This window comes from Pseudomonas aestuarii (genome assembly GCF_027988105.1).
Taxonomy (GTDB): domain Bacteria; phylum Pseudomonadota; class Gammaproteobacteria; order Pseudomonadales; family Pseudomonadaceae; genus Aquipseudomonas; species Aquipseudomonas aestuarii.
On sequence record NZ_JAQJZJ010000012.1, the window covers coordinates 1 to 54,385 of the forward strand.

Below are 54,385 nucleotides of genomic sequence, written 5' to 3' on the forward strand. Positions count from 1 at the left end.
GGTCCGACAGGCTGCTAGGGTGGACCGGGCGGTACCAATCCACCGTCGGGCCATTTAGGGGGCATCCACCCGTTGGCTCAGCGTACCTGCACCACCACCTTGCCCACGGCCTTGCGCTGGCCGAGGGTGTCGATCGCTTGGGCGGCCTGCTCCAGCGGGAAGGTTTGCGAGACCAGCGGCTTGAGCTTGCCTTCGGCATGCCAGGCAAACAGCTGTTGGAAGTTGGCGGCGTTGTCCTGCGGCTGGCGCTGGGCGAAAGAGCCCCAGAATACCCCGACCACGGCGGCACCCTTGAGCAGGGCCAGGTTGACCGGCAGTTCGGGGATGCGTCCGCTGGCAAAGCCGACCACAAGCAAGCGGCCATTCCAGGCGATGCTGCGGATGGCCTGATCGAACAGGTCGCCACCCACTGGATCGTAAATCACGTCGGCCCCCTGGCCGCCGGTCAGGCGCTTGATTTCATCCTTGAGGTTGCTGTCGTTGTAGTTGATCAGCTCGTCGGCGCCAGCGGCCTTGGCCACGGCCAGCTTCTCTGCGCTGCTCGCCGCGGCAATCACCTTGGCGCCCATGGCCTTGCCGATTTCCACCGCCGCCAGGCCGACGCCACCGGAGGCGCCGAGCACCAGCAGGGTTTCGCCCGGTTGCAGGTTGGCGCGCTGCTTGAGGGCGTGCATCGAGGTGCCATAGGTCATGCCGAAGGCGGCCGCGCTGCTGAAGTCCATGCTCGGCGGGATCGGTATGACGTTGTAGCCCGGTACCGCGACTTGCTCGGCAAAGCTGCCCCAGCCGGTCAGGGCCATCACCCGGTCACCGACCTTGAGGTGACTGACCTTCTCGCCCACCGCCGCCACCACACCCGCCGCCTCGCCACCGGGGGAGAAGGGGAAGGGTGGCTTGAACTGGTATTTGCCCTCGATGATCAGGGTGTCGGGGAAGTTGACCCCGGCTGCATGCACCTCGAGCAGGATTTCGTTGGCCTTCGCTTCGGGGCTGGCGACTTCTTCCAGTACCAGGGTTTCGGCGGGGCCGAAGGCTTTGCACAGCATGGCTTTCATCGGGCGTTTCCTCTGCGGATGATGGTTTTGCAGTGTAGAGGGGAGGGGCGTTCGGTCAACGAGCATGGTCGTGTCTGATGGCGCGGCATAAGTCTGGGGGCTATTTCACGCGGCCAGGGCTTGGGCTGCGGCCCAGCTATGGCTATGCTAGGCGCCCCTGTGGAGGATTACCCCCTGTGAAAGTCTGGATCGCACTGTTGTTGGCCCTGTCCCTGCCCGTGGTGGCATTCGCCGAAGACGCGGAGAAAGAAGCGCAAGAGGGCGCGCCGCCGACGGTTGCCTATGTCAGTCTGGTGCCGGCGTTGGTGGGTAATTTCGGTTCGGGACCCAAGCTCAAGTTCTATAAGGCGGACATCGCGTTGCGGGTCAGCGGCGCTGAGGCCGAGGCCAAAGTCAAACACCACGAGCCGCTGATTCGCAATCAGCTGGTGATGCTGTTTTCCCAGCAGACCGAGGCGAGCATCGGGGCGACCGGCGGCAAGGAGACGCTGCGCCATGAAGCGCTCAGGCAGGTGCAGGACGTCATCACTCAGGAAGAAGGCCAGCCGCTGGTGGACGATCTGCTGTTCAACAACCTGATCATTCAGTAACGCCTGCGCACAAGACGGCCACGAGGCTGCAGCTTTGCGGCCGAAGGGGCGTGAGCATGGGGTGCGCTGGCCTCCCGGGCCGGACACCTGGCCTCATGCTTCGCCCTGCCAGACGCAGATGCGGTTGCGGCCTTGGTGCTTGGCACGGTAAAGCGCCTGGTCGCAGTGTGCGACCAGCAGGTCCGGCGACTCACCGCTGCCTGGCTCGACAACCGCCAGGCCGATGCTCAGGGTCAGGCGCCCCAGCGGGTTGGTCGGGTGGGCGAGGTTCAGCGCTTCGAGTAGTTGCTGAACCCGTGCAGCGACATGCAGGCCACCCTCCAGTCCGGTATCGGCGAGGATGATGGCGAATTCCTCACCGCCATAGCGGCAGGCGCTGTCGCCCTCGCGCTGCAGGCTCGTGTGCAGGACCTCGGAAACCTGGCGCAGCGCATCGTCCCCAGCCAGATGGCCGAGTTGGTCGTTGTAGCTCTTGAAATAATCGATATCCAGCATCAACAGGGTCAGCGCAGTGCCTTGGCGGCGCAAGCGGCGCCACTCGCTGTTGAGTTGGCTGTCGAAAAAGCGCCGGTTGTACAGGCCGGTCAAACCGTCCTGCTGCGACAGGCGTTGCAGCTGCGCTTCGAACAACAGGCGTTGGCTATTGTCGCGGGTTACCCCGATCAGGTATTCGTGATCGTTGACCCGCACCAGTTGTGCGCTGATCTCCGCGGCCTGTTCGCTGCCGTCGTGGCGGAGCATCTTCTGCTGGAAGATGCTCGGCAGCTTGTTCTGCTGGGCCAGGCGCACGCCCTCCAGCCAGTCGTGGTAGCCCGGCAGCAGCTGATCCGGATCCTGCTTGAGCAGTTCGCGGAAGGCCTCTGCGCTGTAGCCCAGGCGGCTGTAGGTGGCCTGGTTCATGTACAGGATGTCGCGGCTCTGCGGATCGATGATGAACAGGCCGTCTTGGCTGGAGTCGGTCAGGTCGAGTACCAGTTGCAGGCGTTCACGGCTGTCGCGCAGCACGTGCTCGATCTGTTCGCGCTGCTCCAGTTCGGCGTTCAGGCGCCGGTTGCCAGCTTGCAGGGCGCTGGCGCGCCGCGCATTGCTCAGCGCCAGGCCGAGGGCCGCGACCAGCAACACGCTGATGGTCAGGCTGGCGCCGAGGACGACTTGTGGCAGGGGGGTGGCCAGTTGTTGCACCAGCTGTTCGGTGGGTTTCAGGCGCAGGGCAAAATTCTGGTTGTTCAGCAGGTCCAGCGGTACCTCCTGCTGCAGGGCGTCGAGGGTATTGGGCTGTTCGTGGCTGTAGATCGGTCTGCCCGCTTCCAGCAGGTAGGCGCTGAAGTCGCCGTTGTTGAGAGGAATGAGCAATTCGTCCATCAGGCGCTCGACGCGAAACACCCCTTGCAGGAAACCGTCGAATACCCGCGCCTGCTGTGCGTCGCGGATATACAGCGGGGTATAGAGAATGAAGCCGCGGCCGCCCTGGAGCAGGGCGAAGCTGTTGGAGAAGCGGGGTTCGCCCGAAGCCTTGGCTCGAATGGCCAGGTTGAAGTTGGGGTGGGCCGGGGTCAGGCGGAATTGCTGGGCCGCTTCGTTGCCCTGCAGGGGCTCGATCCAGCGCATCGCCAGGTCGGCGCCGAGCCATTCGATCGCCTGGTAGCCTTTGAAGCGCTCGAGCGAGAAACGGCAGTCGAGCAGCCATTCGTCCATCGGGATGCGCCCGCGGTGATTCCACTGCAGGGCGATGCGGCGCAGGCCGTCGACCTGATCGTGCAGGCTGGCTTCCAGTTGGCGGGCCAGGCTGCGCGCCTGGTAGTCGACGCGTTCGGCGACACGCTCCTGCTGAGCGGACAGCAGTCGCTGCCAGAGCAGCAGGCTGGCCAGGCACAGGCCCAGGAGCAAGGCTGCCAGCGCCAAGCGAGTGGCCCAAGAAGACTGAGAGCGCAGCATAGACAGGATCCGCGAAGAGTCGCTCATGTCATAGCACAGTGCCGGTTCACTGCGCCAGGGTTCGCTCAGCGACGCGCGAGGATTGCCGTCCATTGTTCGGCACTGACCGGCATCACCGACAGGCGACTGCCTTTGTGTACCAAGGGCAGTTCCAGCAAGGCGCTTTGCGCCTTCAGTTCAGCCAGGGGGATGACCCGGCTGAAGGCTTCGACAAAGGTCACGTCGACCGCGCTCCAGGGGTTTTTCTCTTCGCGGGCCTTGGCGTCGAAGTAATGGCTGTGCGGATCCAGCGCCGTCGGGTCGGCATAGGCGAGGCTGCTGATGCCGGCGATGCCGGCGATGCCCGGTTCTGGGCAGCTGGAGTGATAAAAGAACAGCTGATCGCCAATCTGCATGCTGCGCATGAAGTTGCGCGCCTGATAATTGCGTACGCCATCCCAGCGAGTTTGGCCGAGGCGCTGCAGGTCGTGAATCGACAGTTCGTCGGGTTCCGATTTCATCAGCCAATAAGGCATGAACTTTGCTCCGTAAAGTCGGTCTTTGCTGCGTGCTGATGGTCGTACGCGCAGCTGACGACCGTTTGGCGCCAGAAATTGCTTGGTCGTGGCAGTAGGCAGACAATGCGGGCCTTTGCGCCAGACAGTTATTACGGCCGATAAAAATAAAGCCGCCGGTCCACCGTGCGCAGCATGCCTCGAAGGGGGAGGCATCCAATGAAACGTAAACCAGATCTTTTGTGGGTATTAGTCGTGCTGTTCAGTCTGGGTGTGGTCACTACGGGTTACACCCAGAGCCAGTGGGAGCGTCAGGGTGATGTGCCCGTTAATGTCACCCGGCAGCCTTGATCCGCCATGCGCCGCAGGGATCGCGGTGCCACCAATGCAGCTCAGTACCACGCCTTATCCGTCACCGTCGCCTTGAGCGGCACATCCCAGCTGGCCAGTGCCAGCCGATCGACCTGCTGACATTCATGCGCCAGGCCCAATAAGGTCGGGTTGTGCCATTTTTTGCGCACTCCGCGATACGCCAGGCTGCGATCATAAAAACCGCCGCCCATGCCGAGGCGTCCGCCGTGGCGGTCGAAGCCGACCAGCGGTAGCAACACCAGGTCCAGTGCCCATACCTTGCGTTGCTGTGCACGATTGTGGCGCGGCTCGGGGATGCGGAAGCGATTGGGTTTCAGGGGCTCGTGCGGATGCACGCGCTGAAACACCATCTTGCTGCGCGGCCAGCGGTTGAGTATCGGCAGGTAGGTGGCCTTGCCGCGGCGCTGAGCCGCGCGTAACAGGGGCGTAGGGTCGATTTCGCCATCGTTGGGCAGGTACAGGGCGATATGCCTGGCGCGCCGAAACAACGGGTGTTGGGCTAGTTGCCGGTACAGCTGGCGGGTGGCCCGGTGTTGCGCTTGAGCGCTGAGGGCGCGGCGCTTTTGCCGCAGCAGGCGGCGCAATTGCGGGCGGGTCAGGTCGGTTGAGTCGAGCATGATCAGGCGTGGCACCTGTTGCCGGCAGAGGGCCGCAGATGTGAAAGGAAGACTCCCCGACGTGCCGCTGTCGGCTTAGCCCTTGAACCCGAAAGTTCAAGGTGGAGGTTGCATGAGGCGTTAAGGCTTTCCGTCAGGCGGACATGCACACCGGCCCCAATAGGCAACCCCCGGGTTTGTGCGTATCGGCTCAGGGACATCACCAACTGGCGCACACTCCAGGGAGCGGCGGCCAGTATACCTGAAACCACTGCGGCGTAATCAGCGAGCTTGGCCATTGTCATCTTCATCGTTGGCCAGGGCATGGTCGACGCGCTGGAGCAGGTCGCGCACATGCTCGCGGGTCGAGCTCGTTTGCTGGTCCAGGTTGTCCTGCTTGTGCAGCAGGTCGTGGGTGATGTTCAGTGCGGCCATCACCGCTATGCGGTCGGCGCCGATGACTTTGCCGCTGCTGCGGATCTCGCGCATCTTGCCGTCCAGGTAGTGCGCGGCGCTTTCCAGGTTGCTGTGTTCGCCCGGCGGGCAGGCGATGCAATATTCTTTGTCCAGGATATGCACGGTTACGGTATTCGACTGGGTCATGAGTCCTGCTCCAGGGCTTTGAGGCGCGAAATCATGGATTCGACCTTGTGCCGGGCCATTTCGTTCTTTTCGATTAGATGGGCGCGTTCCTCGCGCCAGGCCTGTTCATTGGCCAGGAGAACCCGGTTGCGGGCCTTGAGCTGCTCGACGCGCTGGATCAGCTGGTCCAGCTTGGTCGTGAGGGCGTGCAGGTCGACGTCTTCCATGGGGTCTCGCAAAGGGCAAGGATTGACCGGACTATATAGGCTTGTACCGGGATGAGGTCAAACCTTGCGCCGGCCTTGGATGGTCTTGGCGCGCCTGCCGGTGCTAGGATACGAGACCTTCATTCTAGTGATTGCGCCGCTTGGCGCCTAGTGATCTATGCCGACTTCAAGTTCTCCTTATACCGCTTTCGCCGCCCTGCTCGCCAGCAGCGGTCATCCCGTTTCCCCGGCCGAGCTGCATGGCCTGCTGCTGGGCCGCAGTTGTGCTGGCGCCGGCTTCGATATCGACGCCTGGCTGGTGGATGCCGCCGAGTTGCTCGGCGCCGCGCCGCAAGACAATGTGCGCCAGGCATTGATTGGTTTGCAGGAGATGGTCAAGGGCGAGTTGTCCGGTGACGAGGTCACTGTGGTGCTGCTGTTGCCGTCCGATGACGCGCCGCTGCGCGAGCGTGCCGTTGCCTTGGGCCAGTGGTGCCAGGGGTTTCTCGGCGGCTTCGGCCTGACCGCAGGTGACAGCGCCCTGAGTGCCGAAGCGATGGAGGTGCTGCAGGATCTCTCGGCCATAGCCCAGGTGCAGAATGCCCTGGAGGACTCGGAGGATGGCGAGAACGACTACATGGAAGTGATGGAATACCTGCGGGTGGCCCCGCTGTTGCTGTTCAGTGAATGCAGCAAACCTGTAGCCGCAGCCGCCAAACCGTCGCTGCACTGATTTTCACGCCTTAGAAATGGATCCAGCCTGCCCATGACCAGCATCCCCAAGTCGGAATACGCCCGTCGGCGCAAGGCGTTGATGGCGCAGATGGAACCCAACAGCATCGCCATTCTGCCGGCGGCACCGGTGTACATCCGCAACCGCGACGTCGAGCATGTCTACCGCCAGGACAGCGACTTTCAGTACCTCTCCGGCTTCCCCGAGCCGGAGGCGGTGATCGCGCTGATTCCCGGCCGCGAACACGGCGAATACGTGCTGTTTTGCCGCGAACGCGATCCCGAACGCGAGCTGTGGGATGGCCTGCGCGCCGGTCAGGACGGCGCCATCGGCCACTACGGTGCCGACGATGCCTTCCCGATTAGCGACATCGACGACATCCTCCCCGGCCTGATCGAAGGCCGCGAGCGGGTGTACTACGCCATGGGCACCAACCAGGCGTTCGACCGGCACCTGATGGACTGGATCAACGTGATCCGCTCCAAGGCGCGTCAAGGTGCGCAACCGCCCAACGAGTTCGTCGCCCTCGACCACCTGCTGCACGACATGCGCCTGTACAAATCGGCCAACGAGGTCAAGGTGATGAAGGAGGCCGCGCAGATTTCCGCGCGCGCCCATGTGCGCGCCATGCAGGCCAGCCGTGCCGGCCTGCATGAGTTTCACCTGGAAGCCGAACTGGATTACGAATTCCGCAAGGGCGGGGCGAAGATGCCGGCCTATGGCTCGATCGTCGCGGCCGGCAAGAACGCCTGCATCCTGCACTACCACGAGAACGATGCGCCGCTCAGGGATGGTGACCTGGTGCTGATCGACGCCGGCTGCGAGATCGACTGCTACGCCAGCGATATCACCCGCTGCTTTCCGGTCAGCGGCAGGTTTTCGCCTGAGCAGAAAGCCATCTACGAGCTGGTGCTGGCCGCCAACGAAGAGGCGTTCAAGCACATCGCCCCCGGCAAGCACTGGAACCAAGCCCATGAGGCCACGGTGCGGGTGATCACCGCCGGCCTGGTCGAGCTGGGGTTGTTGCAGGGCGAGGTCGACGAGCTGATCGCCGCCGAGGCCTACAAGCCCTTCTACATGCACCGCGCCGGCCACTGGCTGGGCATGGACGTGCACGATGTCGGCGACTACAAGGTCGGTGGCGAGTGGCGGGTGCTGGAAGTCGGCATGGCCATGACCGTCGAGCCGGGCATCTACATCGCGGTGAACAACACCGCTGTGGCGAAGAAATGGCGCGGTATCGGTGTGCGCATCGAAGATGACGTGGTCGTGACCAAGAACGGTTGCGAGGTGCTTAGCCTGGGCGTGCCGAAAACCGTCGCCGAGATCGAGGCGCTGATGGCCGCCCCCACAGTGGCGGCCTGAACCCATGCAGCGAGTCGATCTGGCAATCATCGGTGGCGGTCTGGTCGGCGCCAGCCTGGCCCTGGCTCTGCAGGGCGAGGCCAAGGTACGCGGCTGGCGCATCAGCCTGATCGAGCCTTTTGCGCCGGGCGAAGGCTATCAGCCGAGCTACGATGCGCGATCTACCGCGCTGTCCTACGGCACGCGGCTGATCTACCAGCGCCTTGGCCTGTGGCCGGCCATCAGTGAACGCGCCGAACCGATACGGCAGATCCACGTCTCCGATCGCGGCCGCTTTGCCGCGGCGCGCCTGAGCGCCCAGGACGAGGGCGTGCCGGCGCTGGGCTATGTGGTGGAAAACGCCTGGCTGGGCCAGTGCCTGTGGCAGGCCCTGGATCCACAGGTGGTCAGTTGGCGCACTCCGGTGCAGGTGACTCGCCTGGATGCGCAGGAGCACGGTTATCGACTGACCCTGGATGATGAGTCCAGCCTGGCATGCGACCTGGCGATTCTGGCCGATGGTGGCCGCTCCGGCCTGCGCGAGCAGTTGAGCATTGGCGTCAGCCACAAGCCTTACGGCCAGAGTGCGCTGATCGCCAATATCAGCCCGCAGGACGATCACCAGGGGCAGGCCTTCGAGCGCTTCACCGCCGAGGGGCCGATGGCCATGCTGCCGCTGGCGGACCAGCGCTGTGCGCTGGTCTGGACTCGCTCGACGGCAGATGCCGAGCGCTTGCTGCGGCTGGACGAGGCAGGCTTTCTCGCGGAATTGCAGCAGGCCTTCGGCTATCGCCTCGGCGCCTTGCGCCAGGTTGGCGCGCGGCACCTGTATCCGCTGGCGCTGACCGCGGCCGAAGAGCAGGTGCGCGCCCATCTGGTGGTGCTCGGCAATGCCGCGCACAGCCTGCATCCGATTGCGGGACAAGGGTACAACCTGTCCCTGCGCGACACCCTGGCGTTGGCCGAGACGCTTCAGGCCAGCAGTGCGCCGCTGGGCGATCTGGCCACCTTGCAGGCTTATCTGCAGCGGCAGCGGGTCGACCAGCAATTGACCGTGGGGTTTTCCGATCAGGTCACCCGCTTGTTCAGCAGTGGTGAACCGCTGCTGGCCGCCGGGCGCGGCCTGGGCCTGCTGGGCCTGGACCTGCTGCCGCCGGCCAAGCGCTGGTTCGCCCGCCAGGCCATGGGCCTGGGCACCCGTGTGGAGCGCTAGGCCATGACGGCTCGCCGTTTGGCGCGTAAGGCGCGCCTGCTGCGCTGGGCGATGAATATCTATCCGCCCTACCTGGGCGCCGGGGTGTGGGTGCGGCATATCAGCGCGGACTTCCGTCAGGTGCAGGTCAGGATGGGCCTGGGCTGGTACAACCGCAACTATGTGGGCACCCAGTTCGGCGGCAGTCTGTATTCGATGACCGATCCGTTTTTCATGCTGATGCTGATGGAGAACCTCGGGCGCGACTATATCGTCTGGGACAAGGCCGCCAGCATCGATTTCATCGCGCCGGGCAAGGGGGCGGTGTACGCCGACTTCGGCGTCGGCGACGAACTGTTGCAGGACATCCGTGAGCAGACCGCCGCTGGTGACAAATACCTGCCCGAGCTGCAGGTCGAGGTGCGTGACGGCGCCGGAACCCTGGTGGCGCGGGTGCACAAGACCTTGTACGTGCGGCTCAAGCCCCGTGCCCGACAGGCAGTTTAAGGAATCAACATGCGTGCGGATCTGATCATCGTCGGTGCCGGTATGGTCGGCAGCGCCCTGGCGTTGGCCCTGCAAGAGCAGGGCCTGGACATTCTCCTGATCGACGGCGGACCGCTCAGCGTCAAGCCGTTCGACCCTCTCGCAGCCTTCGAGCCGCGGGTCAGTGCGCTGTCGATCGCCAGTCAGCGGGTGCTCGAGCGGCTCGGCGTGTGGCAGGGCGTCGCCGCTCGCCGCAGCAGTCCCTATGCCGAGATGCGGGTGTGGGACGGTTCCGGTACCGGGCAGATTCACTTCAGTGCGGCCAGCGTGCATGCCGAGACGCTCGGCCATATCGTCGAGAACCGTGTGGTGCAGGACGCCTTGCTCGAGCGTCTGCACGACGGCAATGTCGGCCTGCTGAACAACGCCCGCCTGGAGCAGTTGCGCCGCTCCGGCGACGACTGGCTGCTGACCCTGACAGACGGCCGCCAGTTGCGTACGCCCTTGCTGGTCGCCGCCGATGGCGCCAATTCTGCGGTGCGCCGCCTGGCCGGTTGCGCCACCCGTGAGTGGGATTACCTGCACCATGCCATTGTCACCAGCGTGCGCTGCGCCGAGGCGCACCAGGCCACGGCCTGGCAGCGCTTTACCGATGACGGCCCGCTGGCGTTCCTGCCCCTGGCCGGCCCCGCTGGCGAGCACTGGTGTTCGATCGTCTGGTCGGCCACCCCGAGCGAGGCCGAACGGCTGATGGCGCTGGACGACGCCGGTTTCTGTGTCGAACTGGGCAAGGCCTTCGAGCATCGCCTGGGCGCGGTGCTGCACGCCGATCCGCGGCTGTGCATCCCGTTGCGCCAGCGCCACGCCAAACGTTACATCGAAGATGGCCTGGCGCTGATCGGCGATGCCGCGCACAGCATCCACCCGCTGGCCGGGCAAGGCGTCAACCTGGGCTTTCTCGACGCCGCCGTGCTGGCCGAGGTGCTGCTGCATGCCCTGGCGCGTGGCGAGCGTCTGGCCGATGAGCGCGTGCTGAGCCGCTACGAGCGTCGGCGCATGCCGCATAACCTGGCCATGATGGCGGCGATGGAGGGTTTCGAGCGGCTGTTCCAGGCCGATCCATTACCGCTGCGCTGGCTGCGCAACGCTGGCCTCAACTGGGTCGATGAATTGCCCGAGGCCAAGGCGCTGTTCGTCCGCCAGGCGCTGGGCCTCAGTGGCGATTTGCCGGAGCTGGCACGCGCCTGAAACCGTCGCCACCGCTCCCTGCCTCTGGGTCAGCCGTTGCTGCGCCGGAGCGGCGCGGTGCGCGGGGTTGCGGATTAAAAGGTTGGCAAGGATTGACCCAGGTCATGGCGGACTATGCACGGGCAGCGAACAATGGTTGAGAAACGAAATGACATTCACTATTATTTGATGTCTCGACTCACCTTCGCTCTAAGAGGCAAGATCCATGCAGGTAAGTAAGCGTTTGTTTGCCGCTCTCACCCTCACTGCGCTGGCCGGCGCCGTCCAGGCTGCCGATGAAGTGGTGGTCTACTCCGCCCGTATCGACGAACTGATCAAACCGGTCTTCGATGCTTACACCGCCAAGACCGGTGTCGAGGTGAAGTTCATCACCGACAAGGAAGCGCCGCTGTTGGCCCGCCTGCAAGCCGAGGGCGAGAACACCCCGGCCGACATGCTGATCACCGTGGATGCCGGCAACCTCTGGCAGGCCGAGCAGCAGGGTGTACTCAAACCGCTGAAGTCCGAGGTGATCGAGGCCAATATTCCGCCTCAGTATCGTTCCAGCACCGGCGCCTGGACCGGCCTGTCGCTGCGCGCGCGGACCCTCGTCTACTCCACCGAGCGGGTCGAGCCGCAGGAGCTGTCCACCTACGAGGCCCTGGCTGACAAGAATTGGGAAGGCCGCCTGTGCCTGCGCACCAGCAAGAAGGTCTACAACCAGTCGCTGACCGCCACCCTGATCGAAACCCACGGCGCCGAGAAGACCGAGTCGCTGATCAAGGGCTGGGTCGCCAACCTGGCGACCGACGTGTTCCCCGACGACACCGCGCTGATCCAGGCGATCGATGCCGGTCAGTGCGATGTTGGCATCGTCAATACCTACTACTTCGGCCGCCTGCACAAGCAGCAGCCGGATCTGAAAGCCAAGCTGTTCTGGCCGAACCAGGCTGACCGTGGCGTGCACGTCAACCTGTCCGGTGCCGGTGTCACCGCCCACGCGCCGCACGCCGAGGCGGCACAGAAGCTGCTGGAGTGGATGACCAGCGAGGAAGCCCAGGGGCTGTTCGCCAGCCTCAACCAGGAATTCCCGGCCAATCCGCAGATTGCGCCGTCCGCCGAAGTCGCAGCCTGGGGCAGCTTCAAGGCCGACAGCATCCCGTTGGAGGTGGCCGGCAAGCGTCAGGCCGAAGCGATCATGTTGATGGATCGCGCCGGCTGGAACTGATTCAGGTCAGTGTCTGAGCGCTAACGGCAGGTTCGACTCGGCTTCCTGCTCAAGGCTGCAGTTATACTCCACGCCCCGGCTTAGTCCGGGGCGTTGTGTATATGCCGTCGAGAAAACAGTTTCGAGGATTCTGCGTGGCCCTTCCTTCCCAGCGTCGCTGGTATCCCATCGCCTTTGCCGTTGCCCTGCTGGTGTTGCTGCCGTTGAGCGTGCTGCTGTTCAGCTGGCATGAGGTGGATCGGCAGATCTGGGCGCACCTGTGGCAGACCCAGTTGCCGCGCCTGCTCGGCAATACCCTGATGCTGGTGCTCGGGGTCGGAGTCGGGGTTACCGTGCTCGGCGTCAGCCTGGCCTGGCTGACCAGCCTCTGCGAATTTCCCGGGCGGCGTTGGCTGGATTGGGCGCTGATGCTGCCCTTCGCCATTCCGGCCTATGTTCTGGCGTTTGTCTTCGTCGGCCTGCTGGATTTTGCCGGGCCGGTGCAAACCTTGCTGCGCGACTGGTTGGGCGCCGGCTTGCGCCTGCCGAGGGTGCGTTCCACCGGTGGCGTGATCATCGTTCTGGTGCTGGTGTTCTACCCCTATGTCTACCTGCTGGCGCGCAATGCCTTTCTGGCCCAGGGCAAGGGCCTGATGGAAGCGGCGCGGGTGCTTGGGCAGAACCCCTGGCAGGCATTCTGGCGGGTGGCCCTGCCGATGGCGCGGCCGGCCATCGGTGCCGGCCTGGCGCTGGCCATCATGGAGACCCTGGCCGATTTCGGCGCGGTCTCGGTGTTCAATTTCGATACCTTCACCACGGCCATCTACAAGACCTGGTACGGCTTTTACAGCCTGACCAGTGCCACCCAGCTGGCCAGCCTGCTGTTGCTCGCGGTGATGCTGGTGCTCTATGGCGAGCGGCGTGCCCGCGGCGCCGTGCGCCCGGCCAACGAGCGGCCCCGGGTCAAGGCGCTCTATCACCTCAAGGGTGGCCAGGCCCTGGCCGCCAGCGCCTGGTGCGGCCTGGTGTTCGCCTGTGGTTTCGTGATTCCGGTGCTGCAGTTGCTGGTGTGGTTCTGGCAGCGCGGCCGTTTCGACTTGGACGAGCGCTACACCGCCCTGATTCTGCACACCCTCTACCTCGGCGGCATGGCCGCGTTGATCACGGTTAGTGTGGCCTTGTTGCTGGCCTTTGCCCGTCGTCTGACACCGACTCGGTTGATGCGCTCGACCGTCAGTCTGGCCAATCTCGGCTATGCGTTGCCGGGGTCGATGCTGGCGGTGGCAATCATGCTGGCCTTCAGTGTGCTTGACCGCGAACTGGTGATTCCGCTGTCCACTTGGCTCGGTGGCGCCGGCAAGCCGATCCTGCTCGGCAGCCTGTCGGCCCTGTTACTGGCGTATCTGATTCGCTTCATGGCGGTGGCCTACGGCCCGCTGGAGAACAGCCTGGCGCGGATCCGGCCGTCGTTGCCGGAAGCCTCCCGCAGCCTGGGGGTTGGCGGCATCGGCCTGTTCTTTCGGGTCTACCTGCCGCTGCTGGTGCCGGGGGCGATGTCGGCGGCGCTGCTGGTGTTCGTCGATGTGCTCAAGGAAATGCCGGCGACCCTGCTGATGCGCCCCTTCGGCTGGGGCACCTTGTCGGTGCGGGTGTTCGAGATGACCAGCGAGGGCGAATGGGCGCGCGCCGCGCTGCCGGCCCTGACCCTGGTGCTGGTCGGCCTGCTGCCGGTGATCCTGCTGATCCGCCGTTCGGCGCGGCGGACCGGCTAGGGCCGGCCGGGCCGCCGGTCGATGCGGCGTACCGCAGCGCGAGTACGCCCTACGGCCAAGATGACCCGCCGCGGTCTTGCGGCTACAATGCGCGCCATTCGCTGCGAAGCGTCATTACGACAGCCCGTGCCAGTGCCCTGATGCCAAGGGCGCAGCCGGCTTCAGCACTGGCCCGCAGCCCCGCCAAGCCCGGAAGGAGACACCCATGGGACAGCGCACCCCTCTCTATGACCTGCACCTCGCGTTAGGTGCCAAGATGGTCGATTTCGGTGGCTGGGATATGCCGCTGCACTATGGCTCGCAAGTCGAGGAACATCACCAGGTGCGTCGCGACTGCGGGGTCTTCGACGTTTCCCACATGTGCGTGATCGATGTCTCCGGCAGTCAGGCCAAGGCCTATTTGCAACACCTGCTGGCCAATGACGTGGAGCGTCTGCACTTCCCCGGCAAGGCCCTGTACAGTGCCATGCTCAACGAACAAGGTGGGGTGATCGACGACCTGATCGTCTACCTCACCGACGCGGCCGAGGGGCAGCGCGGCTATCGTCTGGTGGTCAATGCCGCTACCCGCGACAAGGATCTGGCCTGGATGCGTCAGCAGAGCGGCGCCTTCGCCGTCGAGCTGAATGAGCGCAGCGAACTGGCCATGCTCGCGATTCAGGGCCCGCATGCCCGCGCCAAGACCTGTGAACTGGTGACCCAGGCCCGCGCCGCCCTGATCCACGAGCTCCAGCCGTTCCAGGGCCTGGCGGAAGGCGACTGGTTTATCGCCCGCACCGGCTATACCGGTGAGGATGGCCTGGAAATCATGTTGCCGGCTGATCAGGCCGTGGCGTTCTTCAATGATCTGGTCGGCGCCGGCACCTCGCCGATCGGCCTGGGCGCGCGCGACACCTTGCGCCTGGAGGCCGGGATGAACCTGTACGGCCAGGATATGGATGAGAGCGTCACGCCGCTGGCGGCCAACATGGCCTGGAGCGTCGCCTGGGCACCGGCCGGGCGCCAGTTTGTCGGACGCAAGGTGCTGGAAGAACTAAACAGTACTGGTGTCCAGTCCCGGCTGGTCGGCCTGGTGCTGGAGGAGCGTGGCGTGCTGCGCGCCCATCAGGTGGTGCGGGTTGGCGGCGTGGGCGAGGGCGAGATTACCAGCGGCAGCTTCTCCCCGACCCTGGGCAAGTCCATCGCCCTGGCGCGCGTACCGACCGCCACGGGCGAGCGCGCCGAAGTCGAGATTCGCGGTAAATGGTATCCGGTCCGGGTGGTCAAGCCGATGTTTGTTCGCCATGGCAAGGCCCTGATCTGAACGCGACTGCAGGCTGCGTCACGCCTGTAACCCGGATGGATTCGGGCGCGCCGCCACCCGCTGGGTGCGGCTGTGTACGCTATGGTTGCAATGACTTGCTTTCGCTATGACCAACCCCTGCTAAATTCTCCTGACGGCGCGGTCGCCGTCATGTCTTACGAGGAACGACACATGAGCACTATCCCCGCCGATCTGCGTTACGCCACCAGCCACGAATGGGCTCGCCTGGAAGCCGATGGCACGGTCACCGTCGGTATTTCCGATCACGCTCAGGAAGCCTTGGGCGACGTGGTATTCATCGAGCTGCCGGAAGTCGGCAAGACCCTGGCGGCCGGGCAGGAGGCCGGGGTGGTGGAATCGGTCAAGGCCGCATCCGATATCTACACGCCGGTGGGTGGTGAAGTCATCGCGATCAACCAAGATCTGGCCGACAGTCCCGAGAGCGTTAACAGCGACCCCTATGCCAGCTGGTTCTTCAAGCTCAAGCCAAGCGACGTCAGCGAACTGGACAAGCTGCTCGATGCGACCGCCTACCAGGCAACTGCCGGCGACGACGCCTGATCGGCTCGCGCCAGACCGGCCCAGTCGGGCTGGCTGGCGCGCAGGGGGCGCGGTTTTGCCCGAAGCGATGGAGAGCATCGCGATGTCGAGCCCTGGTCATTGCACGCGCCCTTGATCCTCTTGCGGATGCTCGTCCTGGGTCCGTTGCCTGACTGTTGCGCGGCATCGCCAACGCCAGGCTAGGGGCGGTTTCCTGCTAAGGTAGACACCCGCTATCCCCCTGTCTGCCCGATTGATTGCCCATGCCAGAACTACCTGAAGTCGAAACCACCCGCCGCGGTATCGCGCCCTTTCTCGAGGGGCAGCGGGTTACCCAGGTGATTGTGCGCGAGCGTCGTTTACGCTGGCCGATCCCGGAAGACCTGGATGTGCGCTTGTCCGGCCAGCGCATCGAGTGTGTCGAACGGCGGGCCAAATACTTGTTGATCAAGGCCGAGACCGGCAGCCTGATCAGTCATCTGGGCATGTCCGGCAGCCTGCGCCTGGTCGAGTGCGGTCTACCGGCGGCCAAGCATGAGCATGTCGACATCGAGTTGGCGTCCGGCCTGGCCCTGCGCTACACCGACCCGCGGCGCTTCGGCGCGCTGCTCTGGAGCACTGATCCCTGGCATCACGTGCTGCTCAGCAAGCTCGGTCCGGAACCGCTGACCGAGTCGTTCGACGGTGAGCGCTTGTATCAGCAGTCGCGTGGCCGTTCGATGGCGGTCAAGCCCTTCATCATGGACAACGCGGTGGTGGTCGGGGTCGGCAATATCTATGCGAGCGAAGCGTTGTTCGCCGCGGGTATCGATCCAAGGCGCGAAGCCGGTTCGATTTCCCGGGCGCGCTACATGACCCTGGCGGAACAGATCAAGCGCATCCTCGCTCATGCCATCGAGCGCGGCGGCACCACCCTGCGGGACTTCGTCGGCGGTGATGGCCAGCCGGGCTATTTCCAGCAGGAGTTGTTCGTCTATGGCCGCGGCGGCGAGTTCTGCAAGAACTGCGGCACCAGCCTGCGTGAGCTCAAGCTGGGGCAGCGCGCCAGTGTCTACTGTCCGCGCTGCCAGCGCTGACAGGCGGCAAGAACCGCCATGGCCGAGATGTCCGCTAATTACCCGCCGCGCAACCGCCTGACCGAGTGGCTGGGACGTGGCGTCCTGAAACTGATGGGCTGGCGCATCGAAGGCGAGTTGCCGAAGCTCGACAAGTTCGTGGCGATCGGTGCGCACCATACGTCGAACTGGGACTTTGTGATCTTTATCGCGGTCAAGTTCGTCCTGGGCCTGAATGTGCGCTGGTTTGGCAAGCAAACGATTTTTCGGCCGCCGTTTGGCGCCCTGATGCGAGCCTGGGGCGGTCTGGCGATCTTTCGCGATCGTCAGCACAACACCGTTGAGCAGGCGGTGCAGGCCTTTCGCGAGCACGCGCAGTTCATCCTGGTGCTGTCGCCCGAAGGCACGCGCAAGCAGGTTTCCCGTTGGAAAATGGGCTTCTACCACATAGCGCAAGGCGCCGGTGTGCCCATCGTGCTCTGCGCTCTGGATTATCAGCAGCGCCGCGTGGTGATTGGCCCGAGCTTCTGGCCCACGGGCGACGAGGCGGCCGATCTCAAGGAAATTTTCGCCTTCTTCCGGCCGTATATCCCGAAAAAACCCGAGTACGCTTTTCTTGGCGATTGACGGACGTCACGCTGACAATTTCAAGAGCGCTGTTATAGTTACTGGCACTGCCTCCTAATAGCTGAAGGATCGCCCCGATGAAACTGTTTCGCTCAACCGCTGTTGTCCTGGCGCTGACCACTGGCTTGCTGGCGCTGCCGGCACAGGCGGAAGTGGTACAAAATTCCAGTGGCGATCCGCTCTACACCGCCGAGGCGCCAGGCGCCTTCTCGATGGTGGCGGATTTGCTGATTGCCCGTCCCTTGTTGATCGCCGCTACCGTGATCGGTGCCGGGGTATTTGTCGTGGCGTTGCCGTTCGCCGCCACCGGTGGCGGTATCGGTGATGCCGGCCGGGCCCTGGTGGTCGAGCCGGGCAAGGCGGCCTTCGTGCGCTGCCTGGGGTGCACCGGGGATGGCTACAACAAGCGTCAGTGATTGCCCATGAACGCGCACTGAATGCCTGACGCCGGCAGCAGCCTGCTTCTGCGATTACGGTCGTTCAGCTGGATTTTCCTGTTTGCCCTGCTGGCCCTGAGCTTCTGGTTCAGTGCCGGTTGGCTTGGCCTGTGCGCCGGCCTGGCACTGTTCCTGTTCGGCATGCAGTGTCTCGAGGAAGGGCTGCGTCAGTTGGCCGGCGGCAAACTGGAACACCTGCTGGCGCTGAGCACTGCCACGCCCTTCAAAAGCCTGATGTTCGGCGTGAGCGCCACCATGCTGGTGCAGTCCAGTTCACTGGTGTCGCTGCTGACCATCGCCTTCCTCAGTACCGGCCTGATCCAATTAGCGGCGGGAGTCGCCATCCTGTTTGGTGCCAACCTGGGCACCACCAGTGGTATCTGGCTGCTGGCCCTGGCCGGGCAGAACGTCAGTCTCGGCCCCCTGGCGTTGCCGCTGCTGGTGTTTGGCGTGCTCGGCAGTTTCACCGGGCCGCGCGGGCCTGCTGTCGGCCGGGTGGTGTTGGGCGTGGCATTCCTGTTTCTAGGCATTGACCAGATGAAGGCCGGCTTCTCCAGCGTGGCCGGCGACTTCGATCCCCTGCACTATCAGTTGCCCGGCATTGCCGGCCATCTGCTGTTTACAGGTGTCGGCTTGCTGGTCACGGTATTGCTGCAGTCCAGCCATGCCACCCTGATGCTCACCCTGACGGCTCTGGCGAGTGGCCAGCTGGCGCTGGAGCAGGGCTTGGCGATCGCCATCGGCTCGAATATGGGCAGTACGGTAACGGCCGTGATCGGCGCCCTCGGCGGTTCCCGCGCCGGCCAGCGACTGGCCCTGGCGCATGTGCTGTTCAACCTGACCACCGGTGTCCTGGCGCTGGCCCTGCTGATGCCATTGGCCCTGCTGGTGCAGTGGCTGACGGCGCCGATGGGCCTTGGTGGCAACCTGCTGATTCAGTTGGCGCTGTTCCATACCTTGTTCAATGCCATGGGCGTGAGCTTGTTCTGGCCGTGGCAGGGTTGGCTGGCGGCCCTGTTGGAGCGCTGGCTGCCCGACCGCGAAGAACCCCGGGTGCTGATCACCGAGGTGGCCGAACCGGCGGCTGAGCCGACGCACGCGCGTTACCTGGACGAAAGCGCCCTGGCCAGTGCCGACAGCGCGGCGCAAGCGGTGGTGCTGGAGTTGCAACACTTGGCCCGGCTCAGTCTGGAGGTGATTTGCCACGCGCTCTATGTGCCGGTGGATCAGCTCGAACGCAGTCACCAGGACGAACATCTGTTGAGCGCCCGCCCCGATCCGCGGGCGCTGGACGCCGAGCAACTCTACCAGCGGCACATTAAGGGGGTGTACAGCGACTTGCTGAGTTTCATGAGTCGCCTGGAAGTCAGCCTCGATGAGGCGCATCAGCACTTCTGGGTCAGCTGCCAACTGGCGGCGCTGCAACTGGTGGACGCGGTGAAAGATGCCAAGCATTTGCAGAAGAATCTCGGTCGCTACCTGCGTCAGGACGACAGCGGTATCCGTCAGAGCTACCTCGAACTGCGTCGGCACCTGCTCGGGGTGCTTCACGAAGTACGCGAACTGGGCCAGCTCGAGCTGCCCGATACGCTCTGGGATGAGCGCCTGCATCTGCTCGACGAGGGAGCGGCCGACTTCGACAGCGCCTTTCGCCAGCGCTTGTTCGCCGCGGTGCGCGAACACCGGCTGAATGGCCAGCAGGCCAGCTCGCTGATGAATGATCTGGGCTATGTCAGTCGCATCACCCAGAGCCTGCGCAATGTGCTGCTGCTCGGGCAGGGCGAGGGTAACGAAGTGTTCCGGCCACTGCGCCAACTGGTGGACGAGGATGGACCGCTGATCGGGGCGGATTGAGACCCCCGAGGTTTTTTGGCGAGCCGTGCCGGCGCCATGTTGGGGTGCGCCGCCTGCGCAGGCGGCTGGCGCCGTTAACCTGTGAGCGCCCCCGACCTAAGGGGTGCGGCGCAGTTGGCCCGGCTCCACCACTGCACTGCTGCCGATGCCGCGAGGGTCGCTGGCGGCTTCTACCCGCTTGCCCGACTTGTCCCAGAACAGCACCTGCTGGTTGCCGTAGCTGCGCTGCAGGGCCTTGAGTTGATGGCCGCGGGCGCGCAGGGCGGCGATCTGCGCCGGGCTGAAGGTGTTCGGTTCGTACTCGATCAGGTCCGGGCGGTATTGATGGTGATAGCGGGCGACGCTCGGCCAGCGGGCAATCGGCTGGCCGTCGAAGTACTCGAGCATCGCCAGCAGCACCATGCTCGGGATGCGGCTGCCGCCCGGGGTGCCAAAGCTGGCGAACTCGCCGGGGCTTTCGATAAAGCTCGGGCTCATGCTCGACAGCGGGCGCTTGCCGGCGGCGATGGCATTGGCCGGGCTGCCGGTCAGGCCGTAGGCGTTGGCGCCCTGGACATCGGCGGCGAAGTCGTCCATTTCGTCGTTGAGCAGCACGCCGGTGCCGGGCGCGATAAAGGCGGCGCCAAACGGCAGATTGATCGACAGGGTGGCGGCCACTGCGTTGCCGGCGGCATCGAGCACCGAGAAGTGGGTGGTATGGTCGCCTTCGTGCCAGCCACCCGCAGGTGGCAGGCTGTCGCTGGGCGTGGCGTTATCCGGATCGATGCTGTCGGCCAGTCGTTTGATGTAGCTCGGCGCGAGCAACTGCTGCTGCGGATTGGCGACGAAGTCCGGGTCGCCGAGCAGGCCGCGATCGCGGTAGGCACGGCGCAGCGTTTCGACGACAAAATGGGTGCGCTGCGCCGGTTCGGCCTGGCGCCATGGCAGTTGCTGCAAAATCAGCAGGCTCTGCGCTAGGGCCAGGCCCCCCGCCGACGGTGGCGGCGCACTGATCAGTTCGCGACCGTCAGCCAGGGCCACGCGCAAGGGCTGGCGTTCGACGATCCGGTACTCGGCCAGGTCGCGCAACGACCAGATGCCGCCGGCAGCGCGTACGCCATTGACCAGCTTCTCGGCGACATCGCCGGCGTAGAAGCCGGCATGGCCGTCGTGGGCCAGACGTTCCAGGGTCGTGGCCAGCTCCGGCTGACGCAGCAGGGCGAACTCTGCGGGGATTTCGTGTTCATCGTCGAGAAAGATCCGCGCGCTTTGCGGGTCGTCACGCAGGGCGGCCAGGCGCCAGCTCGCCCGTTCGCGGTAGACCCTGTCGATGCTGACGCCGTCGCGGGCCAGGCGAATCGCCGGGGCCAGGGAGTCGTGCAACGGCAGGCGGCCGAAGCGTTCAGCCAGCACGACCAAGGCGGCGGGCAATCCGGGAATGGCGGCGGCCAGCGGGCCGTTGAGCGACAGCGCTTTCTGCACCTCGCCGTCGCGCCGGTAGAGGTCGGGGTGGGCGGCCAGTGGCGCGCGTTCGCGGGCGTCGAGAAAACGATAGCTGGGTTGTTCGCCGGCTGTGCGCAGCAGAAAGAAACCGCCGCCGCCCAGGCCCGAGCTGTAAGGTTCGACCACCGCCAGGGCAGCGCTGATGGCGACCGCCGCATCGAAGGCATTGCCGCCCAGGGCCAGGGTTTCCAGGCCGGCAACGGTGGCGGCGGGGTGGGCGCTGGCGATGGCCGCGCGTCCGGGCTGTTCGGCCGCCTGCAGGCCCAGGGCGAGCAGCAGCAACAGCGAACTGGCGAACAGGCGCCAGGGCAGGGTGCCGCGATTCAGGCGGCGCATGGCGTCAAGCCTTGCCAGTAATGATCAGGTACTTCTCCATCAGCTCGTCCTTGCTCTCGACGTGGTTCTCGTCGAGCGGGATGCAGTCCACGGGGCAGACTTGCTGGCACTGCGGCTCGTCGTAGTGGCCGACGCATTCGGTGCACAGGTTGGGGTCGATCACGTAGATCTCTTCACCCTGGGAGATCGCGCCATTCGGGCACTCGGGTTCGCAGACGTCGCAGTTGATGCAGTCGTCGGTGATGATCAGGGACATGGAATAAACGCTCCTGTCGCCGCCGCTGGCGACGACACTCTCAAACAACAATAGGCAGATAACGATGGGCGAATTGTGCCGGATTGTTGGGGCGGGCGCCACGTGTGGGCGCGGGTCGGGAACAGGTCATCTGGGCTGTATGAGCAGGCCATGCCTGCGAACCGGCGCTGCCCGCATTACCGGTCGCACGCATGGCCTGCTCCTACAAGGGTGGTCGCTCAGTGTTTGAAGCGCTCGTGCAGGGCATCGGCCACGGCCGGGTGGACGAATTTGCAGATATCACCGCCGAGCGCGGCGATCTCGCGCACCAGGGTCGAGGAGATGTAGGAGTATTTTTCCGACGGAGTGAGGAACAGGCTTTCCACATCCGGCGCCAGTTGACGGTTCATGTTGGCCAGCTGGAACTCGTATTCGAAGTCCGAGACCGCACGCAGGCCGCGCAGAAACACATTGGCGCCCTGTTCCTGGGCGAAGTGCGCGAGCAGGGTGGAGAAGCCGACCACTTCGACATTCGGCAGGTGCTTGGTCACTTCGCGGGCCAGTGCCACCCGTTGCTCGAGGGGGAACAGCGGGTTTTTCTTCGGGCTGGCGGCCACCGCAATGATGACGCTGTCGAACAGGCGCGCGGCGCGTTCGACCAGATCGCCATGGCCCTTGGTGATGGGGTCGAAGGTGCCTGGGTATAACACTCGATTCATCGTGACGTCCTGGCGGATCCGTAAGGGAGTCGGATGGTAGCGCAGCGATGCACTGCGGCCAAGTCAGGCGTGTGCCACACGCGCCCGGCGAGACCCGCGAATGCCCGGCCATCAGGCGTGCCTGAGGCGCTCGGCCAGTTGGGTCGCCAGCTGCGCGGTCAGGCCGTAGATCGACAATTGCGGGTTGGCGCCGATGCTGGTGGGGAACAGCGAGCCGTCGTGGATCGACAGGTTGGTCAGCTGGTGATGCCGGCCGAGGCTGTCGGTGACCGCCTGGCGCGGGTCTTCGCCCATGGCGCAACCGCCCATGACATGGGCGCTGCCCAGGCGGGTGCGGTAAATTTCCAGGCTCAAGTTGTCGATCAGGCGCCTGGCTTCGTCCAAGGTCTTCACGTAGCCGGCGTCGGCATGCAGCGGTAATACCGCCTTGGCGCCGGCGGCAAACTGGATCTCGGCCATGCTGTGAAAGGCGCGGCGCACGCCATCCCAGCTGTAATCGGTCATTCGATAGTCCAGTACCGGGCTGCCGTCGTTACGCAACTCGACAGTGCCTTCGGCGCTGTCCGGGTGAAAGCCGTCGCGCAGCAGGGCCAGCATCACGTTGGTGTTGGGCAACTGCTCCATGCGCAGGGCATTGTCGATGCCGAAACGGCCGAGCAGGGTGGCGGTCAGCGCCGGTTGCAGCGGCGGCACTTCCAGCTTGTAGGAGAGCCGGCCGGCCGTGCCGTCATCCCACTGGAAGTGATCGGAGTAGATCGATTGCGGCGCGCCGTAGAAGGGATTGATCACCTGTTCGAATAGCGCCGCGGAGAAGTTCACCAGGTGCAGGAAGGTGCGCTTGCCGGTGCGCTGGTGTGGGTCCGGCGCCTTGGAACGCAAGAGAATGCCCGGCGTATTGATGCCGCCGCCGGCCAAGACATAGTGCTTGGCCTTGACCCTGATCTTGCGCCCGTTCGGCGCTACGCTGCGTGCATCCATGCCCAGGCACTCGATGCCGCTGACCCGCTCGCCGTCGAGCAGCAGACGCTCGGCGCGCGCCAGATAGAGCAGCTCGCCGCCTTTGTCCAAGGTCGCCGGGATGGTGGTGACCAGCATCGACTGCTTGGCGTTGGTCGGACAGCCAAGGCCGCAGTAGCCGAGGTTCCAGCAGCCGCGCACGTTGCGCGGAATCACGTGCCACTGGTAGCCGAGTTTTTCGCAACCGCTGCGGATCACTTGGTTGTTGGCGTTGGGTGGCATGGCCCAGGGTGCGACGCCCAGGCGCTGCTCCATCCGCTCGAACCAGGGCGCCATCTCGGCCGCGCTATGGCCGATCACACCGTGCTCCCTGGCCCAGTGCTGCAGGGTCGGGTCGGGGGTGCGGAAGCTCGAGGTCCAGTTGATCAGGGTGGTACCGCCTACTGCGCGGCCCTGCATGATGGTGATGGCGCCATCCTTGCTCATGCGGCCGATGCCTTCCTGGTAGAGGCTGGCATAGGCCTCGGCCTCGAGCATCTTGAAGTCGTCGCTGGTCTTCAGCGGACCCTCCTCGATCAGCAGCACCTTGAAGCCGGCGGCGCTGAGGATCTCCGCCGTGGTGCCGCCGCCCGCGCCACTGCCGACGATGGCGACGTCGGCCTCGAGGGTCAGGTCGGCGTCCAGGCGCGAGCCATCATGGGTTTTCCAGCCGCGGGCCAGGCCTTGCTTGAACATGTCGGGTACGGGCATTGCGGATTCTCGTGTTGTTTTGACCCACTTTGGCGGCTCCGCGCTGAGGCGCGCGCCGCTCACTCCATTCTCCGGGCGTGCAGGGCTAGACGCTGGGCGGCCCGGGGTAGCCGCAATGGGCCCATGACTCGGCGCGGCTGTACCAGCTCATCAGCACCAGTTGCAGCAGGGAGGCATGGCCCATCTGCAGCAGGCCGATGGAGCTGTTCTGCCAGCGTTCGAGAAAGGCCCGCACCTCGCCGGCCGAGGCCTTCTGCCAGCTGCCCCAGACCCCGGTCAGTGGGCCGCGGGTCAGTGGCATGGCCAGCACGTCGAACAGTTGCACGGTCAGCCCCCGCAGTTCGGGCGACAGGTGGTTGAGGCTGTAGTCGAGGCTTTCGAGGGTGCCGCTGACGGCCTGGGCCATCCTCGCCGGCACCACTGCGCCGTCCAGCATCGCCGGGATCAAGGCCTGGAGGAAGGGCAGGTCGGATTCGCGGATCACCCTAAAGCCGGCCTTGGGCGTGCTGGCCGAACAGCCGCTGAGGCTGGCAGTCAGCCCGGCAGTGGCGAGCAGGGCCGAGCCCAGCAGGCCGACTTTCAGCAGCTTGCGGCGGGATAGGTGCGGCGCATCAATCGCGGTGTTGTGCATTATTGTTATCACCTGGATCGGCTTCGTAGGAGCGGGGTACCGAGTGCCATGCCCACTGCAACTGGCCATGCAAAAACATCGCGGGCTTGGCCCGCGCCTACAGGGGGTTAGCGCACGAACAGTTTGTAGACCAGCTTGTGCAGCGTCTTGCCATAGGGTGGATAGATCAGCTTGGCGGCATTGAGGCGCTGCTTGGTCAGCACGCCCTTGGCCTTGCTGAAGGTCAGGAAGCCTTCGTGGCCGTGGTAGTGGCCCATGCCGGAGGGGCCGACGCCGCCGAAGGGCAGGTCGTCCTGGGCTACGTGCAGCAGGGTGTCGTTCAGGCACACGCCGCCGGAATGGGTCTCGTGCAGCACGCGCGTCTGCTCGGCCTTGTCGTAGCCGAAGTAGTAGAGCGCCAGTGGCCGGGGACGCTGGTTGACGTAGGCGAACGCCTGTTCGATGCCCTCGTAGGGGACGATCGGCAACAGCGGGCCGAAGATCTCGTCCTGCATGATTTTCATCTCGTCGCTGACGTTCAGCGCCAGGGTGTGCGGCATGCGCCGGCCCTGGGTGTCGGGGTACAGCGCCACCAGGGTCGCGCCCTTGCTCTGGGCATCGCTCAGGTAGCCGTTGAGGCGCTGCTGCTGGCGTTCGTTGATGATCGCGGTGTAGTCGGGGTTGTCCGCCAGCTGCGGGTAGAAGCCCAGTACCGCCTGGCGGTAGGCCTCGACGAAACCCTCCACGCGGTCTTTCGGCACCAGCACATAGTCCGGTGCCACGCAGGTCTGTCCGGCATTCATGGTCTTGCCGAAGGCGATACGTTCGGCGGCGTCGGCCAAGGGCACGTCGGCGGAGACGATGGCTGGCGATTTACCGCCCAGCTCCAGGGTCACCGGGGTCAGGTTCTCGGCAGCGGCGCGCATCACGTGCTTGCCGACGCTGGTGGCGCCGGTGAACAGCAGGTGGTCGAACGGCAACTTGGCGAATGCCATGCCGACTTCCGCCTCGCCCAGCGCCACGCTGACCAGGTCCTCGGGAAACACCTTGGCCAGCAGCTCCTTGATCAGTTGCGAGGTGGCCGGGGTCGACTCGCTCATCTTGATCATCACCCGGTTGCCGGCCGAGAGCGCACCAACCAGCGGGCCAATGGCCAGAAACAGCGGGTAATTCCAGGGCACGATGACGCCGACCACACCGAGCGGCTGGTAGATCACCTTGGCCGATGCGGGCATGAACTGCAGGCCGACGCTGCGCCGCGAGGGCTTCATCCACTTCTTGATGCGCTTGCTGGCGTAGTGGATGCCCTGCAGACTCGGCATCAGTTCGGCGATCAGGGTTTCGTCGGCCGAGCGGTTGCTGAAGTCCCGGGAAATCGCCTGGATCAGCGCCTCGCGTTCGCCGCTCAGCAGCTCGCTCAGGGCCTTGAGCCACTGCAGGCGTTGCTCGGCGGGCGGCATGGGGTTGGCCTGGAAGGCCGTGCGCTGCAGGGCGAAGCTGGTTTCCAGCTGGCTGATCTGGTCCTGGCTGTGTTGCAGGCTCTGCTCCAGGTAGGCGATGTCGGCGGCCATGGTTATTTCCTCGGCGTTGCAGCGTGCAGTCCCGTTCACCGTGCGGTGTGAGTGCTGCGAAAAGGTGTGCTGGATTTTTAGAGCAATTGCTCTAATCTGTCAAATCACCTGAGGGTTGAAGGCATGTCGGGCAGCCATTGGTCGATGGCCGGCTAACACCGCAGGCGCTTCAGCCTGTACCTTTGCCGGGCTTTTGAGTCGAGATCGAGCAGTCATGGCCATTCCACCGAAAACCCGCGAACGCATCCTTCAGGCCAGCCTTGAGCTGTTCAATGCCCAAGGCGAGCGCAGCGTCAGTACCAACCACATCGCCGCCCACCTGGGGATTTCGCCGGGTAACCTGTACTACCACTTCCGCAACAAGCAGGCGATCATCGCCGAGCTGTTCGGCCAGTATGAGCGCCACGTCGACGGCTTCCTGCGCCTGCCGCCCGACCGGCCCATGACCATCGACGACAAGACCTTCTACCTGGAGGCGCTGCTCGCGGCGATGTGGCACTACCGCTTCCTGCATCGCGATCTGGAGCATCTGCTCGACAGCGATGCCGAACTGGCCGAGCGCTACCGGTTGTTCGCCCAGCGCTGCCTGCAGGCTGCGCAAGGCATCTACCAGGGCTTCGTCGAGGCGGGCATCCTGCTGATGACTCCCGCGCAGATCGAGGCGCTGACGCTCAATGCCTGGATCATCATGACCTCCTGGGTGCGCTTCCTCTGCACCACCCGCAGCCAGCCTGGTGAGCTCAGCGAAGCACTGTTGCGCCGTGGCATCTATCAGGTGCTGGCGCTGGAGGGCGGCTATATCGCGCCGCAGGCGCAGGCGGCGGTGGATGCCCTGTACCTCAAATTGCATGTGCCGCTGGAGCAGGTGATCTGACTTGAAACTGGCGTAGGCGGGTCGGGCCGTGCGGGTTAGGGGCGTGGCGCCAAACTGTCGGTACATGCAAAACCTGTTGCGCGGTAACCCATCATCGAGGCGCTCCTGATTCCGCTCGGTGGGTTACGCGGCGCCCGGCAACCGTATCGCCCGCCTAGGTCGGTGCCCTGCGCCGCTAACCCACCCTACTGCAGCGTTTCCAGCCACTGCGGAATGCGTCGCTCCAGGTAGTAGCCTGGTCGCCGCGGCGAGCCGTCGATAAAGCCGACATGGCCGCCATGCGCATGCAGCTCGAACTGGGTGCTGGGCGACAACTCGTCGGCCTCCGGCAGGCTGTGACGGAACACGAAGGGGTCGTCGGCGGCCTGGATGATCAGCGTCGGGGTGGCGATGCCGCTGAGGAAGTAGCGGCTGGAGGAACGCTTGTAGTAGTCCTGGGCATCGCTGAACCCATGCAGCGGTGCGGTGATGCGCCCGTCGAAGTCCCAGAAGGTGCGCATGCCCTCCAGCGCGCCGAGGTTGTCCAGGGTGGACAGGCGATCGGCCATGCCCTGGTGGGCGAACAGGCGCTGCTTGGTCTTCACGTAGGCGACCATCTCGTTCATGAAGTGCGCCTGGTAGATCCGCGAGAAGCCCAGGCCGAGGCGATCCGCGCATTGATCCAGGCGAAACGGCACCGACACCGCGGCGGCGCCTTGTACCTGGCTGTCGCCGCCGGTTTCGCCGAGGTACTTGAGCAGCACGTTGCCGCCCAGCGAATAACCGACGACATACAGCGGCGTCATCGGCCGTAGTGCGCGCAGGTGGCTGATCGTCTCGGCCAGGTCGTCGCTGGCGCCGGAGTGGTAGCCGCGCGCCAGCAGGTTGGGTTCGCCCGAGCAGCCGCGCCAGTTCAGCGCCGCGCTGGCCCAGCCGCGCGCCGCCAGGGATTGCTGCAGGCCGAGCACGTAGTGCGAGCTGGATGAGCCGGTCAGGCCGTGCAGCACCAGCACCAGCGGCGCCTCGGCGGCATGCGGGCCGTGCCAGTCGAGGTCGAGAAAGTCGCCGTCCTCCAGCCACAGGCGTTCACGCCGGCGCTGCAGCTGTGGCGGCTTGCGGCACAGCGGGTTCCACAGGGTCTGCAGGTGCGGACCGGGTAGCCACCAGGCGGCTTTGAAGCTCGGACTCATAGGTTCATTCACGACCATCGACAGCATGTTGACCTGCAGGATCTGGTTAGGCGTCAGCCACCCTGGGCGCTACGCTGCCAGAGCGCGTAATACACCTGGCCGGCCTTCTGTTCACGGTGCTGGCGCCAGTTGCCGGGCAGGCCGAGGGTCGAGGGCGGGTTTTCGCTTTCGGTGTAGATCCAGGCATCCGCGGCGAGCCAGCCGTGCTGCTCCAGCAGGTTGCAGGCTGGCAGGAGCAAGTTCTGGCTGAACGGCGGGTCGAGAAACACCAGGTCGAACGGCGTGGCGGCCTGGGTCTGCAGGTAAACCAGGGCATCGCTTTGCAGCAACTGGCCGTTCTCGCAGTTCAGGGTCTGCAGGTGGCCGCGCAGGCCGGCGATGGCACTGGGGTTGCTATCCAGTGCCAGGGCGCTGCCGGCGCCGCGTGACAGCGCTTCGAGAAACAGCGCGCCGCTGCCGGCGAACAGGTCGAGCACGCTGGCGCCTTCGACGTAGGGCGCCAGCCAGTTGAACAGGGTTTCGCGCACGCGATTGGGGGTGGGGCGCAGGCCGGCGGCCATGGGGAAGCTGAATTGGCGCGAACGCCATTGCCCGCCAATGATCCGCAGTTGGCCATCGCCGCCATGGGCGGTTGCCGCTTTGCTTGGCTTGCGCATTAGTGCTCCGGTACGGCAGAGGGTTGTTCGACGGGGTTGTCAGTAGGTGGCGGCAGTTCTTTCTGTTCGACGGTGGGGCCTGCGGTGACGATCACCAGCGCCTCGGGGTCGAGGTGCTTGGCCATGGCCGCCTTGACCTGCTCGGCAGTGAGGGCCTGGATCTGGCGCATGAAATCTTCCAGATGGCTCAGCGGCAGGTCGTAAAAACCCATGGAGCCGAGCTGGCCGACGATCGCGGCGTTGCTCGCGGTGGACAGCGGGAAACTGCCGGCCAGCTCACGCTTGGCGTTGTCCAGTTCCTCCTGGCTCGGGCCACTGGCCAGGTAGTCGCGCAGCAGATCCTTGACCAGTTGCAGGGTGCCGGCGCTGAGTTCGGCGCGGGTTTGCAGGCTGATCATGAAGGGGCCGCGGGCCTGCATGGCGCTGAAACCGGAGGAGATGCCGTAGGTCAGGCCGCGCTTTTCACGGACCTCGGTCATCAGTCGGGTGCCAAAGCCACCGCCACCGAAAATCTGGTTACCCAGATAGAGTGCGGCGTAGTCCGGGTCGCGGCGGTCGATGCCGAGCAGGGCGATCATCAGGTGGGTCTGATTGGACGGGAACTCGATATGGCTCAGGCCTGCATGCGGCACTGTCGGCTGGGCAATCAGTGGCAGGGCCGGGCCCTGCGGCAATGCGGCGGAAACCTTAGCGGTGAGTGTTTCGGCCTCTTCACGGGAGAGGTCGCCAACCAGCGCGATTACGGCGTTGCCGGCGGCATAGGCCTTGGCATGAAAGGCCTGCAGCTGCTCGCGGCTAATCGCCGGAACCGACTCTTCGTTGCCTTCGCTGGGGTGGGCATAGGGGTGCTCGCCGTAGAGCCGCTCGAACAGCTTCAAGCTGGCGAGCTTGCCGGGGTTCTGCTTCTGGTATTCGAAGCCGGCCTGCAGCTGGTTCTTGATCCGCGCCAGGCCGTCTTCGGGGAAGGTCGGCTGGCCGATCACCTGATTGAACAGTTGCAGGGCCGGCTCGCGCTTGTCCACGGCGCTCAGGCTGCGCAGACTGACCACCGCCATGTCGCGGTAGGAACCGTTGCCGAACTCGGCGCCGAGGTTTTCGAAGCTGGCGGCGATGGCGCCGACGTCTTTGCCCGGCACGCCTTCGTTGAGCATGGCGTTGGTCAGCATCGCCACCCCTGGCACGCCGTCATCCTGGCTGCTGCCGGCGGCGAAGGTCAGGCGCAGGTCGAACATCGGCAACTCGCGCGCCTCGACGAACAGCACCTTGGCGCCCTCGGCGGTTTGCCAGGTCTGGATCTCCAGGTTGCGCCGGCTCGGTGCCTGGCCGTTGAGTTCGGCGAGGGATTCGATGGTCGTCGACGGGACGGGGTCGGCCGGCTCGCGGGTTTTCCCGGGGCGATTGTCCACCAGCACGAGAATCGCCAGCAACGCCAGTACCGCCAGGCCGAGCAGGCCGTAGCGCAAACCATTGCGCTTACTCATCATGCTTCTCCTCGGGTAGAACATGGGCGACGCTCATGCGGTCGCGGGTAAAGAAGGTTTTCGCCGCGCTCTGGATATCGGCCGGGGTGACCGCTTCCAACTCGGCTAGTTCCTGGTCCATCAGGGTCCAGGACAGGCCGACGGTCTCCAGTCGGCCGATGGCGGTGGCCTGGCTGGTGATCGAGTCGCGCTCGAAGACCAGTCCGGCAATGACCTGGGCGCGCACGCGGGCCAGCTCCTCGGCGGAAGGTGGGTTCTGCTGCAGATCCAGCAGCTCGCGCCACAGGCCGGCTTCGGCTTGCGCCAGGGTCTTGCCGGTTTGCACATTGGGCGTGGCGGACAGCACGAACAGGCTATCGCCGCGCGGGTGCGAGTCGTACCAGGCGGAGGCCCCGGAAACCAGCTCCTCGCCGCGCTCCAGGCGCGTCGGCAGGCGGGCGCTGTAGCCGCCATCGAGCAGGGTCGCGATCAGGCGCAAGGCGTGCACCTGCCTCGGGTTTTCGGCGGTGGCCAGGCCCGGTACGTTGAAGCCCAGCATCAGGCTCGGCAACTGGGTTTTCAGGTGCAGGGTGATACGCCGCTCGCCCGGTGCGGCCAGTTCCCGGGGTATTTTCGCCGAGGGCACCGCGCGTGCCGGGATGTTGCCGAAATAGCGTTCGGCCAACACCTTGACCTCGCTGGCGCTGACATCGCCGACCACCACCAGGGTGGCGTTATTCGGTACGTACCAGGCTTCATACCAGGCGCGCAGCTCCTCGACGCTCATGCGCTCGAGGTCGGCCATCCAGCCGATGGTCGGGGTGTGGTAACCGCTGGCGGGGTAGGCCATGGCCTTGAACCGTTCGTAAGCCAGCGAGCCGGGCTTGTCGTCGGTGCGCAGGCGCCGCTCCTCCTTGATCACCTCGATCTCGCGGGCGAATTCATCGGCCGGCAGCTTGAGGCTGGCCAGGCGATCGGCTTCCAGTTCCAGGGCCACACTCAGGCGATCGCGCGCCAGTACCTGGTAATAAGCGGTGTAATCGTCGCTGGTAAAGGCATTTTCCTCGGCGCCCAGTTCGCGCAGGATGAGTGAGGCTTCGCCGGGGCCGAGCTTGCGGCTGCCCTTGAACATCATGTGCTCAAGGGCATGGGACAGGCCGGTCTGGCCGGGCGTCTCGTAGCTGGAGCCGACCTTGTACCAGAGCTGGGACACCACCACCGGGGCGCGGTGATCCTCGCGGACGATGACCTTGAGACCATTGTCCAGGCTGAATTCGTGGGTTGGCTGTGCGGCGGCGGCCAAGGCCGCCGGCGGCATGCAGAGCGCAGCGAGGAGCAAGGCGGCGGCGCGTTGGACTGTCATCTTCATCAATTGTCGACCTGTCGGACGGACCCGCTTGGACTTAGCGTCGGCGGGCGCGGAGGTGCTAGGATACGCATCCGTTTTACTGGCGGCCACGTCTGGTATGTGGTCTGAATATTACTGTGCGGTTTCTTCAGCTTTTTTCCACCGCGCAGGCAATGTCGTAGACCCGCCCACAGGCGCGTCGCACCTTTGAGATAGCCGTCCTCCATGTTTGGTTCCAACGACGACAAGAAGACCCCCGCACCCAGCGCTACGCCGCCTGTGCCGCCATCTGCCGAGAAACCGGCGGAGAAGAAGGACCTGTTCGGCTGGTTGCGCAAGAAACCGCAAGAGCCTGCCAGCAGTCCGGCTCCGGCTGCCCCTGAACCGCTGCCTGCACCTGCGCCGCCAGCGCCAGCTGCCGAGACCGCTGCGCCAGCGGTCGAACCGGTTGCGCCGCCGACCAGTGCCGAGCCCGCTATGACGCCGACGCCGACGCCGACGCCGACGCCGACGCCGACGCCGACGGAGTCTGTGGCCGAGCCGGTGCAGGCGCCGCGACCTTCGCGGTTCCGCATCAATGCCGGCAGTGAAGTCCTGCATCCCGTGGTGCACCAGCCGGTAGTTGAGCCTGAGCCGCCGCTGCCGGTTGCGCCGATCATGCAGCCGCCTGCGCTCGCCGAGGCCCTGCTCGAACAGAACAAGCCGGGCGATAACCAGGGTGGCTGGTTCGCCCGCCTCAAGCTGGGCCTGTCGAAGACCAGTGCCAGCCTGGGCGAGGGCATGGCCAGCCTGTTCCTCGGCAAGAAGGCGATCGATGACGAGCTGCTCGAGGAAATCGAGACCCGCCTGCTGACCGCCGACGTCGGTGTCGAAGCCACCAACCTGATTATCCAGAGCCTGACCCAGAAGGTCGCGCGCAAGCAGTTGACCGACAGCGGCGCCTTGTACCAGGCGTTGCAGGACGAGCTGACGGCGCTGCTCAAGCCGGTCGAGCAGCCGCTGCGCGTGGATCAGACCAAGCAGCCCTATGTGATTCTGGTGGTGGGCGTGAATGGCGCCGGCAAGACCACCACCATCGGCAAGCTGGCGAAAAAACTCCAGCAGGACGGCAAGAAGGTCATGCTGGCCGCTGGCGACACCTTCCGTGCCGCCGCCGTTGAGCAGTTGCAGGTGTGGGGTGAGCGCAACAGTATCCCGGTGATCGCCCAGCACACCGGGGCCGACTCGGCATCGGTGATCTTCGATGCGGTGCAGGCCGCCAAGTCGCGCGGCATGGATGTGCTGATCGCCGATACGGCCGGACGTCTGCACACCAAAGACAACCTGATGGAAGAGTTGAAGAAGGTCCGTCGGGTGATCGGCAAGCTGGATGACACGGCGCCCCATGAGGTGCTGCTGGTGCTGGATGCCGGCACCGGGCAGAACGCGATCAATCAGACCAAGCAGTTCAACCAGACCGTGAACCTCACCGGACTGGTCCTGACCAAGCTGGACGGCACCGCCAAGGGCGGGGTGATCTTCGCGCTGGCCAAGCAGTTCGGTCTGCCGATTCGCTATATTGGCGTCGGCGAAGGTATCGACGACCTGCGTACCTTCGAGGCCAACTCTTTTGTCCAGGCGCTGTTCCAGTCGCGGGAATCGTAATGATCAAGTTCGAGCAGGTCGGTAAGCGTTACCCCAACGGTCACGTCGGGCTGCACGAGCTGAGCTTTCGCGTGCGCCGCGGCGAGTTTCTCTTCGTCACCGGCCACTCCGGCGCCGGCAAAAGCACCCTGCTGCGCCTGCTGCTGGCGATGGAGCGGCCGACCACCGGCAAGCTGCTGCTGGCCGGGCAGGACCTGGGACAGATTACCAACGCCCAGATCCCCTATCTGCGCCGGCAGATCGGCGTGGTGTTCCAGAACCACCAGCTGCTGTTCGACCGCAGCGTGTTCGACAACGTCGCCCTGCCGCTGCAGATCCTCGGCCTGTCCAAGCCGGAGATCAGTAAGCGCGTCGGTGCGGCGCTCGAGCGCGTTTCGCTGGCGGACAAGGCCGAGCAGTTTCCCGGCGAGCTGTCCACCGGCCAGCAGCAACGCGTCGGGATTGCCCGCGCGATCGTGCATCGGCCGGCCCTGCTGCTCGCCGACGAGCCGACCGGCAACCTCGACCCGCGCCTGGCGGCGGAGATCATGGGCGTGTTCGAGGACATCAACCGCCTCGGCACCAGCGTGCTGATTGCCAGTCATGACCTGGCGCTGATCGCGCGCATGCGCCATCGCATGCTGACCCTGCAACGCGGTCGCCTGATCGGCGATGGGGAGGCCGTCTGATGAGCGCCACCCGCATGCCACCCCCGCAGCCGGCGCAACGCGTTGGCGCCGCGCCGAAAAAGCACGAATCGAACACTCCGGGCGATGACCCTGATTTTCGCAGCCAGCTCACCGCCTGGCTGGAAAGCCACCGCGCCAGCCTGGTCGACAGCCTGCGCCGCCTGACCAAGCAGCCGATCGGCAGCTTCTTCACCTGCCTGGTGATGGCCGTGGCCCTGAGCCTGCCGATGGGCCTGGCCCTGTTGCTGGACAACGTCGAGCGCCTCGGCGGCTCCTGGCAGCGCGCCGCGCAGATATCCCTGTTCCTCCAGGTCGATGCGAGCGAGGCCGAAGGCCAGGCGCTGCGCGAACAGATTGCGGCGATGGACGATGTTGCCGCGGCCGACTGGATCAGTCGCGAGCAGGCCTTGCAGGAGTTTCAGCAGCAATCCGGGCTGGGCGAGGCACTCAAGGAATTGCCGGAAAACCCGTTGCCGGGCGTGGTGCTGGTAACCCCCCGGGAAGTCGACAAGGTCACCCTGGAGGCCCTGCGTCTGCGTCTGGCCGACTTGCCCAGGGTCGAGCAGGCGCAGCTCGATCTGGTCTGGGTCGAGCGGCTGACGGCGATTCTCAGCCTGGGCGATCGCTTCGTCTTCGGCCTGACCCTGTTGCTGGTGATGGCCTTGTTGCTGGTGATCGGTAATACCATTCGCCTGCACATCGAGAACCGGCGTACCGAGATCGAAGTGATCAAACTGGTCGGCGGCACTGACAGTTATGTGCGCCGGCCCTTTCTTTATATGGGCGCGCTCTATGGCCTGGGTGCCGGGCTGTTGGCCTGGCTGGTGCTGGCCTATGGCCTGGGCTGGCTGAACGACGCGGTGATTCGCCTGGCCGGGCTGTACGGCAGCGACTTCGCCCTGGCGGGCGTGCCGGCAGGCGACGGCCTGTCATTGCTGCTCGGCGCAGTGCTGCTAGGCTATATCGGCGCCTGGCTGGCGGTCGCCCGGCACCTGAACGAATTGCAACCTAGATAGGTAAGTTATTGTTTTCGTTGATATTGACTATGTGTAAGGGAACTTGTAGAAGCGTTCCTAGTCTTAGTGCTCAGTGCTACACTGCGTTCGATTCGTGAGTCGGAGGATCCACATGTCCACTTCTTTGCAACCTGTTCATGCTTTAGTCCCGGGTGCCAACCTGGAGGCTTACGTGCATGCGGTCAACTGCATACCGCTGTTGACCCCTGAGCAGGAGCGCGAGCTGGCCGAGAGTCTCTACTACCAGCAGGACCTCGAAGCCGCTCGGCAAATGGTGCTCGCCCACCTGCGCTTTGTCGTGCATATCGCGCGCAGTTATTCCGGTTATGGCCTGGCCCAGGCCGACCTGATCCAGGAAGGCAACGTCGGCCTGATGAAGGCGGTCAAGCGCTTCAACCCGGAAATGGGTGTGCGCCTGGTGTCGTTCGCCGTGCACTGGATTCGTGCCGAGATCCATGAGTTCATCCTGCGCAACTGGCGCATCGTCAAAGTCGCCACCACCAAGGCGCAGCGCAAATTGTTCTTCAACCTGCGTAGCCAGAAGAAGCGTCTGGCCTGGTTGAACAACGAGGAAGTGCACGCGGTAGCGGAAAGCCTGGGCGTCGAGCCGCGCGAAGTGCGCGAGATGGAAAGCCGTCTGACTGGCCATGACATGGCCTTCGATCCGGCCACCGAGGCCGACGATGAAAGCGCGTTTTACTCGCCGGCCCAGTACCTGGAAGATCACCGCTACGATCCGGCGCGCCAGCTCGAGGCCGCGGACTGGAGCGACAGCTCTGCCGCCAACCTGCATGAGGCCCTCGACGGGCTCGATGAGCGCAGTCGCGACATCCTCTATCAGCGCTGGCTGGCCGAGGAGAAAGCCACGCTGCACGAGCTGGCCGCCAAGTACAATGTCTCCGCCGAGCGTATCCGCCAGCTGGAGAAAAGCGCCATGAACAAGCTCAAGGGCTCGATCGCGGCCTAGTGGCTGCCTTGCCCGAACCAGCCGCACCCTCGTGCGGCTTTTTTTCGTCTGGAGAATGCGTATGAAGATGCCGCCCCTGCGCGTGCAGCATGGCTTGATCTTTGTTGTCGTCGCCCTGCTGTTCTTCGCCTGGGGCGCCTGGCTTATGCGACCGCAACCTGCGGCGGCGCCGCTGCCTTGGTTGGCCGAGTGGCAGGCCGCCGTACTCGAGCCCTTGGCCGATGACCGCCTGAGTCTGGCGATGTTGAGAGTTCAGGCCGATGGCGAGCTGTGGCTGCAGCCGCCTCGCCTGCTCTATCGTGCGGACTGGCAGGCGAGTGGCACGCCCTGGACGCTGGAAGCCGAGCTCGGCCTGAGCGAGGCCGAGCGCGACAGCCTGATGGCCGCGGTGGGGGTGGGCGTACGCGACGCGGAGCAGCCACTCAGCAAACAACTATTGGCCGAGTTGGGCACGCATGCCGTCGTGGCTCTGAGCCTCAAGCCGCAGCAGGCCGTGGCCGCCGAGCAGCTGGTCAGTAGCATCGGCCAACCGCGCCTGCGGCTGGAGTTGGGCGCAGGCCAGGCCTGGGTCTATCCCGAGGCGGGCCTGACGGCCCATACCGAAGACGATCAACTGCAGCTGCTGCGTGTGGTGCCACGTGATGCGCTGCATCAGCGCCAGCGTAATCCGTAGTTTCCACGCTCATTGCGGCACTCCTCCGGATAGTCGCTGAGCGGGCTGTTCAGGCTACTGCCGATGCGCGCTAGGCTCTCAGCCACTTCGGCCACCAGTCCAGACGCGCCGCTTGCAAGCGATCGAGGTAATGGCTACCGCCAAGTTGGCGCATCTGCTGGCGAATCCAGCGGGCGCGCCGGCTGACCTGGGCGCTTGGCTGGCTGGCGCTGCGTTGGCGCGGGTTCGGCAGTACGGCGGCCAGCAGGCTGGCCTGTTGGGCCGACAGGTAGGGCGCGCCGATATTGAAGTGATGCCGCGCCGCGGCTTCGGCGCCGAATATGCCGGTGCCCCATTCGACGCTGTTGAGATAGACCTCGAGGATTCGCTGTTTCGGCCAGAGCAGCTCGATCAAGCCGGTAAACCAGAACTCGATGCCCTTGCGCAGCCAGCTGCGGCCCGACCAGAGAAACAGGTTTTTCGCCACCTGCTGGCTCAGCGTGCTGGCACCGCGCAGCGAGCCGCCTTGCTGGTTGTGCACCAGCGCGGCACGAATCGCGGCGATATCGAAGCCCCAGTGCTCGGCGAATTTCTGATCCTCGCCGGCGATCACCGCGATTTTCAGGTCGTCCGGCAGTTCGTTCCAGGGGCGCCAACTGCGCTCCAGGTCGATCGGTTTACCGTCGATCCAGGATTCGACCTTGCGTTCGACCATCAGGGCCGTGCCAGGCGGCGGCACCCAGCGCAAGACCAGCACCAGTAGCGCCGAGCCGGCCATGAGGCAGAACAGCAGTTTGAACATGAGGCGGCGAATGGAGCGAAACATGCGGGCTTGGCCAGGGGGATTTTGCCGGCCATTATAGCGGCCGGTTTGCCCTTGTCTGGAGTGATGCATGGCGCGTCTTTGGTTGTTGCTGTCTGCCTTCGCCGGTTTTACCGGTGTTGCCCTGGGGGCCTTCGCCGCCCACGGCTTGAAAAATCGGTTCAGCCCCGAGCACCTGGCGGTATTCCAGACCGGCAGCCACTATCAATTGATCCACGCCTTGGCGCTGTTCGGTGTCGCCTTGCTGGCGCTGCAGGCGCCCGGTCGATGGGTGAACCTGGCCGGTGGCTGTTTCGCCCTGGGCATTCTGTTGTTTTCCGGCAGCCTGTATCTGCTGACCCTCAGCGGCATCGACGGGCTGGGGATCATCACGCCGTTCGGTGGCCTGGCCTTTCTCGCCGGCTGGCTGTGCCTCGGCCTGGCGGCCTGGCGCTTCGGCGGCCGCTGAAGCGAGCGGCTGACGCTGCCGGTACGGGGTTAACCTGACCCTCGCGTCAGAGTGCTGGACGAATGGCGCCCTTTAGCCTTGGTCCATCGCCCGCGATCGGGCTAGAATGCCCGCCCCTCCCAAGTTGTGACCGCTCCGTTATGCGTATTCAGTTGAACGGTGAATCTTTCGAACTGGCCGACGGCGCTACCGTTGCCGACCTGATCGGCCGTCTGGATCTGACTGAACGCCGGGTCGCGGTCGAGCTCAACCTGGATATAGTGCCGCGCAGCCAGCATGCCGCCACCGTGCTTTGCGACGGTGACCGGGTCGAAGTGGTGCACGCGATTGGTGGCGGTTAATCCGCACTGGAGTTTGCAATGAGCCAAGTTCGTAACGACAAGCCTTTTACCCTGGCCGGCCGTGCCTACCAGTCACGTCTGCTGGTCGGCACCGGTAAATACAAGGATCTCGACGAGACCCGCGCGGCCATCGAAGCCTCGGGGGCGGAGATCGTCACGGTTGCCGTGCGCCGCACCAATATCGGCCAGAACCCGGGTGAACCGAACCTGCTCGACGTCATCTCGCCTTCGCGCTACACCATCCTGCCCAACACCGCCGGCTGCTACGACGCCGAAGATGCGGTGCGCACCTGCCGCCTGGCCCGCGAGCTGCTCGATGGCCACAAGCTGGTCAAGCTGGAAGTGCTGGCCGACCAGAAGACCCTGTTCCCCAACGTGATTGAAACCCTCAAGGCCGCCGAAGTGCTGGTCAAGGACGGTTTCGACGTGATGGTCTACACCAGCGACGACCCGATCATCGCCCGCCGGCTGGCCGAGATGGGCTGTATCGCGGTGATGCCGCTGGCCGGCCTGATCGGTACCGGGCTGGGTATCTGCAACCCCTACAACCTGCGCATCATCCTCGAAGAGGCGACCGTGCCGGTGCTGGTCGATGCCGGTGTGGGCACCGCGTCCGATGCCACCATCGCCATGGAACTGGGCTGCGAGGCGGTGCTGATGAACAGCGCCATCGCTCATGCGCAGCACCCGGTGATGATGGCCGAGGCGATGAAGTACGCGATCGAAGCCGGCCGTCTGGCCTATTTGGCCGGGCGCATGCCGAAGAAGCTCTATGCCAGTGCATCTTCCCCGCTGGACGGGCTGATCCGCTGAACCGAACATGATCTGCTGCGCGTCGGCCATACGGCGTTAAAAATGGCTCTAGCTCGCTAGATCCGAGAGAGCTTTGCGTGCTGCCAGCACACCCAAGAACCACCGATTTGAAGAGCCCCCGATGACCGAATCGCACCAACCCTCGGCTGTAACCGAGGACAAGCGCCAGCACCGCGCGATCAAGAGCTTCGTGATGCGCGCCGGGCGCATGACCGAAGGCCAGCAGCGCGGCCTCGATCAGGGCTGGGCCAAGTTCGGTCTGCAACTGGATGCCGGCGCCGCGGATTTCGATGCGCTATTCGGCCGCAGTGCCCCACGGACCCTGGAGATCGGCTTCGGCATGGGCCAGTCGCTGCTGGAGATGGCGGCGGCGGCGCCCGAACAGGACTTCATCGGCGTCGAGGTACACACCCCGGGTGTCGGCGCCTTGCTCAACGGCCTGATGACGCAGAACCTCGGCAACGTGCGGGTCTACAGCTGCGATGCGCTGGAAGTGCTGCGCAACTGCGTGGCCGACGCCAGCCTCGACCGCCTGCTGCTGTTCTTCCCCGATCCCTGGCACAAGGCGCGCCATCACAAGCGCCGTATCGTCCAGCCGGCGTTTGCCGAGTTGGTGCGGCAGAAGCTCAAGGTCGGCGGCGTGCTGCACATGGCCACCGACTGGGAGGCCTATGCCGAATACATGCTGGAAGTGATGAACGTGGCGCCCGGTTACCGCAACCTGGCGGCCGACGGCCGTTGCGTGGAGCGCCCGGCAGAACGGCCGGTGACCAAGTTCGAGCGGCGTGGCGAGCGTCTCGGCCACGGCGTCTGGGACCTGAAGTTCCAGCGCGAGAATTGAGCGTCAGGCTACAGCGAACGCAAAGCCAGCGCCGCTTAGCTAGCCGCAGCATAAGCAGAACATCCGCATCAAGCGCTGCCCCGGCAGCGTGACCCGGCTGAACCACAGCCACAGGACGATTGCACAAGATCGGGACCACCCGGCGCCAGGACGGCCCTCACCGCATCACCGAAGCACATCAATCCTGAGCGCTCTTGCGTCCGGGCACAAAAAAGCAGTGGTGCCAGACGCCAGCTGCGGTGAGGAGTTCGTTGTGTTGAAAGTCTGTTCAATTCTGCTGCTGGCAGTCGTTGCGCTGCAGGCGCAGGCCCAGGTCGACAGTGCCCAGGCCGCGCGACTGGGTGAGGATTTAACCCCGCTGGGTGGCGAGCGGGCCGGCAATGTCGCTGGCACCATTCCCCCTTGGCAGGGTGGGCTGGCCCAGCCGCCGGCCAATTACCGGCCCGGTATGCATCACCCCGACCCCTATGCCGCCGATGCGCCGCTGTATCGGCTCGACAGCCAGAACCTCGCCCAGCACCAGGGGCAATTGCCGGCCGGCCTGAAGGTGCTGCTGGAAAAAAATCCGGATTATTTTCTACGCGTCTATCCGACCCGACGCAGCGCCGCTGCGCCGCAACGCATCTACGATGCCACCCGCTTCAACGCCCAGAATGCCCAGTTGATCTCCGACGGCAATGGCGTCGAAGGCGTTGCGGCAGGCATCCCCTTTCCGCTACCGCAGAACGGCCTGGAAGCAATCTGGAACCACATCATGCGCTACCGTGGTGAGCAGCTCAGCATGGTCACCAACCAGGCCGCGGTGCTCGCCAATGGCGATTACAACCTGCTCAAGCTGGAGCGTGATGTCTACTTCCGCTATGGCCGCGAAGGCATGAGCCCGCAGGACCTGGACAACACCCTGTTCTATTACAAGTACAAGGTGCTCGCTCCAGGCATGCTGGCGGGCTCCGCGCTGGTGGTGCAGGAAACCCTCGATCAGGTGCTGGCGATCCGCAAGGTCTGGCGCTACAGCCGCGGCGAACGGCGTGTGCGCCGCCTGCCGATGCTGGCCTACGACACCCTGCGCCCCGATACCAGTGGCCTGGTCACCGCCGACCAGGTCGATGCCTACAACGGTGCGCCGGATCGCTACGACTGGCAGCTGCTCGGCAAGCAGGAGATGCTGGTGCCCTACAACAGCTACGCGGTGCACCAGCAGGGCATTGCCTACGAGCAAATCCTCAAGCGCAACACGCTCAACCCCGAGCTGTTGCGCTATGAGCTGCACCGCGTGTGGGTGGTCGAGGCCGAGCTGCGCAAGGGCTTCCGCCACCCCTATGGCAAGCGGCGCTTCTACCTCGATGAGGACAGCTGGCAGGTCCTGGCGGTCGATCTGTACGACAAGAATGGCGAGCTGACGGGGCTGCAGGAAAGTCATCCGATCAGCTACTACGAGGTGCCGATGTTCGGTAGCACCCTGGAGACCGTGTACGACTTCAAGGGCGGTCGCTACTTCGTCGACGGCCTGGACAACAACGAGTCGATGTACGACTTCAATGCCCGGCTCGATCCGCGTGACTTCACCCCGCAGGCCCTGCGCCGCGACGGTAACTGAGGCTCAAGCCAATCGCCAAAAAGCCGCCCTGCTGGGCGGCTTTTTGCTGTGCGCTGCGCCGTCCTCGCTTGTGGCGATTGGGCGCTGGTGCGCGAGGAAAAGGTGTCCCTGGGTTGGTGCGGTGGCCGCGACAGGGGGTGAGTGCCAGGCACTCGACGCGCCAGCCGGTTGTGCCGAGCGAGCGCGTTAGGCAATGCGCATCAGGCGGCGGCGTAGACCACCAGTTCCATCAGCATTTCCTCACGGGCCAGGCCGGCGATGACCATGGCCGCGCGGTTGGGGTAAGGCGCGTTGAAGTATTCGGCGTACACCGCGTTGACCGTGGCCAGGTAGCTGCGGTCGGTGACGTAGATCAGCACCTGGGTCACCGCGTCCATGCCCAGGCCCGCGCATTCGAGGGTGTGCTTGAGGTTGTCCAGGGTCTGCCGGGTCTGCGCCTCGATACCGCCGGGCACCACCTGGCCCTGGGTGTCGATGGGGATCTGTGCGGTATACAGGGTACCGTTGCCGATCACCGCCCACTCTAGCGGGGCCTTGGACGGGAACAGCTGGGTTTTCACCGCCTGTTTCATGGCGTGCTCCTATTCGGTGGAGAATAAAAAAGAGGGAGACGGCAGCTGCCGCGCTCCCTCCAAGGTGGGGATTAGAGGCCTTGCTCGTCGGCCATGCGCCGGGCGATCTGCGGTGCGTTCCACAGCGCCGGCAGCAGCACCAGAGACACCGGCACGGCGGTGATCACGATGAACGATTGCAGGGCACTGATGCCGCCCGAGCCGATGGAGATCAACAGGGCCGCAACCACGCCCATCATCACGCCCCAGAACACACGGATCTCCGAGCGTGGGTGATCGGTGCCGGTCATCACCATGGAAATGGTGTAGGTCATCGAGTCACCGGTGGTGGTGACGAAGATGATGGTGAGGACCAGGAACAGCACCGAGATCAGGTAGCCCAGCGGCAACTGCGCGGTGATCGCCAGCAGTGCACCCGGCAGGTTGAAGCCGGCGAAGGCCTCGGACACCGAGCCGGGGTTGCTCAGCTCGAAGGCCAGGCCGCTGCCGCCAACGATGGTGAACCAGAAACAGGTGATCAGCGGCGCCACGATCGAGATCATCGTCACCAGCTCGCGGATGGTGCGTCCACGGGAAATGCGCGCGACGAACATCGCCATCAGCGGGCCATAACCGAGGAACCAGCCCCAGAAGAACACCGTCCACCAGTCCAGCCAGGCCGGGTCGGCGCGGAAGGTGGCCATCGGGATGAACTTGTCCAGATAGATACCCATGGACTGCACGTAGGCATCGAAGATGAACGCGGTCGGGCCGAACAGCAGAATGAACAGCATCAGCACCACTGCCAGCACCACATTCAGCTGGCTGAGCAGTTTGATCCCGCGGGTCACCCCGGATACGGCGGAGAGGGTGTAGATGCCGACCAGGATGAAGATGATGGCCAGCTGGGTGCTGTAGTCGTTAGTGATGCCGAACAACTTCTCCAGGCCGAAGCTTACTTGCAGGCCGAGGAAGCCGATCGGGCCGATGGTGCCGGCGACCACCGCCAACACGCAGCAGGAATCGATCAGGGCACCGAACCAGCCGCTCATGACGCGCTCGCCGAACAGCGGGTAGAGCAGGGTGCGTGGCTTGAGCGGCAGGCCTTTTTCATAGTGCAGGTGCATCAGCACGATGCCACTGAGGCTGCCGAGAATCGCCCAGGCGAGGAATCCCCAGTGCATGAAGCTCTGCGCCAGCGCGTTGTAAGCCGCCTGGGGGGTGCCGGTTTCACCGCCGTACAGTGGTGGAGGGGAGAGGAAGTGGGCCATCGGCTCGGCCGCGGCCCAGAACACGCCGCCGCCGGCGAGCAGGGTGCACATGATGATCGACACCCAGGTGTAGGTGGGCATCTCCGGAGTCGCCAGGGCGCCCAGGCGCACCCGGCCGGTGCGGCCCATGGCGAGGTACAGGCCGATGACGAAGGTCAGCAGCAACAGCACCTGCCAGTAGGCGCCAAACAGCTTGGTCGACCAGGCGAAGGCGCTGTTGACCCAGAGTGTCATCGAGTCGATGTCCCACAGGGCGAGGGCGGCAAACAGCAGGATGAAGCCGCCGCTGATAAGGAACACCGGCACATCGACATCATTCAGCAGTTTGCTCTTGTAGCTCATGGCGGGACTTCCGAGGTGGGTCGCCGGTTGCGTGCTATTCATTACAGCCTCCTGACAAGAATCTTGTACTTGTTGGTTGTTCAGGGCAGTTACGGGGCGGGCTTGAGGCCCTGCTCCAGGGTGTTTAGCCAGTTCAGGCCCATCACCTTGGCGGTGTCTTCGGCGCTGAAGCCGCGCTGCAGCAGGCCTTGGGTGATGTTCGGGAAGTCGCGGCTGTCGCCGAACCAACCGAGCGGCTTGGGCCAGTCGGCGTTACTCGCCGAGCCTTCGCCGTAATCGACCTGCTTTGACCAGCGGCCGCTGCGCATCCACTCCAGCACCGACTGCGGCTGGTTCTGGCACAGGTCGGTGCCGATGCCGATGTGCTCGATGCCCATCAGGTCGGCGGTGCGCGCGACCATGTCGCAGAACTGCTCCAGGCTGCAGTCCGAGCCGTTGTGCAGGTGGAAGGGGTACAGGCTGAAGCCGAGCAGGCCGCCGGAGCGGCCCAGCTCGCGCAGCACCGTCTCCGACTTGTTGCGCTTGGCCGGATGGAAGAAACCCGGGTTGGCGTGGGAGATGATGATCGGTCGGCTCGACAGCTCGATCGCTTCCAGGGTGCTGCGCTCTGCGCTGTGCGACATGTCGATGAGCATGCCGACCCGGTTCATCTCGGCGATGGCCTGCCTGCCGAAGCGGGTGATGCCGCTGTCGCTGCCCTCGTAGCAACCGGTGGCCAGCAGGCTCTGGTTGTTGTAGGTCAGCTGCATGATCAGCAGGTTGAGCTGGCGGAACACTTCGATCAGGGCGATATCGTCCTCGATCGGCGAGCAGTTCTGCGCACCGAAGAAGATCCCCACCTTGCCCAGCTGCTTGGCCCGGCGGATGTCGGCGGCGCCCGCCACCGGCATGATCAGGTCGCCGTGCTGCTCGAAGCGGCGGTTCCACTCGCCGAGGCGGCTCAGGGTTTCGCGGGCATTCTCGTGGTACACCAGGGTCACGTGCACCGCAGTGACCCCTCCCTGGCGCAGTTGGGTAAACAGCTCACGGTCCCAGTTGGAGTACTGCAGGCCGTCGATCACGATCAGGTCGTCATGCATGGCACACCCCTCAGGCACGGATGTAGGTGGTCTTGACCACGGTGTAGAACTCGCGAGCGTAGGTGCCCTGTTCGCGCGGGCCGAAGCTGGAGTTCTTACGGCCGCCGAAGGGCACGTGGTAATCGGTGCCGGCAGTCGGCAGGTTGACCATCACGCAGCCGGTCTTGGCGCGGCGCTTGAAGTCGCTGGCATATTTCAGCGACTGGGTCATGATCCCGGCGGTGAGGCCGAAGGCGGTGTCATTGAGGGTGGCCAGGGCCTGCTCGTAGTCATCGACCTTGATCACGCAGGCGATCGGGCCGAACACCTCGTCGCGGTTGATCTGCATGTCGTTGCGGGTGTCGACGAACAACGCCGGGCGCATGTAGAAGCCCTCGTATTCCTCGTCGATGCGCTCGCCGCCACAGGCCAGTACCGCGCCATCGGCCTTGGCCTGTTCGATGTAACGCAGGTTCTGTTCGAGCTGCTTGCCATCGATCACCGCGCCGATCTGCACGCCTTCGCGTAGCGGGTAGCCGACCTTGAGCTGGCCCATGCGCTCGACCAACCTGGCGACGAAGCGGTCGTGCACCCCGGCGGTGACGATCAGTCGCGAGGAGGCGGTGCACTTCTGCCCGGTGCCGAAGAAGGCGCCGTTCAAGGCGCACTCCACCGCCTGCTCTAGGTCGGCGTCATCCAGCACGATCAGGGCGTTCTTGCTGCCCATCTCCAGCTGGCAGCGGACGAAATTGGCAGCGGTGGCGCTGGCGACCTTGCGCCCGGTCTCGACCGAGCCGGTGAAGCTCAGGGCATCGATCTTGGCCGAATGGATCAGTGCATCGCCAACCGTGGCGCCGCTACCCATAACCAGGTTGAAGGTGCCGGCCGGCAGGCCCTGGCGGGCGATGATCTCGCTCAGCGACCAGGCGCTGGCCGGTACCGCGTTGGCCGGCTTGAACACCACGGCATTGCCGAAGGCCAGCGCCGGGGCGATCTTCCAGGCCGCGGTGGCCATGGGGAAGTTCCACGGGGTGATGATGGCGACCACGCCCACTGGCTCGCGGCGGGTTTCGATTTCCACGCCGGGGCGCACCGAGTCGGCGGTCTCGCCCATCTGCCGCAGCACTTCGGCGGCGTAGTAGTGGAAGAACTGGCCGGAGCGGTAGACTTCGCCCATGCCCTCGGCGAGGGTCTTGCCTTCTTCGCGGGCCAGCTGCTCGCCCAGTTCGGCCTTGCGCGCGATCAATTCGTCACCGATCGCGGTCAGCACCTGATAGCGCTGCTCCAGGCCGCTGCGTTGCCACTCGAGCTGACCGGCGATGGCCGCGTCGAGGGCCTGCTCGATTTGCCCGGCGTCGGCCTGGGCATAGTCGCCCAGCACATCCTGAATGTTCGCGGGGCTGATATTACGGATAGTCGCGGAGCCCGTAAGCCACTCGCCATTGATGTAGTTAGCAAAGATATCGCCGGACATATGCACCTCCTCTCAAACTGTTAGCGAATGGTAGGCGCCGTTTTCGATAAACTAAAATCAGTTGTAAATATTGTTTGATAAGGAAAACTTACCGTGCTCGCCGACCTCAAGATCGTCCAACTGCGGCACTTCGTCTGGGTGCATGAGCTGCAGGGCTTTCATGCCGCCGCGGAAAAGGCCCACCGCACCCAGCCGGCGATTTCCCTGTCGATCCGCGACTTGGAGGGCAAGCTCGGCCAGGCCCTGTTCGAGAAGCGCAATGCCCGCGCGGCCAGGCCGGAACTGACCCCCTTCGGCGTGCAGTTCATGGCCTACGCCAAGGAATTGATCGCCCACCATGACCGGGTGATCAAGGACATGAGCCTGATCGCCCAGCACAAATCCGGGCATTTGCGCATTGCTTCGGTGCCGTCGATCGCCAGCCGCCTGCTGCCGGACATCCTCACCCGCTTTATCGGTGATGCCACCGACCTGCACGTCAGCCTGTTCGACGACAGTTCCGAGGTGGTGCTGGCAATGGTCGAGAACCAGCAGGTCGACTTCGGCATCGCCAGCCTGTGGGAGGCGGAGAGCGACATCCGCTTTATCCCGATCTGGGAGGACAGCATCGGCGTAGTCTGTCGCAGCGACCATCGCCTGGCGGGCGAAACCGAGCTGAGCTGGCAACAACTGCGCGGAGAGCGGCTGATCGCTAACGGCACCTCACGCCTGCTGGCCGACACCGCCGCCGAAGATCTGGTGGTCGACGCGCAGTTCTATATGTCCAACATGATTTCCCTGCTGGCCATGCTCGAGGCTGGCATGGGCATCACTACCCTGCCGCGCTTTGCCTTTCCGCTGGAGCACAGCCAGTTGCGTTTCATTCCGCTGAGCGAGCCCCTGGTGGTGCGCGACATCGGCATCGTCTGCCTGGCCAATCGTTCGCTGCCGGTGGCGGCCCAGGCGCTGTTCGACTTCATCCTGCGTGACAACGAACTGGATCCGGGTCAGGCTTGAACGTTCATTAATTTGATCGGGGAGGCATTATAGATAAGTTTCACTTATCGGCTGATAGGGCGATCTGAATTGCCCTGCGTCGGCCCTTGGACCACCATCGACGGCAGATAACAACAACCCGCCGTGTCCCGCTTGGCCCTCAGTAGGCCCAGTGCCGGGTACGGTTTGCGCCAGTCGAGGGCACCTGTATGAGCATTCCTTCAAGCATCGACTCTGCCAAGCTCGGGACCCGGGCGGTGCGCCTGCGTCCGGCCCATGTGGTCATGGACCTGGAGCGCCTCGGCAGCCTGCACCAGAGCCGGTTGAGTTTCATGCGCAGCCTGGTGCGCAAGATCATGCGCGAGGGCTGGCAGATCGAGGCACGGCGTTTCGAGCTGGATGCCGAGGGTTATGGCACGGTGATCTACCGGGTGCAGACCAGTGGCGACCTGTTCAGCTTCGTGCTGTTTTCCCAGTACCTCGATCCGGACAAGCGCAATGACCGGGTGATCGCCAGCGAGTGGGACCTGACCATGGCGCTGTGCGAGGGCGAGGTGGACGACGCCTACGTCGAGTACCTGCGCCTTAACGTGCCGTTGCAGGAAGCCGGGCGCCTCGACTCGCGGGTGATGGTGCTGTCGCGGGCCAACCGCAGCGTGCGCAACTTCGACAGCGTGGTGGCGGCCCTGAGTGCCGGCCAGCAGCCCGAGGTCGAGCAGATCGCCAAGGTCGGCTACCTCTATCGCACCACGGCGGTGTACGGCAGTGGCAAGCTGGGCATGGCCGACTGGGAGAAAGTCAGCAGCAAGCACCCGGACTTCGCCCGGCCGTTCGCCGCCGAGATGTTCAACTGCTTCATGCTGCGCAACTTCAGCCTGCAGCAGGCCGAGCACATCGCCCGTCAGCGCGCGCCGGACACTGCTGTACCCATGCAACCGGCGCTCAAGCGCTACTTCGGCATCGGCAACTCCACCGGCCTGGGCATGGCGCCCTACCTGATCAATCACCCGCAGCTGATCAGTCGCTGGGTCGAGATGCGTGAGCTGGCCCTGGCGCGGGTGCGCGGCCTTGGTCAGGTCACCGCAGAGCGCCTGGCCCGCCTGCAGGCGCTGGTCGTGCGTGGTATTGCACATATCCAGCAGACCGTGACCGAAGACGACTGGCAGACTGGCAACAACCGCCAGGTGCTGGAAGACTTCGCCGCGCTGCAGGACTGGCTCGCCAGCCATCCGCTGCGCAGCTGGGAGCAGTTGTCGACCTGGGCTGAGCAGCGACTCAGCCTGCAGGGTCAGGAGCTGCTCAACTGCATCCTCCTGGAGCTTTACCCGGAGCTGGTCGACAGCCTGGAAGACAGCTTTTCCCTGGTCGAATCCCTCGAGTTGCAACCCGAGATGCCGGCCGCCGAGCTGCAAGCCCTGATCGAGCGGCACTACGCCTGGGCTCTGGCCATCGACTTCGACGCCGATGGCGCCAGCGAGACCTTCTGGTACCGCTCCGAGGAGAAGCAGGAGCCGCGGCTGGGCAACTGCAACCTGGAGAGCGGCCGCGACAAGCAGATGCCGCTGGGCATCGGCTACCTGGCGCAGCAGTGTCATCGCCAGCTGTGCGCCTACCTGGCCGAGCAGCCCGCGCAGTGCACCGCCAGCTTCCTCCTGCGGCATCCCGAGCAGCGCGGCATCGTGCGGCGCATGCAGAGCATGGCCAAGACCCATTACGGCGAGATCCAGGCCAACCTGCTCGATCGCCAGGTGCTGCCCATGCACCTGCTGCGCTGCAAGCTGGCCTTCTTCGGCGTCAGCAAGTTCGATCCGCGCTCGCGCCTGTGGGTGCGCAACACCATGTTCCAGGGCGCACCGCTGCTGGAGGATATCGGTCAGCCGTTCGAGGACGACTGGTTCCTGCCCCTGGCCCCGACTGAGGAGAAGTGCTGATGCTGATTTCATCGAATGAATTGACCGCCCTGCTCAAGCGGGTGTTCGAGGGCATGGGCTATCCCGTCGGCTACTACGAGGATGCCGCCGCCCTAGTGAAATGGCTGCAGGTGCATGGCGAGCAGGGCTTCGGCGAACTGCAGCGCGCCTTGCCTTATGTGGCCGACAGCCAGCGCCCGCCCCTGCAGCTGCTTGCCGAGGAGAGCCAGGCGCTGCTGTTCGACTGTCATGGCCGCAGCGGCCTGAACTGCCTGCCGAGCATCGTCGAGCTGGCTCAGACCAAGGTACTGGAGCAGGGCTGCGTCAACGTCAAGGTGCGCAACTGCCACAACCGCAAGTTCATCCTCAAGCTGCTGGTCGACAGCGCCCGTTGCGGTATCAGCGTGCTGGCCTACTGGCAGAACGGCAGGCAGCCGGTCAGCGAGCATGTCGCCAGCATCGCCGCCGGCGCCCGCCACCCCAGTTACAGTGAGGCGCTGCTGGCCGATCCCGCCACGGCCGACACCCAGACCCTGACCTTGCTGTTCAGCACGCGCATCGACCTGCAGGGGCAGTTGCACGGCAGCACGGGCCAGCGCAGCGGCTATCGCCAAGTGAGCCCCGAGCAGTTCGCCCGCGCCGGCGAGGGCGCCCTGGAAGGCGGCATGGATATCTCCATCGAGCTGTGGCAACAGCTCAACCAGCTGGCCGAAGCGGTGCTGGTGGAGAACTCCGAGCAGTCGCGCAGCGGCGCCGGCGGCCGTTAGCGCAGCCGCGGCGGGCGGGCATTGATGGACTACAGCGGCAGCGAATGCCTGGCGCTGCTGATCGTGCTGGGCGGCAGCCTGGTGCAGGGGTTGCTGGGCATCGGCTTCGGCCTGCTGGCTGCGCCGCTGCTGTATCTGCTCGAGCCCAACTATGTGCCCGGCCCGGTGTTGCTGCTGGGTTTTCTCCTGGCGAGCTGCATGCTGCTTGGCAATCGCCAGTCGCTGGCCTGGCGTCGGCCCTTGCCGGCTATTCTGGCACGGCTGCCCGGCGCCTGGTGCGGTGGTCTGCTGCTCGGTTTGCTGCCCAGCGCTTGGCTCGGTCTGCTACTCGGTGCCTGCGTGCTGTTGGCGACCCTCACCAGCTACCGCTGGCTGGAGGTTCGCTGCAGCTCGCGCAACCTGGCCATCGCCGGTTTCTGCTCGGGGCTGATGGGCACTGCCACCTCGGTCGGCGGCCCGCCCATGGCCCTGGTCTACCAGCGTTGCGGCCGCATTAGCGCGCGCGATGAACTGGCCGCCTTCTTCCTGCTGACCACCCCGGTCTCGGTGCTGTTCCTGCTTTACCAGGGACGCATGCCGCTCGATTATCTGCATAGCACGTTCAAGCTGGCGCCCGGCGTGGTGGTCGGCTATGCCCTGGCCCGCTGTCTGGACGGCCGTTTCGACAAGCGCAGCCCGCGTCAGCTGTTGCTGCTGCTCTCCCTGCTGGCCGCCGTCGGGCTGCTAACGCACAGTATTTGGCAGTTATTGGGTTAGGGCGAGGCGTCGGCCTGTTTCCCCGCCCCTGACTATTACACAGGCAGCGGCAGCGGCTCAGCTGCGATCGGCACGCCCGCCGATCAGGTCGATGCCTGCAGCGGTGCGTCGGATCGCGATGAGCTGCGCCGCGACGGTAACTGAGGATCGGACACGGCAGGCGGCTTTTGTGCGCCGCGGCGAGTGGACCTAAGCTGACAGGGGTGAATGAATCGCTGGAGGCGGCAGAGATCCGATGGCGACATCCTCGAAAGCGCGCGCCCGCCCGGCGAAATACCGCGGCTGGTCGCAGCAGGTGACCCAGACCAGCAGCGCTCTGGATCTGGATCCTGGGGTCTTCACCTGGGACGATCCGCAGGCCATCGCGGCATCGCTCAAGGCCTCGGCCGAGCGCAGCAGCAGGCGCAAGACCACGCCCTTCGCCTCGGCGATGGCGATGCTCAATTTCTACATCAATCGCGCCGGGCGGCAGCTGCCTGAGCCGCGCCGGGCCTGCCTGGAGGCGGCCAAGGATGAGTTGCGTGTGTTGTTCGGTCGGCCGCGGCGGCGTCCGGCAAAGAGCGGCGCAGCGCGCCTCTAGCAAGGCAGTACCCGCTTGCCAGGGGGCGCAAGCCGTCCCTGCTCCCTGTTTGCCGAGGGTCGGCCCCTCGGCTGTGCTCGCGCAGCGGTGCGCCCGTTTGGCTGCCGGCGCCGCCTAGCTGCGGTCCGCCAGCACGCCGATCAGGAAGAACACCAGCAACAACACCGGCGCCAGGGTGTAGTTGTTGAAGTGGCCGAGGCCTTGGGCCAGCCAGGGGGTGAGGAAGACCATTGCCAGGCCGTAGCCGACTGCGCAGATCAGCACGAAAATCAGGGTGCGGAAGATGAAGTTGAGGCCGCCGATGCTGCGTTGCACCGAGGCATTGATGGCGGGGCCGAACAGCACCAGCAGGGTGGCCATGATGGCCAGGGCGATGTCGTACAGGTGGCCGCGGCTCCAGCGCGACAGGGTGGCGATCAGGTCGAATAGCAGGTCCAAGCGGGGTCCTTAGCGCCGCGTGGCGCACAGCAGGTCAGGGCAGAAAGTGTTGCAGCAGGTCGTTGAGGAACAGCTGGCCTTCGCGGGTGGCGACCAGGCGGGCCGGGTCGCGGTGCATGAGGCCGCGCTGCATGGCGTCCTCGCGCGCCGCGGCCAGTAGCGTCAGCGGCAGGCCGGTGCGCTGAGTGAACAGCGTGCTGGCGACGCCGTCCGTGAGGCGCAGCACATTCATCAGGAATTCGAAGGGCAGTTCCTCGGCGCCAAGCAGACGTTCGCCGGCGCTGAAGCTTTTTTCGGGATCCAGGTAGTCCTTGGGCAGGCGGGTTTTCCAGCCGCGGCTGATGCTGCCGTCCGGGCGGCTCAGCTTGGCGTGGGCGCCGGCGCCGATGCCGAGGAAGTCGCCGAAACTCCAGTAGTTGAGGTTGTGCCGCGCCGCCTTGCCGGGCTGGGCGTAGGCGGAGACCTCGTACTGGGCGTAGCCGTGTTCGGCCAGCAGCGCCTGACCGGCTTCCTGGATATCCCAGAGGATATCGTCCTCGGGCATCAGCGGCGGCTGGTTCCAGAACACCGTATTCGGTTCTACCGTCAGCTGATACCAGGACAGGTGGGTCGGGCCCTGGGCGATGGCGATGCGCAAATCGCCGAGGGCATCCTCGATCGACTGGTCCGGCAGGCCGTGCATCAGGTCCAGGTTGAAGTTGTCGAAGCCGGCGGCGCGGGCCATGTCGGCGGCGCGGATGGCCTCGTCACCGTCATGGATGCGACCCAGGGCCTTGAGCTTGGCGGCCTGGAAACTCTGTACGCCGATCGACAGGCGATTGATGCCCAGCGCCCGGTAGTCGCGGAACTTGGCCTGTTCGAAGGTGCCGGGATTGGCTTCCAGGGTGATTTCGATATCGCCGGCGAAGGGCACGCGGCGCTCCACGCCTTCGAGCAAACGGCCCAGCGCCCTGGCCGAGAACAGGCTGGGCGTACCGCCGCCGAAGAAGATCGAGGTCAGCGCCCGGCCATGCACCTGGGACAGGTCCTGGTCGAGGTCGGCGAGCAGGGCGTCGACGTATTCCTCTTCCGGCAGGCTCGGCCCGGCGGCATGGGAGTTGAAGTCGCAATACGGGCACTTCTTCACGCACCAGGGGATATGGATATACAGCGCCAGCGGCGGCAGCTCGAAGTGCGCCTGGTCGCGCGGGGCGTGGTTGCCGCTTGCCGCGCCATGCTCATTGAACATCAGTCAACTCCGCTGGCGCGGCTGCGCGGCGCCTAGCCCCGCATCGCCCAGGCTGTCTTCGCGGTCAGTCAGGCCCAACCGTTGCTTGAACAGAGCCATGGCGCGGGCGCGATGGCTCAGTTGGTTCTTCTCGACGGGAGACAGTTCGGCGCTGGAGCATTGCCGTTCTGCGACCCAGAACAGCGGATCGTAACCGAAGCCCTGGTTGCCTCGCGCGGCATGCAGGATGTGCCCGTGCCAGAGTCCCTCGCAGATGATCGGCAGTGGATCTTCGGCGTGTAGCAGGAGGGCCAGGCAGCAGACGAACTGGGCGCCACGCTGGGCGTCCGGTACGTCTTTCAATGCATCGAGCAGCTTGGCGTTATTCGCCGCGTCGCCCTGGCCATCGGCGTAACGCGCCGAGTAGATGCCCGGTGCCCCGCCGAGAAAATCCACCGCCAGGCCGGAGTCGTCGGCCAGCGCCGGCAAGCCCGACACACGTGCGGCATGGCGCGCCTTGAGGATGGCGTTTTCGACGAACGACAAGCCGGTCTCCTCCGGCTCCAGATCACTGAACTCGCCGATCGAGCGCACGCGTACGGCATTGCCGAGCATGGCCTGGAGTTCCTTGAGTTTGCCGGCGTTATGGCTGGCGAGTACCAGTTCGTTTAGCTGAATCATCAGTCGGGGAAGAGTTCCTGGTTGAAGTCGAGGCTGTGGGTGTTGCCGCCGTCCGCCTGGATACTGATGCTGAAGCGCAGTATCTCCTGTTGCTCGATGGGGAACTGCGCCAGGTAGTAAATAGCCGCGCCTTCTTTCACCTGCTTGAACTTCAGGTTGTGGGTCTGGCCGAGCAGGTTGCGCATCTCGCCGCTGACGACCGCGGCGGTTGGTTGGCCGGCCTTGAGTACCGAGATATTCAGCACGCCCTGCTTCTTGCCGCGGCTGAGGCCCACGGCTGCGGCGATCTCCGGTTGCAGGAAGCTGGAGTTGAAGGCGCTGTAGTGCACGTCCAGGTCACCGAAGCTTTGCTTGCGTTCGGCCAGTGCCGGCAAGCTCAGGCACAGGGCGATAAACAGTAGGGCGATGCGACTCATGATGATTCTCCTCAATGGGACCATGTTGCCGGCGAAATCAGTTGGCGCTCGGCCCGCTGATCCGGTAGATGCCTATCTCACCTAAGAGATTAGGCCAAATGCGGCTGGCCCAACCGTGCAGATGGTCGCGATCGACCGCCAGGCGGTCCAGTAACCGGGCGTTTTGCGCCAGGCACAGGCGCTCGAAGTCCGCGAAGGTACAGAAATGGATATTCGGCGTGTTGTACCAGGTGTACGGCAGGAAGTCGGACACCGGCATGCGCCCCTTGCTCGCCAGGTACCAGCGGCAACGCCAGTGGGCGAAGTTGGGGAAGGTGATGATGCAGGTCTTGCCGATGCGCAGCATCTCCGCCAGTACCTTGTCCGGGAAGTGCA

56 protein-coding genes, 1 other RNA gene and 1 pseudogene (1 of these 58 cut by a window edge) are annotated in these 54,385 nt (G+C 64.8%); 31 read left to right on the forward strand and 27 right to left on the reverse strand.

Annotated elements, in window-relative coordinates; translation table 11 throughout:
- Positions 1-77: 77 nt before the first annotated feature.
- A complete protein-coding gene (locus tag PH586_RS20645; protein ID WP_271349685.1) occupies positions 78-1,055 on the reverse strand; it encodes an NADPH:quinone oxidoreductase family protein in 978 nt (325 codons plus the stop codon).
- 176 nt (positions 1,056-1,231) lie between these two features.
- Between PH586_RS20645 and PH586_RS20650 the strand changes: the two genes are divergently transcribed.
- Entirely contained in the window at positions 1,232-1,645 is a 414-nt protein-coding gene (locus tag PH586_RS20650; RefSeq protein ID WP_271349686.1) for a flagellar basal body-associated protein FliL, read from the forward strand.
- 93 nt (positions 1,646-1,738) lie between these two features.
- On the opposite strand, the gene PH586_RS20655 is transcribed toward PH586_RS20650, so the two are convergent.
- Both PH586_RS20655 and PH586_RS20660 read right to left on the reverse strand, forming a co-directional pair.
- On the reverse strand, positions 1,739-3,580 hold the full coding sequence (locus PH586_RS20655) for a sensor domain-containing diguanylate cyclase (protein ID WP_271349687.1): 1,842 nt from the start codon (positions 3,578-3,580) through the stop codon (positions 1,739-1,741).
- Between the two features lie 65 nt (positions 3,581-3,645).
- Complete coding sequence (locus tag PH586_RS20660) at positions 3,646-4,095, reverse strand: EVE domain-containing protein (protein ID WP_271349688.1); 450 nt, start codon at positions 4,093-4,095, stop codon at positions 3,646-3,648.
- Positions 4,096-4,293: 198 nt separating this feature from the next.
- Between PH586_RS20660 and PH586_RS20665 the strand changes: the two genes are divergently transcribed.
- Positions 4,294-4,425, forward strand: coding sequence for a hypothetical protein (locus PH586_RS20665; RefSeq protein WP_271349689.1), 132 nt, complete (start codon positions 4,294-4,296; stop codon positions 4,423-4,425).
- Positions 4,426-4,466: 41 nt separating this feature from the next.
- Here the strand turns inward: PH586_RS20665 and PH586_RS20670 are convergent, their stop codons facing one another.
- The 4 genes from PH586_RS20670 to PH586_RS20685 form a co-directional block, all read right to left on the reverse strand.
- Positions 4,467-5,063 carry a 5-formyltetrahydrofolate cyclo-ligase gene (locus tag PH586_RS20670; protein WP_271349690.1) on the reverse strand — a complete coding sequence of 199 codons (597 nt, stop codon included), beginning with the start codon at positions 5,061-5,063 and terminating at the stop codon, positions 4,467-4,469.
- Positions 5,064-5,112: 49 nt separating this feature from the next.
- Positions 5,113-5,291: non-coding RNA, 6S RNA (gene ssrS, locus PH586_RS20675), on the reverse strand.
- Between the two features lie 33 nt (positions 5,292-5,324).
- Entirely contained in the window at positions 5,325-5,645 is a 321-nt protein-coding gene (locus PH586_RS20680) for a cell division protein ZapA (protein WP_271349691.1), read from the reverse strand.
- Positions 5,642-5,851 carry a TIGR02449 family protein gene (locus PH586_RS20685; RefSeq protein ID WP_271349692.1) on the reverse strand — a complete coding sequence of 70 codons (210 nt, stop codon included), beginning with the start codon at positions 5,849-5,851 and terminating at the stop codon, positions 5,642-5,644. Before PH586_RS20685 ends, PH586_RS20680 begins: the two co-directional genes overlap by 4 nt.
- 157 nt (positions 5,852-6,008) lie before the next feature.
- Here PH586_RS20685 and PH586_RS20690 point away from each other — a divergent pair, with 157 nt between their 5' ends.
- The 13 genes from PH586_RS20690 (at position 6,009) to PH586_RS20750 (ending at position 19,607) form a co-directional block, all read left to right on the forward strand.
- The gene (locus tag PH586_RS20690) at positions 6,009-6,563 is read left to right on the forward strand and encodes a YecA/YgfB family protein (RefSeq protein WP_271349693.1); all 555 of its coding nucleotides are present in this window, start codon (positions 6,009-6,011) and stop codon (positions 6,561-6,563) included.
- A 33-nt stretch (positions 6,564-6,596) separates the two neighbouring features.
- Positions 6,597-7,928 (forward strand): Xaa-Pro aminopeptidase, encoded by a 1,332-nt coding sequence (pepP, locus tag PH586_RS20695; protein WP_271349694.1) that lies wholly within the window; start codon positions 6,597-6,599, stop codon positions 7,926-7,928.
- Positions 7,929-7,932: 4 nt separating this feature from the next.
- On the forward strand, positions 7,933-9,120 hold the full coding sequence (ubiH, locus tag PH586_RS20700) for a 2-octaprenyl-6-methoxyphenyl hydroxylase (protein ID WP_271349695.1): 1,188 nt from the start codon (positions 7,933-7,935) through the stop codon (positions 9,118-9,120).
- Between the two features lie 3 nt (positions 9,121-9,123).
- Positions 9,124-9,606, forward strand: a complete 483-nt coding sequence (locus PH586_RS20705) for a DUF4442 domain-containing protein (protein ID WP_271349696.1) — start codon at positions 9,124-9,126, stop codon at positions 9,604-9,606.
- Between the two features lie 9 nt (positions 9,607-9,615).
- Complete coding sequence (locus PH586_RS20710) at positions 9,616-10,833, forward strand: 2-octaprenyl-3-methyl-6-methoxy-1,4-benzoquinol hydroxylase (RefSeq protein ID WP_271349697.1); 1,218 nt, start codon at positions 9,616-9,618, stop codon at positions 10,831-10,833.
- 205 nt (positions 10,834-11,038) lie between these two features.
- Complete coding sequence (locus PH586_RS20715) at positions 11,039-12,040, forward strand: extracellular solute-binding protein (protein ID WP_271349698.1); 1,002 nt, start codon at positions 11,039-11,041, stop codon at positions 12,038-12,040.
- Between the two features lie 134 nt (positions 12,041-12,174).
- Positions 12,175-13,791 (forward strand): ABC transporter permease, encoded by a 1,617-nt coding sequence (locus PH586_RS20720; protein ID WP_271349699.1) that lies wholly within the window; start codon positions 12,175-12,177, stop codon positions 13,789-13,791.
- 205 nt (positions 13,792-13,996) lie between these two features.
- Entirely contained in the window at positions 13,997-15,094 is a 1,098-nt protein-coding gene (gene gcvT / locus PH586_RS20725) for a glycine cleavage system aminomethyltransferase GcvT (RefSeq protein ID WP_271349700.1), read from the forward strand.
- A 171-nt stretch (positions 15,095-15,265) separates the two neighbouring features.
- Positions 15,266-15,655, forward strand: coding sequence for a glycine cleavage system protein GcvH (gene gcvH, locus PH586_RS20730; RefSeq protein ID WP_271349701.1), 390 nt, complete (start codon positions 15,266-15,268; stop codon positions 15,653-15,655).
- Positions 15,656-15,897: 242 nt separating this feature from the next.
- On the forward strand, positions 15,898-16,710 hold the full coding sequence (gene mutM, locus PH586_RS20735) for a bifunctional DNA-formamidopyrimidine glycosylase/DNA-(apurinic or apyrimidinic site) lyase (protein WP_271349702.1): 813 nt from the start codon (positions 15,898-15,900) through the stop codon (positions 16,708-16,710).
- Positions 16,711-16,737: 27 nt separating this feature from the next.
- On the forward strand, positions 16,738-17,316 hold the full coding sequence (locus PH586_RS20740) for a lysophospholipid acyltransferase family protein (RefSeq protein ID WP_271349829.1): 579 nt from the start codon (positions 16,738-16,740) through the stop codon (positions 17,314-17,316).
- 77 nt (positions 17,317-17,393) lie between these two features.
- Positions 17,394-17,732, forward strand: coding sequence for a multidrug transporter (locus tag PH586_RS20745; RefSeq protein WP_271349703.1), 339 nt, complete (start codon positions 17,394-17,396; stop codon positions 17,730-17,732).
- A gap of 21 nt (positions 17,733-17,753) precedes the next feature.
- Complete coding sequence (locus PH586_RS20750) at positions 17,754-19,607, forward strand: Na/Pi cotransporter family protein (protein WP_271349704.1); 1,854 nt, start codon at positions 17,754-17,756, stop codon at positions 19,605-19,607.
- Positions 19,608-19,703: 96 nt separating this feature from the next.
- Here PH586_RS20750 and ggt read toward each other — a convergent pair whose 3' ends face one another.
- The 6 genes from ggt to PH586_RS20780 all read right to left on the reverse strand — a co-directional run bounded on the left by ggt (position 19,704) and on the right by PH586_RS20780 (position 26,267).
- Positions 19,704-21,425, reverse strand: coding sequence for a gamma-glutamyltransferase (gene ggt / locus PH586_RS20755; RefSeq protein WP_271349705.1), 1,722 nt, complete (start codon positions 21,423-21,425; stop codon positions 19,704-19,706).
- A gap of 4 nt (positions 21,426-21,429) precedes the next feature.
- Positions 21,430-21,681 carry a YfhL family 4Fe-4S dicluster ferredoxin gene (locus tag PH586_RS20760; RefSeq protein WP_025163485.1) on the reverse strand — a complete coding sequence of 84 codons (252 nt, stop codon included), beginning with the start codon at positions 21,679-21,681 and terminating at the stop codon, positions 21,430-21,432.
- A gap of 218 nt (positions 21,682-21,899) precedes the next feature.
- Entirely contained in the window at positions 21,900-22,379 is a 480-nt protein-coding gene (coaD, locus tag PH586_RS20765; RefSeq protein WP_238040629.1) for a pantetheine-phosphate adenylyltransferase, read from the reverse strand.
- A gap of 111 nt (positions 22,380-22,490) precedes the next feature.
- Entirely contained in the window at positions 22,491-24,086 is a 1,596-nt protein-coding gene (locus tag PH586_RS20770) for a GMC family oxidoreductase (RefSeq protein WP_271349706.1), read from the reverse strand.
- A gap of 85 nt (positions 24,087-24,171) precedes the next feature.
- A complete protein-coding gene (locus PH586_RS20775; RefSeq protein ID WP_271349707.1) occupies positions 24,172-24,717 on the reverse strand; it encodes a twin-arginine translocation pathway signal protein in 546 nt (181 codons plus the stop codon).
- A 107-nt stretch (positions 24,718-24,824) separates the two neighbouring features.
- Positions 24,825-26,267, reverse strand: coding sequence for a coniferyl aldehyde dehydrogenase (locus PH586_RS20780; RefSeq protein ID WP_271349708.1), 1,443 nt, complete (start codon positions 26,265-26,267; stop codon positions 24,825-24,827).
- 214 nt (positions 26,268-26,481) lie between these two features.
- Between PH586_RS20780 and PH586_RS20785 the strand changes: the two genes are divergently transcribed.
- Positions 26,482-27,141, forward strand: coding sequence for a TetR/AcrR family transcriptional regulator (locus PH586_RS20785; RefSeq protein WP_271349709.1), 660 nt, complete (start codon positions 26,482-26,484; stop codon positions 27,139-27,141).
- A gap of 185 nt (positions 27,142-27,326) precedes the next feature.
- Here PH586_RS20785 and PH586_RS20790 read toward each other — a convergent pair whose 3' ends face one another.
- From PH586_RS20790 to PH586_RS20805, 4 genes are read right to left on the reverse strand one after another with little or no spacing between them, the layout of a single operon-like run.
- Positions 27,327-28,310, reverse strand: a complete 984-nt coding sequence (locus PH586_RS20790) for a hydrolase (RefSeq protein ID WP_271349710.1) — start codon at positions 28,308-28,310, stop codon at positions 27,327-27,329.
- A gap of 53 nt (positions 28,311-28,363) precedes the next feature.
- Positions 28,364-28,966, reverse strand: coding sequence for a 16S rRNA (guanine(966)-N(2))-methyltransferase RsmD (gene rsmD / locus PH586_RS20795; RefSeq protein ID WP_271349711.1), 603 nt, complete (start codon positions 28,964-28,966; stop codon positions 28,364-28,366).
- Entirely contained in the window at positions 28,966-30,447 is a 1,482-nt protein-coding gene (locus tag PH586_RS20800) for a M16 family metallopeptidase (protein ID WP_271349712.1), read from the reverse strand. Before PH586_RS20800 ends, rsmD begins: the two co-directional genes overlap by 1 nt.
- Entirely contained in the window at positions 30,440-31,789 is a 1,350-nt protein-coding gene (locus PH586_RS20805) for a M16 family metallopeptidase (protein ID WP_408637021.1), read from the reverse strand. The genes PH586_RS20800 and PH586_RS20805 overlap by 8 nt, the downstream gene beginning before the upstream one ends.
- Positions 31,790-31,999: 210 nt before the next feature.
- Between PH586_RS20805 and ftsY the strand changes: the two genes are divergently transcribed.
- The 5 genes from ftsY (at position 32,000) to PH586_RS20830 (ending at position 36,742) form a co-directional block, all read left to right on the forward strand.
- Positions 32,000-33,418, forward strand: a complete 1,419-nt coding sequence (gene ftsY, locus PH586_RS20810) for a signal recognition particle-docking protein FtsY (RefSeq protein ID WP_271349714.1) — start codon at positions 32,000-32,002, stop codon at positions 33,416-33,418.
- Positions 33,418-34,086: a cell division ATP-binding protein FtsE gene (gene ftsE / locus PH586_RS20815; protein ID WP_271349715.1), complete on the forward strand. Its 669-nt coding sequence runs from the start codon at positions 33,418-33,420 to the stop codon at positions 34,084-34,086. Before ftsY ends, ftsE begins: the two co-directional genes overlap by 1 nt.
- Complete coding sequence (ftsX, locus tag PH586_RS20820; protein WP_271349716.1) at positions 34,086-35,102, forward strand: permease-like cell division protein FtsX; 1,017 nt, start codon at positions 34,086-34,088, stop codon at positions 35,100-35,102. The genes ftsE and ftsX overlap by 1 nt, the downstream gene beginning before the upstream one ends.
- A 112-nt stretch (positions 35,103-35,214) precedes the next feature.
- A complete protein-coding gene (rpoH, locus tag PH586_RS20825; RefSeq protein WP_271349717.1) occupies positions 35,215-36,069 on the forward strand; it encodes an RNA polymerase sigma factor RpoH in 855 nt (284 codons plus the stop codon).
- 61 nt (positions 36,070-36,130) lie between these two features.
- Positions 36,131-36,742, forward strand: a complete 612-nt coding sequence (locus tag PH586_RS20830) for a hypothetical protein (protein ID WP_271349718.1) — start codon at positions 36,131-36,133, stop codon at positions 36,740-36,742.
- Positions 36,743-36,812: 70 nt separating this feature from the next.
- On the opposite strand, the gene mtgA is transcribed toward PH586_RS20830, so the two are convergent.
- Positions 36,813-37,547 (reverse strand): monofunctional biosynthetic peptidoglycan transglycosylase, encoded by a 735-nt coding sequence (gene mtgA, locus PH586_RS20835; RefSeq protein WP_271349719.1) that lies wholly within the window; start codon positions 37,545-37,547, stop codon positions 36,813-36,815.
- Between the two features lie 67 nt (positions 37,548-37,614).
- Between mtgA and PH586_RS20840 the strand changes: the two genes are divergently transcribed.
- The 5 genes from PH586_RS20840 (at position 37,615) to PH586_RS20860 (ending at position 41,584) form a co-directional block, all read left to right on the forward strand.
- Complete coding sequence (locus PH586_RS20840; RefSeq protein ID WP_271349720.1) at positions 37,615-37,992, forward strand: DUF423 domain-containing protein; 378 nt, start codon at positions 37,615-37,617, stop codon at positions 37,990-37,992.
- A gap of 140 nt (positions 37,993-38,132) precedes the next feature.
- Entirely contained in the window at positions 38,133-38,333 is a 201-nt protein-coding gene (gene thiS / locus PH586_RS20845) for a sulfur carrier protein ThiS (RefSeq protein WP_271349721.1), read from the forward strand.
- 18 nt (positions 38,334-38,351) lie between these two features.
- Positions 38,352-39,146 (forward strand): thiazole synthase, encoded by a 795-nt coding sequence (locus tag PH586_RS20850; RefSeq protein ID WP_271349722.1) that lies wholly within the window; start codon positions 38,352-38,354, stop codon positions 39,144-39,146.
- A gap of 121 nt (positions 39,147-39,267) precedes the next feature.
- Positions 39,268-39,987 carry a tRNA (guanosine(46)-N7)-methyltransferase TrmB gene (gene trmB / locus PH586_RS20855; protein WP_271349723.1) on the forward strand — a complete coding sequence of 240 codons (720 nt, stop codon included), beginning with the start codon at positions 39,268-39,270 and terminating at the stop codon, positions 39,985-39,987.
- A gap of 253 nt (positions 39,988-40,240) precedes the next feature.
- A complete protein-coding gene (locus PH586_RS20860; protein WP_271349724.1) occupies positions 40,241-41,584 on the forward strand; it encodes a DUF1329 domain-containing protein in 1,344 nt (447 codons plus the stop codon).
- 200 nt (positions 41,585-41,784) lie between these two features.
- Here the strand turns inward: PH586_RS20860 and PH586_RS20865 are convergent, their stop codons facing one another.
- The 4 genes from PH586_RS20865 to PH586_RS20880 form a co-directional block, all read right to left on the reverse strand.
- Positions 41,785-42,156, reverse strand: a complete 372-nt coding sequence (locus PH586_RS20865; protein ID WP_271349725.1) for a RidA family protein — start codon at positions 42,154-42,156, stop codon at positions 41,785-41,787.
- 71 nt (positions 42,157-42,227) lie between these two features.
- Positions 42,228-43,790 carry a BCCT family transporter gene (locus PH586_RS20870; protein WP_271349726.1) on the reverse strand — a complete coding sequence of 521 codons (1,563 nt, stop codon included), beginning with the start codon at positions 43,788-43,790 and terminating at the stop codon, positions 42,228-42,230.
- 47 nt (positions 43,791-43,837) lie between these two features.
- Positions 43,838-44,827 (reverse strand): membrane dipeptidase, encoded by a 990-nt coding sequence (locus PH586_RS20875; RefSeq protein ID WP_271349727.1) that lies wholly within the window; start codon positions 44,825-44,827, stop codon positions 43,838-43,840.
- A 10-nt stretch (positions 44,828-44,837) separates the two neighbouring features.
- Positions 44,838-46,280, reverse strand: coding sequence for an aldehyde dehydrogenase family protein (locus PH586_RS20880; protein ID WP_271349728.1), 1,443 nt, complete (start codon positions 46,278-46,280; stop codon positions 44,838-44,840).
- A 93-nt stretch (positions 46,281-46,373) separates the two neighbouring features.
- Here PH586_RS20880 and PH586_RS20885 point away from each other — a divergent pair, with 93 nt between their 5' ends.
- From PH586_RS20885 to PH586_RS20905, 5 genes are all read left to right on the forward strand, one after another.
- Positions 46,374-47,276, forward strand: coding sequence for a LysR family transcriptional regulator (locus PH586_RS20885; RefSeq protein ID WP_271349729.1), 903 nt, complete (start codon positions 46,374-46,376; stop codon positions 47,274-47,276).
- 188 nt (positions 47,277-47,464) lie between these two features.
- Positions 47,465-49,186, forward strand: coding sequence for a hypothetical protein (locus PH586_RS20890; RefSeq protein WP_271349731.1), 1,722 nt, complete (start codon positions 47,465-47,467; stop codon positions 49,184-49,186).
- Entirely contained in the window at positions 49,186-49,932 is a 747-nt protein-coding gene (locus tag PH586_RS20895) for a DUF3726 domain-containing protein (RefSeq protein WP_271349732.1), read from the forward strand. Before PH586_RS20890 ends, PH586_RS20895 begins: the two co-directional genes overlap by 1 nt.
- Positions 49,933-49,956: 24 nt before the next feature.
- Positions 49,957-50,688: a TSUP family transporter gene (locus tag PH586_RS20900; protein WP_271349733.1), complete on the forward strand. Its 732-nt coding sequence runs from the start codon at positions 49,957-49,959 to the stop codon at positions 50,686-50,688.
- A 235-nt stretch (positions 50,689-50,923) separates the two neighbouring features.
- Positions 50,924-51,268, forward strand: coding sequence for a DUF3175 domain-containing protein (locus tag PH586_RS20905; protein ID WP_271349734.1), 345 nt, complete (start codon positions 50,924-50,926; stop codon positions 51,266-51,268).
- A 114-nt stretch (positions 51,269-51,382) separates the two neighbouring features.
- Here the strand turns inward: PH586_RS20905 and PH586_RS20910 are convergent, their stop codons facing one another.
- The 5 genes and pseudogenes from PH586_RS20910 to metW form a co-directional block, all read right to left on the reverse strand.
- Positions 51,383-51,706: a DUF3392 domain-containing protein gene (locus tag PH586_RS20910; RefSeq protein WP_271349735.1), complete on the reverse strand. Its 324-nt coding sequence runs from the start codon at positions 51,704-51,706 to the stop codon at positions 51,383-51,385.
- A 34-nt stretch (positions 51,707-51,740) separates the two neighbouring features.
- Complete coding sequence (gene hemW, locus PH586_RS20915; RefSeq protein ID WP_271349736.1) at positions 51,741-52,934, reverse strand: radical SAM family heme chaperone HemW; 1,194 nt, start codon at positions 52,932-52,934, stop codon at positions 51,741-51,743.
- Positions 52,935-53,003: 69 nt separating this feature from the next.
- Positions 53,004-53,594, reverse strand: a pseudogene (rdgB, locus tag PH586_RS20920) (RdgB/HAM1 family non-canonical purine NTP pyrophosphatase); the annotation flags it as partial.
- Positions 53,594-54,010: a DUF4426 domain-containing protein gene (locus tag PH586_RS20925; protein WP_271349737.1), complete on the reverse strand. Its 417-nt coding sequence runs from the start codon at positions 54,008-54,010 to the stop codon at positions 53,594-53,596. The pseudogene rdgB and the gene PH586_RS20925, both read right to left, overlap by 1 nt.
- 37 nt (positions 54,011-54,047) lie before the next feature.
- Positions 54,048-54,385, reverse strand: partial view of a methionine biosynthesis protein MetW gene (metW, locus tag PH586_RS20930; protein WP_271349738.1) — the 3' portion only. The gene runs 265 nt beyond the window's last position; only the last 338 of its 603 coding nucleotides appear in the window; its start codon lies beyond the right edge, outside the window — the gene reads right to left on this strand; it ends in the stop codon at positions 54,048-54,050.

Excerpts from the sequence above, each read along its gene's own strand:
- PH586_RS20760 (WP_025163485.1), bottom strand. The coding sequence starts at position 21,681 with ATGTCCCTGATCATCACCGACGACTGCATCAACTGCGACGTCTGCGAA.
- PH586_RS20925 (WP_271349737.1), bottom strand. The coding sequence starts at position 54,010 with ATGAGTCGCATCGCCCTACTGTTTATCGCCCTGTGCCTGAGCTTGCCG.
- PH586_RS20780 (WP_271349708.1), bottom strand. The coding sequence starts at position 26,267 with ATGGCCGCCGACATCGCCTACCTGGAGCAGAGCCTGCAACACAGCCAG.
- PH586_RS20715 (WP_271349698.1), top strand. The coding sequence starts at position 11,039 with ATGCAGGTAAGTAAGCGTTTGTTTGCCGCTCTCACCCTCACTGCGCTG.
- trmB (WP_271349723.1), top strand. The coding sequence starts at position 39,268 with ATGACCGAATCGCACCAACCCTCGGCTGTAACCGAGGACAAGCGCCAG.
- PH586_RS20665 (WP_271349689.1), top strand. The coding sequence starts at position 4,294 with ATGAAACGTAAACCAGATCTTTTGTGGGTATTAGTCGTGCTGTTCAGT.
- PH586_RS20770 (WP_271349706.1), bottom strand. The coding sequence starts at position 24,086 with ATGCCCGTACCCGACATGTTCAAGCAAGGCCTGGCCCGCGGCTGGAAA.
- PH586_RS20645 (WP_271349685.1), bottom strand. The coding sequence starts at position 1,055 with ATGAAAGCCATGCTGTGCAAAGCCTTCGGCCCCGCCGAAACCCTGGTA.
- PH586_RS20790 (WP_271349710.1), bottom strand. The coding sequence starts at position 28,310 with ATGAGTCCGAGCTTCAAAGCCGCCTGGTGGCTACCCGGTCCGCACCTG.
- PH586_RS20670 (WP_271349690.1), bottom strand. The coding sequence starts at position 5,063 with ATGCTCGACTCAACCGACCTGACCCGCCCGCAATTGCGCCGCCTGCTG.
- PH586_RS20900 (WP_271349733.1), top strand. The coding sequence starts at position 49,957 with ATGGACTACAGCGGCAGCGAATGCCTGGCGCTGCTGATCGTGCTGGGC.
- PH586_RS20705 (WP_271349696.1), top strand. The coding sequence starts at position 9,124 with ATGACGGCTCGCCGTTTGGCGCGTAAGGCGCGCCTGCTGCGCTGGGCG.
- PH586_RS20840 (WP_271349720.1), top strand. The coding sequence starts at position 37,615 with ATGGCGCGTCTTTGGTTGTTGCTGTCTGCCTTCGCCGGTTTTACCGGT.
- mtgA (WP_271349719.1), bottom strand. The coding sequence starts at position 37,547 with ATGTTTCGCTCCATTCGCCGCCTCATGTTCAAACTGCTGTTCTGCCTC.
- PH586_RS20690 (WP_271349693.1), top strand. The coding sequence starts at position 6,009 with ATGCCGACTTCAAGTTCTCCTTATACCGCTTTCGCCGCCCTGCTCGCC.
- coaD (WP_238040629.1), bottom strand. The coding sequence starts at position 22,379 with ATGAATCGAGTGTTATACCCAGGCACCTTCGACCCCATCACCAAGGGC.
- ggt (WP_271349705.1), bottom strand. The coding sequence starts at position 21,425 with ATGCGCCGCCTGAATCGCGGCACCCTGCCCTGGCGCCTGTTCGCCAGT.
- PH586_RS20745 (WP_271349703.1), top strand. The coding sequence starts at position 17,394 with ATGAAACTGTTTCGCTCAACCGCTGTTGTCCTGGCGCTGACCACTGGC.
- hemW (WP_271349736.1), bottom strand. The coding sequence starts at position 52,934 with ATGTTCAATGAGCATGGCGCGGCAAGCGGCAACCACGCCCCGCGCGAC.
- PH586_RS20685 (WP_271349692.1), bottom strand. The coding sequence starts at position 5,851 with ATGGAAGACGTCGACCTGCACGCCCTCACGACCAAGCTGGACCAGCTG.
- PH586_RS20680 (WP_271349691.1), bottom strand. The coding sequence starts at position 5,645 with ATGACCCAGTCGAATACCGTAACCGTGCATATCCTGGACAAAGAATAT.
- PH586_RS20800 (WP_271349712.1), bottom strand. The coding sequence starts at position 30,447 with ATGAGTAAGCGCAATGGTTTGCGCTACGGCCTGCTCGGCCTGGCGGTA.
- PH586_RS20865 (WP_271349725.1), bottom strand. The coding sequence starts at position 42,156 with ATGAAACAGGCGGTGAAAACCCAGCTGTTCCCGTCCAAGGCCCCGCTA.
- ftsE (WP_271349715.1), top strand. The coding sequence starts at position 33,418 with ATGATCAAGTTCGAGCAGGTCGGTAAGCGTTACCCCAACGGTCACGTC.
- gcvH (WP_271349701.1), top strand. The coding sequence starts at position 15,266 with ATGAGCACTATCCCCGCCGATCTGCGTTACGCCACCAGCCACGAATGG.
- PH586_RS20890 (WP_271349731.1), top strand. The coding sequence starts at position 47,465 with ATGAGCATTCCTTCAAGCATCGACTCTGCCAAGCTCGGGACCCGGGCG.
- PH586_RS20895 (WP_271349732.1), top strand. The coding sequence starts at position 49,186 with ATGCTGATTTCATCGAATGAATTGACCGCCCTGCTCAAGCGGGTGTTC.
- PH586_RS20905 (WP_271349734.1), top strand. The coding sequence starts at position 50,924 with ATGGCGACATCCTCGAAAGCGCGCGCCCGCCCGGCGAAATACCGCGGC.
- PH586_RS20850 (WP_271349722.1), top strand. The coding sequence starts at position 38,352 with ATGAGCCAAGTTCGTAACGACAAGCCTTTTACCCTGGCCGGCCGTGCC.
- ubiH (WP_271349695.1), top strand. The coding sequence starts at position 7,933 with ATGCAGCGAGTCGATCTGGCAATCATCGGTGGCGGTCTGGTCGGCGCC.
- rpoH (WP_271349717.1), top strand. The coding sequence starts at position 35,215 with ATGTCCACTTCTTTGCAACCTGTTCATGCTTTAGTCCCGGGTGCCAAC.
- PH586_RS20830 (WP_271349718.1), top strand. The coding sequence starts at position 36,131 with ATGAAGATGCCGCCCCTGCGCGTGCAGCATGGCTTGATCTTTGTTGTC.
- gcvT (WP_271349700.1), top strand. The coding sequence starts at position 13,997 with ATGGGACAGCGCACCCCTCTCTATGACCTGCACCTCGCGTTAGGTGCC.
- PH586_RS20710 (WP_271349697.1), top strand. The coding sequence starts at position 9,616 with ATGCGTGCGGATCTGATCATCGTCGGTGCCGGTATGGTCGGCAGCGCC.
- rsmD (WP_271349711.1), bottom strand. The coding sequence starts at position 28,966 with ATGCGCAAGCCAAGCAAAGCGGCAACCGCCCATGGCGGCGATGGCCAA.
- ftsX (WP_271349716.1), top strand. The coding sequence starts at position 34,086 with ATGAGCGCCACCCGCATGCCACCCCCGCAGCCGGCGCAACGCGTTGGC.
- PH586_RS20775 (WP_271349707.1), bottom strand. The coding sequence starts at position 24,717 with ATGCACAACACCGCGATTGATGCGCCGCACCTATCCCGCCGCAAGCTG.
- PH586_RS20870 (WP_271349726.1), bottom strand. The coding sequence starts at position 43,790 with ATGAATAGCACGCAACCGGCGACCCACCTCGGAAGTCCCGCCATGAGC.
- PH586_RS20750 (WP_271349704.1), top strand. The coding sequence starts at position 17,754 with ATGCCTGACGCCGGCAGCAGCCTGCTTCTGCGATTACGGTCGTTCAGC.
- ftsY (WP_271349714.1), top strand. The coding sequence starts at position 32,000 with ATGTTTGGTTCCAACGACGACAAGAAGACCCCCGCACCCAGCGCTACG.
- PH586_RS20805 (WP_408637021.1), bottom strand. The coding sequence starts at position 31,789 with ATGACAGTCCAACGCGCCGCCGCCTTGCTCCTCGCTGCGCTCTGCATG.
- PH586_RS20785 (WP_271349709.1), top strand. The coding sequence starts at position 26,482 with ATGGCCATTCCACCGAAAACCCGCGAACGCATCCTTCAGGCCAGCCTT.
- mutM (WP_271349702.1), top strand. The coding sequence starts at position 15,898 with ATGCCAGAACTACCTGAAGTCGAAACCACCCGCCGCGGTATCGCGCCC.
- PH586_RS20655 (WP_271349687.1), bottom strand. The coding sequence starts at position 3,580 with ATGCTGCGCTCTCAGTCTTCTTGGGCCACTCGCTTGGCGCTGGCAGCC.
- PH586_RS20875 (WP_271349727.1), bottom strand. The coding sequence starts at position 44,827 with ATGCATGACGACCTGATCGTGATCGACGGCCTGCAGTACTCCAACTGG.
- thiS (WP_271349721.1), top strand. The coding sequence starts at position 38,133 with ATGCGTATTCAGTTGAACGGTGAATCTTTCGAACTGGCCGACGGCGCT.
- PH586_RS20880 (WP_271349728.1), bottom strand. The coding sequence starts at position 46,280 with ATGTCCGGCGATATCTTTGCTAACTACATCAATGGCGAGTGGCTTACG.
- PH586_RS20740 (WP_271349829.1), top strand. The coding sequence starts at position 16,738 with ATGTCCGCTAATTACCCGCCGCGCAACCGCCTGACCGAGTGGCTGGGA.
- PH586_RS20660 (WP_271349688.1), bottom strand. The coding sequence starts at position 4,095 with ATGCCTTATTGGCTGATGAAATCGGAACCCGACGAACTGTCGATTCAC.
- pepP (WP_271349694.1), top strand. The coding sequence starts at position 6,597 with ATGACCAGCATCCCCAAGTCGGAATACGCCCGTCGGCGCAAGGCGTTG.